This window comes from Rheinheimera baltica, assembly GCF_030731985.1.
In the GTDB taxonomy this organism is placed as follows: Bacteria; Pseudomonadota; Gammaproteobacteria; order Enterobacterales; family Alteromonadaceae; genus Alishewanella; species Alishewanella baltica.
Window position 1 is genome coordinate 403700 of the sequence record NZ_JAPJDY010000002.1, and the last position, 57671, is coordinate 461370.

The 57671-nt window shown below is 46.9% G+C and carries 47 protein-coding genes and 1 other RNA gene (2 of these 48 running past the window's edge); 18 read left to right on the forward strand and 30 right to left on the reverse strand.

The window, feature by feature from the left end; all coding sequences use genetic code 11:
- The 15 genes in view from ftsZ to mraZ are tightly spaced (at most 27 nt apart) and all read right to left on the reverse strand, a layout consistent with a single transcriptional unit that may run on beyond the window.
- On the reverse strand, window positions 1-959 hold the 5' portion of the coding sequence (gene ftsZ, locus ORJ00_RS04755; protein ID WP_027670876.1) for a cell division protein FtsZ. The gene continues 211 nt to the left of window position 1, outside the view; only the first 959 of its 1170 coding nucleotides appear in the window; the start codon lies at window positions 957-959; its stop codon lies beyond the left edge, outside the window.
- A gap of 27 nt (window positions 960-986) precedes the next feature.
- Window positions 987-2222 (reverse strand): cell division protein FtsA, encoded by a 1236-nt coding sequence (gene ftsA, locus ORJ00_RS04760; protein WP_027670877.1) that lies wholly within the window; start codon window positions 2220-2222, stop codon window positions 987-989.
- The gene (locus ORJ00_RS04765; protein WP_305975260.1) at window positions 2219-2971 is read right to left on the reverse strand and encodes a cell division protein FtsQ/DivIB; all 753 of its coding nucleotides are present in this window, start codon (window positions 2969-2971) and stop codon (window positions 2219-2221) included. Before ORJ00_RS04765 ends, ftsA begins: the two co-directional genes overlap by 4 nt.
- Window positions 2972-2973: 2 nt before the next feature.
- The gene (locus ORJ00_RS04770; protein ID WP_306139138.1) at window positions 2974-3903 is read right to left on the reverse strand and encodes a D-alanine--D-alanine ligase; all 930 of its coding nucleotides are present in this window, start codon (window positions 3901-3903) and stop codon (window positions 2974-2976) included.
- Window positions 3900-5354: a UDP-N-acetylmuramate--L-alanine ligase gene (gene murC, locus ORJ00_RS04775; protein ID WP_306139139.1), complete on the reverse strand. Its 1455-nt coding sequence runs from the start codon at window positions 5352-5354 to the stop codon at window positions 3900-3902. Before murC ends, ORJ00_RS04770 begins: the two co-directional genes overlap by 4 nt.
- A complete protein-coding gene (gene murG, locus ORJ00_RS04780; protein WP_306139141.1) occupies window positions 5351-6451 on the reverse strand; it encodes an undecaprenyldiphospho-muramoylpentapeptide beta-N-acetylglucosaminyltransferase in 1101 nt (366 codons plus the stop codon). The genes murC and murG overlap by 4 nt, the downstream gene beginning before the upstream one ends.
- Complete coding sequence (gene ftsW / locus ORJ00_RS04785; protein WP_305975252.1) at window positions 6444-7655, reverse strand: putative lipid II flippase FtsW; 1212 nt, start codon at window positions 7653-7655, stop codon at window positions 6444-6446. Before ftsW ends, murG begins: the two co-directional genes overlap by 8 nt.
- Window positions 7652-8989, reverse strand: a complete 1338-nt coding sequence (murD, locus tag ORJ00_RS04790) for a UDP-N-acetylmuramoyl-L-alanine--D-glutamate ligase (RefSeq protein ID WP_306126320.1) — start codon at window positions 8987-8989, stop codon at window positions 7652-7654. The genes ftsW and murD overlap by 4 nt, the downstream gene beginning before the upstream one ends.
- A gap of 5 nt (window positions 8990-8994) precedes the next feature.
- Window positions 8995-10077: a phospho-N-acetylmuramoyl-pentapeptide-transferase gene (mraY, locus tag ORJ00_RS04795; RefSeq protein WP_027670884.1), complete on the reverse strand. Its 1083-nt coding sequence runs from the start codon at window positions 10075-10077 to the stop codon at window positions 8995-8997.
- Window positions 10071-11447: a UDP-N-acetylmuramoyl-tripeptide--D-alanyl-D-alanine ligase gene (locus ORJ00_RS04800; RefSeq protein ID WP_306139142.1), complete on the reverse strand. Its 1377-nt coding sequence runs from the start codon at window positions 11445-11447 to the stop codon at window positions 10071-10073. Before ORJ00_RS04800 ends, mraY begins: the two co-directional genes overlap by 7 nt.
- Window positions 11444-12901 carry a UDP-N-acetylmuramoyl-L-alanyl-D-glutamate--2,6-diaminopimelate ligase gene (locus ORJ00_RS04805; RefSeq protein WP_306126318.1) on the reverse strand — a complete coding sequence of 486 codons (1458 nt, stop codon included), beginning with the start codon at window positions 12899-12901 and terminating at the stop codon, window positions 11444-11446. Before ORJ00_RS04805 ends, ORJ00_RS04800 begins: the two co-directional genes overlap by 4 nt.
- A complete protein-coding gene (locus ORJ00_RS04810) occupies window positions 12891-14642 on the reverse strand; it encodes a penicillin-binding transpeptidase domain-containing protein (RefSeq protein ID WP_306139143.1) in 1752 nt (583 codons plus the stop codon). Before ORJ00_RS04810 ends, ORJ00_RS04805 begins: the two co-directional genes overlap by 11 nt.
- Window positions 14639-14947: a cell division protein FtsL gene (ftsL, locus tag ORJ00_RS04815; RefSeq protein ID WP_305975242.1), complete on the reverse strand. Its 309-nt coding sequence runs from the start codon at window positions 14945-14947 to the stop codon at window positions 14639-14641. The genes ORJ00_RS04810 and ftsL overlap by 4 nt, the downstream gene beginning before the upstream one ends.
- On the reverse strand, window positions 14940-15884 hold the full coding sequence (gene rsmH, locus ORJ00_RS04820) for a 16S rRNA (cytosine(1402)-N(4))-methyltransferase RsmH (protein WP_306126316.1): 945 nt from the start codon (window positions 15882-15884) through the stop codon (window positions 14940-14942). The genes ftsL and rsmH overlap by 8 nt, the downstream gene beginning before the upstream one ends.
- Window positions 15885-16349 (reverse strand): division/cell wall cluster transcriptional repressor MraZ, encoded by a 465-nt coding sequence (gene mraZ / locus ORJ00_RS04825; protein ID WP_027670890.1) that lies wholly within the window; start codon window positions 16347-16349, stop codon window positions 15885-15887.
- Between the two features lie 371 nt (window positions 16350-16720).
- On the opposite strand from mraZ, the gene ORJ00_RS04830 reads away from it, so the two are divergent.
- A complete protein-coding gene (locus tag ORJ00_RS04830) occupies window positions 16721-17566 on the forward strand; it encodes a MurR/RpiR family transcriptional regulator (RefSeq protein ID WP_027670891.1) in 846 nt (281 codons plus the stop codon).
- 27 nt (window positions 17567-17593) lie between these two features.
- Here ORJ00_RS04830 and ORJ00_RS04835 read toward each other — a convergent pair whose 3' ends face one another.
- Both ORJ00_RS04835 and ORJ00_RS04840 read right to left on the reverse strand, forming a co-directional pair.
- Window positions 17594-18688: a dipeptide epimerase gene (locus ORJ00_RS04835; RefSeq protein ID WP_027670892.1), complete on the reverse strand. Its 1095-nt coding sequence runs from the start codon at window positions 18686-18688 to the stop codon at window positions 17594-17596.
- Window positions 18689-18699: 11 nt separating this feature from the next.
- Window positions 18700-20076, reverse strand: coding sequence for an NlpC/P60 family protein (locus tag ORJ00_RS04840; protein WP_306139144.1), 1377 nt, complete (start codon window positions 20074-20076; stop codon window positions 18700-18702).
- Between the two features lie 284 nt (window positions 20077-20360).
- Between ORJ00_RS04840 and ORJ00_RS04845 the strand changes: the two genes are divergently transcribed.
- The gene (locus tag ORJ00_RS04845) at window positions 20361-23204 is read left to right on the forward strand and encodes a TonB-dependent receptor (RefSeq protein ID WP_306139145.1); all 2844 of its coding nucleotides are present in this window, start codon (window positions 20361-20363) and stop codon (window positions 23202-23204) included.
- Between the two features lie 103 nt (window positions 23205-23307).
- Here the strand turns inward: ORJ00_RS04845 and ORJ00_RS04850 are convergent, their stop codons facing one another.
- On the reverse strand, window positions 23308-24549 hold the full coding sequence (locus ORJ00_RS04850; protein ID WP_306126313.1) for a hypothetical protein: 1242 nt from the start codon (window positions 24547-24549) through the stop codon (window positions 23308-23310).
- Window positions 24550-24632: 83 nt separating this feature from the next.
- Here ORJ00_RS04850 and ORJ00_RS04855 point away from each other — a divergent pair, with 83 nt between their 5' ends.
- Complete coding sequence (locus ORJ00_RS04855; RefSeq protein ID WP_051219805.1) at window positions 24633-25259, forward strand: methylamine utilization protein; 627 nt, start codon at window positions 24633-24635, stop codon at window positions 25257-25259.
- Window positions 25260-25273: 14 nt separating this feature from the next.
- Here the strand turns inward: ORJ00_RS04855 and rnpB are convergent.
- An RNA gene (gene rnpB, locus ORJ00_RS04860) (RNase P RNA component class A) lies at window positions 25274-25646 on the reverse strand.
- A gap of 20 nt (window positions 25647-25666) precedes the next feature.
- On the reverse strand, window positions 25667-26518 hold the full coding sequence (gene rsmI / locus ORJ00_RS04865) for a 16S rRNA (cytidine(1402)-2'-O)-methyltransferase (RefSeq protein ID WP_305975234.1): 852 nt from the start codon (window positions 26516-26518) through the stop codon (window positions 25667-25669).
- A gap of 71 nt (window positions 26519-26589) precedes the next feature.
- On the opposite strand from rsmI, the gene ORJ00_RS04870 reads away from it, so the two are divergent.
- The 4 genes from ORJ00_RS04870 to dolP are packed head-to-tail and all read left to right on the forward strand — an operon-like array spanning window position 26590 to window position 29966.
- Window positions 26590-28437 (forward strand): penicillin-binding protein activator, encoded by a 1848-nt coding sequence (locus ORJ00_RS04870; protein ID WP_370304634.1) that lies wholly within the window; start codon window positions 26590-26592, stop codon window positions 28435-28437.
- A 6-nt stretch (window positions 28438-28443) separates the two neighbouring features.
- Window positions 28444-28791, forward strand: a complete 348-nt coding sequence (locus ORJ00_RS04875; protein WP_027670898.1) for a YraN family protein — start codon at window positions 28444-28446, stop codon at window positions 28789-28791.
- A 21-nt stretch (window positions 28792-28812) separates the two neighbouring features.
- On the forward strand, window positions 28813-29394 hold the full coding sequence (locus tag ORJ00_RS04880) for an SIS domain-containing protein (protein WP_027670899.1): 582 nt from the start codon (window positions 28813-28815) through the stop codon (window positions 29392-29394).
- Window positions 29391-29966, forward strand: coding sequence for a division/outer membrane stress-associated lipid-binding lipoprotein (gene dolP / locus ORJ00_RS04885; protein ID WP_027670900.1), 576 nt, complete (start codon window positions 29391-29393; stop codon window positions 29964-29966). Before ORJ00_RS04880 ends, dolP begins: the two co-directional genes overlap by 4 nt.
- Before the next feature lie 69 nt (window positions 29967-30035).
- Here dolP and ORJ00_RS04890 read toward each other — a convergent pair whose 3' ends face one another.
- From ORJ00_RS04890 to ORJ00_RS04900, 3 genes are all read right to left on the reverse strand, one after another.
- Window positions 30036-30713, reverse strand: a complete 678-nt coding sequence (locus tag ORJ00_RS04890) for a DUF599 domain-containing protein (protein WP_027670901.1) — start codon at window positions 30711-30713, stop codon at window positions 30036-30038.
- Window positions 30714-30748: 35 nt separating this feature from the next.
- Complete coding sequence (rarD, locus tag ORJ00_RS04895) at window positions 30749-31657, reverse strand: EamA family transporter RarD (protein ID WP_027670902.1); 909 nt, start codon at window positions 31655-31657, stop codon at window positions 30749-30751.
- Window positions 31658-31737: 80 nt separating this feature from the next.
- The gene (locus tag ORJ00_RS04900; RefSeq protein ID WP_027670903.1) at window positions 31738-32190 is read right to left on the reverse strand and encodes a thioesterase family protein; all 453 of its coding nucleotides are present in this window, start codon (window positions 32188-32190) and stop codon (window positions 31738-31740) included.
- A gap of 148 nt (window positions 32191-32338) precedes the next feature.
- Here ORJ00_RS04900 and recQ point away from each other — a divergent pair, with 148 nt between their 5' ends.
- Complete coding sequence (gene recQ / locus ORJ00_RS04905) at window positions 32339-34162, forward strand: DNA helicase RecQ (protein WP_305975228.1); 1824 nt, start codon at window positions 32339-32341, stop codon at window positions 34160-34162.
- Here recQ and ORJ00_RS04910 read toward each other — a convergent pair.
- The gene (locus tag ORJ00_RS04910; RefSeq protein ID WP_084153542.1) at window positions 34132-34437 is read right to left on the reverse strand and encodes a c-type cytochrome; all 306 of its coding nucleotides are present in this window, start codon (window positions 34435-34437) and stop codon (window positions 34132-34134) included. The two genes, recQ and ORJ00_RS04910, sit on opposite strands and share 31 nt — an antisense overlap.
- A 199-nt stretch (window positions 34438-34636) precedes the next feature.
- Here ORJ00_RS04910 and ORJ00_RS04915 point away from each other — a divergent pair, with 199 nt between their 5' ends.
- Together ORJ00_RS04915 and ORJ00_RS04920 are read left to right on the forward strand one after the other, a co-directional pair.
- Window positions 34637-37504, forward strand: coding sequence for an EAL domain-containing protein (locus ORJ00_RS04915; RefSeq protein ID WP_306126310.1), 2868 nt, complete (start codon window positions 34637-34639; stop codon window positions 37502-37504).
- A 130-nt stretch (window positions 37505-37634) separates the two neighbouring features.
- A complete protein-coding gene (locus ORJ00_RS04920) occupies window positions 37635-38240 on the forward strand; it encodes a YkgJ family cysteine cluster protein (RefSeq protein ID WP_027671800.1) in 606 nt (201 codons plus the stop codon).
- Between the two features lie 42 nt (window positions 38241-38282).
- Here ORJ00_RS04920 and ORJ00_RS04925 read toward each other — a convergent pair whose 3' ends face one another.
- Genes ORJ00_RS04925 through ORJ00_RS04935 form a run of 3 tightly spaced genes read right to left on the reverse strand, consistent with a single transcriptional unit; the run spans window position 38283 to window position 42595 of the window.
- A complete protein-coding gene (locus ORJ00_RS04925) occupies window positions 38283-39302 on the reverse strand; it encodes a zinc-binding alcohol dehydrogenase family protein (protein WP_306139147.1) in 1020 nt (339 codons plus the stop codon).
- A gap of 28 nt (window positions 39303-39330) precedes the next feature.
- A complete protein-coding gene (locus ORJ00_RS04930; RefSeq protein ID WP_306139148.1) occupies window positions 39331-40701 on the reverse strand; it encodes a sigma-54-dependent transcriptional regulator in 1371 nt (456 codons plus the stop codon).
- Entirely contained in the window at window positions 40694-42595 is a 1902-nt protein-coding gene (locus tag ORJ00_RS04935; RefSeq protein ID WP_306139149.1) for a sensor histidine kinase, read from the reverse strand. The genes ORJ00_RS04930 and ORJ00_RS04935 overlap by 8 nt, the downstream gene beginning before the upstream one ends.
- A 271-nt stretch (window positions 42596-42866) precedes the next feature.
- Here ORJ00_RS04935 and ORJ00_RS04940 point away from each other — a divergent pair, with 271 nt between their 5' ends.
- The gene (locus ORJ00_RS04940; RefSeq protein ID WP_305975219.1) at window positions 42867-44273 is read left to right on the forward strand and encodes a cytochrome ubiquinol oxidase subunit I; all 1407 of its coding nucleotides are present in this window, start codon (window positions 42867-42869) and stop codon (window positions 44271-44273) included.
- On the forward strand, window positions 44273-45316 hold the full coding sequence (gene cydB / locus ORJ00_RS04945; protein ID WP_305975217.1) for a cytochrome d ubiquinol oxidase subunit II: 1044 nt from the start codon (window positions 44273-44275) through the stop codon (window positions 45314-45316). The genes ORJ00_RS04940 and cydB overlap by 1 nt, the downstream gene beginning before the upstream one ends.
- 104 nt (window positions 45317-45420) lie before the next feature.
- Here cydB and ORJ00_RS04950 read toward each other — a convergent pair whose 3' ends face one another.
- Window positions 45421-47538 carry a two-component system response regulator gene (locus ORJ00_RS04950; protein WP_306139150.1) on the reverse strand — a complete coding sequence of 706 codons (2118 nt, stop codon included), beginning with the start codon at window positions 47536-47538 and terminating at the stop codon, window positions 45421-45423.
- Window positions 47539-47678: 140 nt separating this feature from the next.
- Here ORJ00_RS04950 and ORJ00_RS04955 point away from each other — a divergent pair, with 140 nt between their 5' ends.
- From ORJ00_RS04955 to ORJ00_RS04980, 6 genes are all read left to right on the forward strand, one after another.
- Window positions 47679-48260, forward strand: coding sequence for an Hpt domain-containing protein (locus tag ORJ00_RS04955; RefSeq protein WP_306139151.1), 582 nt, complete (start codon window positions 47679-47681; stop codon window positions 48258-48260).
- 2 nt (window positions 48261-48262) lie between these two features.
- A complete protein-coding gene (locus ORJ00_RS04960) occupies window positions 48263-52069 on the forward strand; it encodes a CHASE domain-containing protein (RefSeq protein ID WP_306139152.1) in 3807 nt (1268 codons plus the stop codon).
- Between the two features lie 3 nt (window positions 52070-52072).
- On the forward strand, window positions 52073-53026 hold the full coding sequence (locus tag ORJ00_RS04965; protein ID WP_306139153.1) for a diguanylate cyclase: 954 nt from the start codon (window positions 52073-52075) through the stop codon (window positions 53024-53026).
- Window positions 53027-53172: 146 nt separating this feature from the next.
- The gene (locus ORJ00_RS04970; protein ID WP_037054873.1) at window positions 53173-53499 is read left to right on the forward strand and encodes a hypothetical protein; all 327 of its coding nucleotides are present in this window, start codon (window positions 53173-53175) and stop codon (window positions 53497-53499) included.
- 82 nt (window positions 53500-53581) lie between these two features.
- Complete coding sequence (locus tag ORJ00_RS04975) at window positions 53582-54142, forward strand: CBS domain-containing protein (RefSeq protein WP_027671791.1); 561 nt, start codon at window positions 53582-53584, stop codon at window positions 54140-54142.
- Between the two features lie 268 nt (window positions 54143-54410).
- Entirely contained in the window at window positions 54411-56501 is a 2091-nt protein-coding gene (locus tag ORJ00_RS04980) for an alpha/beta hydrolase family protein (protein ID WP_306139154.1), read from the forward strand.
- Between the two features lie 4 nt (window positions 56502-56505).
- Here the strand turns inward: ORJ00_RS04980 and ORJ00_RS04985 are convergent, their stop codons facing one another.
- Window positions 56506-57192: a response regulator transcription factor gene (locus tag ORJ00_RS04985; RefSeq protein ID WP_306126301.1), complete on the reverse strand. Its 687-nt coding sequence runs from the start codon at window positions 57190-57192 to the stop codon at window positions 56506-56508.
- A protein-coding gene (locus ORJ00_RS04990; RefSeq protein WP_306139155.1) for a sensor histidine kinase crosses the window boundary here: on the reverse strand, window positions 57185-57671 show its 3' portion. Its footprint extends 680 nt past the window's final position; the window shows 487 of its 1167 coding nt (coding positions 681-1167); its start codon lies beyond the right edge, outside the window; the stop codon is at window positions 57185-57187. The genes ORJ00_RS04985 and ORJ00_RS04990 overlap by 8 nt, the downstream gene beginning before the upstream one ends.

Consider the following 57671-nt stretch of genomic DNA (forward strand, 5'->3'; position numbering starts at 1 on the left):
CGATCGATACCGATACCCGTTGCAACAACGGTTACCCGCAATTCATCTTGCATCGTCGGGTCGATAACAGCACCTACAACCACAGTCGCGTTTTCAGAGGCAAACGCTTTAACTGCATTACCTACAGTTTCAAACTCATCAATGCTGATATCTAAACCGGCTGTAATGTTAACCAAAATGCCCTTCGCACCCGACAAATCAATATCTTCCAACAGCGGGCTGGAAATGGCCTGCTCGGCAGCTTCTTCTGCCCGATCAGGGCCAGAAGCACGACCACTACCCATCATGGCAGTACCCATTTCTGACATCACAGTACGTACGTCAGCAAAGTCAACGTTGATTAATCCCGGACGGGTAATCAGTTCGGCAATACCCTGCACTGCACCCAGCAACACATTGTTCGCTGCTTTAAACGCATCCAGTAAGCTGGTGCCTTTACCAAGTACCTTTAATAACTTGTCATTTGGAATGGTGATCAGTGAATCAACGTGCTTGCTCAGTTCCAGAATACCTTCATCAGCAAAAGCGGTACGCTTTTTACCTTCAAACGGAAATGGCTTAGTAACCACTGCTACAGTTAAGATACCCAGTTCACGCGCCACTTCGGCCACGATTGGCGCTGCACCAGTACCTGTACCACCACCCATGCCAGCTGCGATAAAAATCATATCTGCGCCTTGAATGGTTTTTTTAATTGTCTCACGATCTTCTTCTGCTGAGCGACGACCAATTTCAGGGTTAGCACCTGCGCCTAAACCCTTAGTTACGTTCGCGCCTAACTGCAGCGTGATGTGTGCTGAAGAATTACGCAGTGCCTGTGCATCGGTATTCGCCGCTACAAACTCTACACCTTCAATATTGCTAGCAACCATATACTCGACTGCATTACCGCCGCCGCCGCCAACACCAATCACTTTAATTACAGCTTCTTCGCTGTGGTTTTCCATTAACTCAAACATAGCTCTCTCTCCGTTTCTACGCTTACTTTAAAATTCGCCTTTGAACCAGCTGCTGATCCGTTTAAAGAAACTGCCAACTGAATCCCGCACATCCGCATTTTTTTTCTGCTGAGTGCGTGCGTCTTTACCATACAGCAATAACCCCACTACGCTGGCGTAGGCCGGGTCCTGTACGTATTCTTTTAAACCGGTAACATGCATAGGCTGCCCTACGCGCACCGGCATTTGAAAAATGTCTTCGGCAAACTCTACCGCACCTTCCATTTTGGCGGTGCCTCCGGTTAGCACAACACCGGCGGCAATTTGTTCTTCAAGGCCACTACTGCGAATTTCTTCCAGTACCAGCTCAAACAATTCCTGATAGCGCGGCTCTACTACTTCAGCCAAGGTATGGCGGGACATAGACCGCGCAGGCCTGCCGCCAACACTGGGTACTTCAATACTTTCCTCTTTGCCCACCATGCTGCGAAGTGCGCAGGCATACTGCACTTTAATGTCTTCAGCATGACTGATTGGCGTACGAAATATTTTGGCGATATCACTGGTAACCTGATTTCCGGCTACTGGAATAACCGCGGTATGACGCAAGGCACCATTGGTATAAATTGATATATCAATAGTGCCGCCGCCCATGTCGACGACACAGACACCCAGTTCTTTTTCGTCTTCAGTCAGTACCGCAAAACTTGATGCCAGCGAGGTAAAAATAAGCTGGTCAACATGCAAGCCACAACGCTCAACACATTTTTCGATATTTTTTGCCATATCATTAGCACAGGTAATAATGTGCGCTTTTGCTTCCATCCGCACACCAGACATACCAACCGGGCTTTTAATGCCTTCTTGCATATCAACTGAAAACTCTTGCGGTAGCACATGCAACATACGGCGCTCGGCAGAAATAGGCACTGACTTTGCCGCATGAATAACGTTAGACACGTCTTCAGCCGTTACTTCAGTGTCATTAATCGGCACCATGCCACTTTCGTTCTGGCAGCGAATATGTTTTCCGGTGATACCTAAATACACAGAAGAAACCCGGCAATCAGCCATCAACTCAGCTTCGTCAATAGCGCGTTGAACAGCTTGAACCACCAGATTTAAATCGTTAACACCGCCTTTATCCATGCCACGAGATACATGAGTACCGACACCTACAATGCTAAGTTTGTCGTCTGCCGTAATTTCGCCTACCACCGCTTTAATTTGTGCAGTGCCGATATCAAGGCCAACAATCAAATCTCTATCTAACGACTTCGTCATGCTTTTCTCTTTTGTTCAGTGCTATAACGCACCGCTATACCAGTGTCGTAGCGTAAATCTACTTCAGCGACAGCGTCGGTTTTATGTTGACTGATCACCTGATACAGCTCTATAAAACGCTGTACCCGTTTCAGAGTATCATCTCTACCTAACTTCAACGCCACACCATTACTTAAGCTTAACTGCCAGGAAAAGCGCTCGGTTAACCCCAGCGCTACTGCATTAAATTTATGCAGGGCCAGTAAGCCCTGCATATGGCGGAACATGGTCAGAGCGTCCTGCTGGCTGCCTTCGGGGCCGGTTAGCATAGGTAGTTCCGTTTTCAGCTGCTGTAAGGGTGCTTGAAATACCTCACCCTGCTCATTTAATAATTGCTGCTGATTCCAAATAGCTACCGGCTGTTGTTCTGTAACAACCACAACCAGGGCATCAGGCCATTGTTTGCGCACGGCTACCTGATATACCCAAGGTTGTTGCAGTAAGAACTGCTGTACCTGATCCACATTCACGCTAAAAAAGTTACCAACATACTGCTGCTGCAAAATTTGTTGCAATACGCCGGAGTTAATATGATTAAAATCACCGTACAGCCTAACGTGCCGTACAGGTGCACTTTGCTGGCTTTGCAGCCAGTCTGATACTTTAACTGCACCCCAACCTAGCGTCAGCATGGCGGCAATAAAAAACAGCACCCCGGCATAAAACGCCGGACGTTGTTTAAATTGCAGCTTCGGCAAACGCAGGTTCATGACTATTTGTTCCCATGTGTTTGCGCCAATATGGCCAACACCAGTTGTTGAAAACTCAAGCCCGCTGCCTTAGCGGCCATCGGCACTAACGACTTCTCAGTCATACCCGGCACGGTATTTACTTCGAGCAAATAATGCTGGCCGCTGTTGTCCAGCATTATATCAACCCTACCCCAACCCGATGCACCGACTGCTTTAAAGGCACTAAATGCAGTCTGCTGCATGGCGGCAGTCACTTCAGCGTCTAACGGGGCCGGGCACAGGTACTCGGTGCTGTTAGCCTGATATTTTGCTTCGTAATCGTAAAAAGCACGTGGCGTGCGCATTTCAACTATGGGCAAAACCTGATCATTTAACATGGCAACCGTAAACTCACGGCCAGTTATCCAACGTTCGACTAATATCTCACTGTCGTATTGCAAAGCAGCCGTAACGGCTTGTTGTAACTCTATTGCTGTGCTCGCCGCGCTCATACCAATACTGGAGCCTTCATTGGCGGGCTTAACCATTACTTTACCACCCAAGCTGGCTAAAACGCCGGCAAAGTCAGTATCATTGCTATGCACTACCGCAAAAGGCGCTGTTGGTAACTGCTGTGCCTGAAATAACCACTTGCAGCGAATTTTGTCCATGGCAAGTGCCGAACCGAGTACGCCGCTGCCAGTATAAGGTAAACCCTGCAGCTGCAATGCCCCCTGCATGGTGCCATCTTCACCACCGCGGCCATGCAATACGATAAACACCCGCTCAGCTCCGGTTTCAACCAGTTCAGTAAGCGCTTGCTGCTGTGGATCAAATGCAAACGCATCCACACCCGCATCTGTTAGCGCTTTAAGCACTGCAGCACCGGAGCGCAGCGACACATCGCGTTCAGCTGAATTACCGCCAAACATCACCGCAACCTTACCAAAAGCACTTACGGTACTGCTCATGCCTTTTCTCCTGCGCAGAGTTTAAGTTGTTGAATATTTAACTGCATTGCAGCCAGTTGTTTGACTAAAGCACCAATATTGCCAGCGCCCTGGGTTAAGAGTACATCGCCATCTTGCAGCACGGTCGCCAAACTAGGCGCTAGTTCTTGAGGCTCAGCAACGTATACGGGGTCTATCGTGCCACGTGCCCGTATAGAACGGCATAAGCTGCGGCTGTCAGCTCCGGCAATCGGTGCTTCACCGGCACTGTAGACTTCCAACAAAAGCAATTTGTCTACGCTAGATAAGACCTTTGAAAAATCTTCATATAAATCGCGGGTACGGGTATACCGGTGCGGCTGATATGCCATCACTAAACGCCGTTCAGGCCATGCCGCACGCACTGCTGCTACTGTTGCGGCAACTTCCGTAGGGTGATGGCCATAGTCGTCTAGCAATAATACGCGGCCATTACCGGTATCAAATTCACCATATTGCTGAAAACGCCGGCCGATACCTTCAAATTTGCTCAATGCCTGTAAAATAGCGTGTTCGGCAATTCCCTCATCCAACGCCAACGCATAAGCTGCAGTAGCATTTAAAGCGTTATGCCTGCCTGGCAAATTAAGCACTACCTCTCGCTGGTTACCATTATTATCGGTAATGGTGAACTGGCTTTGTGTGCCACTCTGGCTAAATTCGCTGATAACAAAATCAGCATCCTCACTAAAACCATAGGTTAAAACCGTACGTCCAATTTGCGAAATTAAGCCGCGTAATACCGGGTCATCAATACACACCACAGCAACACCATAAAAAGGCAGGTTATGACAAAACTCCAGATAGGTTGCTTTGAGCTTCTCAAAGTCACCTTGATAGGTGTCCATGTGGTCCGCTTCAATATTGGTGATCACGGTGGCCAGCGGCTGCAAATGTAAAAAAGAGGCATCACTTTCGTCTGCTTCAGCAATAAGGTAACGACCTGCACCTAAACGTGCATTTGACCCGGCAGAATTAAGCAAACCACCAATAACAAAGGTGGGGTCAGTGCCCGCTTCGGCAAAGATAGATGCCAATAAACTGGTGGTAGTGGTTTTTCCGTGGGTACCAGCAACAGCTATACCATGACGAAAACGCATTAATTCACCTAACATTTCTGCCCGGCGAACTACAGGAATGCGTAGCTCACGGGCTGCGGCGATTTCCGGGTTAGTTAAATTAATTGCACTTGACACCACCACAACACTGGCACCTTCAACATTAACCGCGCTATGGCCCAGAGTGACACTGGCGCCTAAACTAACCAGCCGCTCTGTCACAGCATTAGGCGCAAGATCGGAGCCTGAAACATTATATCCTTCGTTTACTAATACTTCTGCAATACCGCCCATACCGGCGCCGCCGATACCAACAAAGTGAATGCGCTCAACCCGTCGCATCGCGAGTTTTTTCTGCTGTGGAGTAGTTATCATATTTGTTGTCCTGTTACTGGCTCAGCCACGGTGTGCTGACACAGCGCCACTACCTTTGCGGTTGCTTGATCTAACGCACAGGCACGCGCTTTAACGGCCATTTGTTGTAATGCTGCTTTATCCTGTAGCCACGTTAGCAGCATTGGCAGCAGGTTCTCCGAAGTTAATTGTGTCTGGGGTAATAACAAGGCTGCACCTTGCTCACTTAACCAGCGAGCGTTAGCCGTTTGATGATCATCTATCGCCGAAGGTAATGGCACAAATATCGCGGCAACGCCGGCACACGCCAGCTCACTTACCGTTGAGGCGCCTGCGCGACATATCACCAAATCAGCCCAAGCGTAAGCGTTAGCCATATCGTCGATAAACGCACTTACTTCGGCAGTTAAGTTAGCGCTCGTCAGCTGCTGATAGCCATGCTCAGTTTGTTCCAGTAAGGCATTGCCTGTTTGATGCCGCACCATCAGACTGCCATGCACAGCAGCCTGAGCAAATATCGCTGGCAATGAGTCGTTTAATACCTTGGCGCCAAGGCTTCCGCCAACCACCAATATTTTTAACGCGCCGTTGTAATCATGCTTTGCCGCAATATTGATAAGCTCTGCACGCACCGGGTTGCCTACCACATACTGTTTGGCATCGCCTGCAAACGCCGCAGGAAACGCCACCATCACTTTACGTGCCAGCCGTGACAGCATTCGATTGGTGCTGCCGGCAACGGCATTTTGTTCATGTATCAACAAGGGGGTACGCTGTAGCCAGGCAGCAACGCCACCTGGGCCACTGGCGTAGCCGCCAAAGCCAAGCACCAGATCCGGCTTTATCCTCTTCAGTACGTTGAAAGCTTGCCACACCGACTGCACTAGCATCCAGGGTGCTTTAAGCAGTGACATCAAGCCTTTGCCCCGCAAACCTGAAACGTCAATGGTATGAAACGGCCAGCCAAACTGCGGCACCAGTATCGCTTCCATCCGATTTGCCGTGCCTAACCAATGCACCTGCCAACCGGCATCATGCAGCGAAGACGCAACCGCTTGTGCTGGGAATATATGCCCGCCAGTACCGCCAGCCATGATCAGAATGCAGGGTTTAGTCATGCCGACCTCCTGCAATAGCTTGTTTGCCTTTCAGTCGGACTTCAAAATCGATACGTAGCAATAAGGCTGCCGCAGCGAGCATAATAATTAAGCTGCTGCCACCTGAGCTAACAAAGGGCAGTGTCAGGCCTTTTGTCGGTAAGGCCCCCGTTGCAACGCCGATGTTGACGGCCGATTGAAAGCCAATCCATACCGCCAATGCATAAGCAAGAAAACCATGAAAGCTCATTTGTTTTGCCAGTGCACGCTGGCCAATCCATAACGCGCGATATACCAACATAAACAACATACACAGCAACACTGTTACACCAATGAAGCCTGTTTCTTCAGCAATAACGGCCAAAATAAAGTCGGTATGTGCTTCAGGCAGATACTCTAGCTTTTGAATGCTGTTACCTAATCCCTGACCAAGCCAACCACCACGGCCAAAGGCCATCAACGATTGGGTAAGTTGATAACCACTGCCAAACGGATCAGCCCAGGGATCCAGAAATGCGGTTACCCGTTTCCAACGATATTCGCTATAGACAATTAACACGCCAATTGACAATAGGCCGGTAAAAATAAGGCTAAAAAACTGCCATAACTTGGCGCCGGCTAAAAATAGTAGCGCGACCGAGGTCGCAAACATCACAATAACCGTGCCTAAATCTGGCTGCATTAGTAACAACACGGCAAAGGCAAATAGCACAATTAAAGGTTTAGCAAAGCCCTTAAAGTTTTCGCGCACTTCTTCATGTTTGCGTACTAAGTAACTTGCCAAATAAACAAAATAGAATAGCTTTGCTGGCTCAGCAGCCTGCAAACCAATGGGACCAATTGCCAGCCAGCGCGTACTACCATTTACATTTCGGCCAAATAGCAATACCGCCACAAGCAGCGCTAATGCAGCAAATAACAACAACATATTACTGTTATGCCACCATTGTACTGGCATATTGAGTACGACTAATCCGACTGAAAGCCCAATACCAAGGTAAACCAGGTGGCGGATAGTGAAATGGAGCTCGTTGTCGTATAAGCGGGTTGCTACAGGCACCGAAGCACTGGTCACCATCACCACACCTACCGCGACAATCAATAGCAGTAAGGTTAAAAATAGTTTGTCATATGTCGCATCATCGTCAGCACGCCACCAATTGCGAATACTTTGCATGGGATGTTGTAGCGGTTGCTTTAACGCATGCAGTGCTAGCTGTTTCATAGCACCTCCGCTTTTACCGCGGCAACGAATTGCTCACCCCGGTCGCTGTAGCTGGTAAACATATCTAAACTGGCACACGCCGGCGACAGCAACACCATGTCACCTGCTTGCGCTATTTTTGCAGCCTGTTTCACCGCATCGTGTAAGGTTTTAACCTGCACACTATTTTGATGAAGTGCAGCAATTGCCGGACCATCTTTACCCAACGTAATAAGGGTTTGCACATCTCGCGTTAGTACCGGTAACAGCTCTGCCATATCGGCGCCTTTGCCATCACCACCAGCGATAAGAATAAGTTTGCCGGCTACAGAAGCCCGTAAGCCGGCAATAGCAGCAAGCGTGGCACCTATATTGGTTGCTTTTGAATCGTTAACCCAGCGCACATTATTTTTTTCTGCCACCAACACACAGCGATGTGGTAACGACTCAAACTGCTTTAACGCTTGCACAATACCGGCACGGCTAGCACCTGCCGCCAATGCCAGACTGCAAGACACTAAAGCATTAAATTCATTGTGAGCGCCAAAAAGCGTCATCTCACTGACTGGAAGTAGTGGCTCTTTGTCAATCACTATCCAGCGTTCTCCGTTAAGATCTGCAATACCAAAAGTATTGTCGGCTGGAGTAATACCTAGGGTATGTTCTGCTTGTTCTGGCGTTGTAGCGACATCATCTAAATTAAACACCGCCAGATGAGTATGTTGGTACACCCGCTGCTTCGACGCGGTGTAAGCCGCCATAGTGTGGTAGCGGTCAAGATGGTCGGCGCTTACGTTCAAAATACAGCTAGCCACGCTATGAAGACTGTAAGTGGTATCCAATTGAAAACTGGATAATTCCAATACAAAGACGTCGGTATCATGCTGTGCTACCGCATCAAGTATTGGTAAACCAATATTGCCAGCCGCTAACGCCTTGACGCCACTGCTTTTCAGCATAGCTTCAACCAGTTTTGTCACGGTAGACTTACCATTTGATCCGGTAATGGCAATTACTGGCTTGTCGTTAACGCGGGCAAACAACTCGACATCGCCAAGCAATTCGGCGCCCTGAGCAACCGCAAAGCGTATCGCCGGATGTGTAGGAGACAAGCCCGGACTTAGAACAATCATGTCCATTTTAGCAAGCCGGTTTGCGTCTAGCTCACCCAGATAAATACCGTCTACTTTTTCAGCGGAAATATGCTCCAGCCCTGCAGGTTTAGTGCGGCTGTCCATAAGTATTGGCTTAACGCCCATGCTAAGCAAAAAACGCACCGTAGCTAAGCCAGATAAACCTAGCCCCACTACGGCAATACGTTTTTTCGCTAAATTGTGCATAAGCGCAGTCTTCATCGTAATTATCTCAGCTTCAGGGTGGCTAGGCCAACCAGCACAAAGATGATCGATAAGATCCAAAAGCGCACGATAACACGTGGCTCCGGCCAACCTTTTAACTCATAGTGATGGTGAATGGGCGCCATGCGAAAAATACGCTGGCCGCGCAGTTTGTATGATCCCACTTGTAAAATCACCGACAGTGTTTCCATAACAAAAACACCGCCCATGATAAACAGCACGATTTCCTGACGCACCAGGATAGCAATTACACCAAGTACTGCTCCCAGAGCAAGTGAGCCAACATCGCCCATAAACACTTGCGCTGGATAAGTGTTAAACCAAAGGAAACCCAGCCCGGCACCAATCAGCGCCGCACACACCACCACCAGCTCACTGGCGTGGGGCAGATAAGGGATATTTAGGTAACCGGAAAAATTAACGTTACCGCTAACATAAGCAATTATGGCAAAAGCCGAGGCCACCATGATTGTTGGCACTATGGCTAAACCATCAAGACCATCGGTTAGGTTTACGGCATTGCTGGTACCTACAATAACGAAATAACTCAGAGCCAAAAATAGCAAGCCAAGTTGCGGCATAACGTCTTTTAAAAACGGCACCAGCAGGGCTGTTTCAGCAGGTCGTTCAGCAGTGAAATACAAAAACGCCGCCGTGATGATGGCAAAGAGCGACTGCCAGAAGTACTTCCAACGTGCAATTAAGCCCTTAGGATCTTTACGGATAACTTTACGGTAATCGTCTACAAAGCCTATCCAGCCGAAACTCACCAGAACAAACAGCACAACCCAAACATATTTATTTTCCAGGTTGGCCCAGAATAATGTGCTTAGCAACACTGAGCCTAAAATGAGTAAACCACCCATTGTTGGCGTGCCTTTTTTCGAGAAATGGCTTTCGGGGCCATCGCCACGCACTACCTGTCCAATTTGCATGCGCTGCAAGCGGGCAATTAATTTAGGGCCTAAATACAGGCTTAATAATAACGAGGTTAAAATACCCAGAATGGCGCGGAACGTCAGATAACTGAATACATTAAAAAAGCTGAAGTATTGGGTTAAATACTCGGCCAACCAAACTAGCATGGGCTACTCTCCTGCTGACAACTTTCTAGCAAGTCCTGTACTACTAATTCCATTTTCGCACTACGCGAGCCTTTCACTAGCAAGGTAACTTCCTGGTGCTCTGATACCAGTGGCAACAAACGCTGTAACAACGTCTGACGCGAACTGAAATGTGCCCCTTGTCCGTTAAACAAGTCACTGGCGCTCTGAGATAACACGCCGAGGGTGAACAACAGATTAATACCCGCTTTTTTTGCGTATAAACCAATTTCTTCGTGATAAACACGAGCGTCAGCACCCAGCTCAGCCATATCGCCAAGAACCAACACCTGATAACCAGCATAAGACGCTAACAAATCAATGGCCGCCTTAACTGACTCAACATTTGCATTGTAAGTGTCATCAATTAATCGTAAATGTGGGCTTACCATTCTAACGTTGGTTCGGCCTTTCACTGCCTGCATCTGTGCTAAACCCAGCTGAACATCTGATAAGCTAGCACCAACGGTAAGACACGCAGCAGCCGCCGCCAGAGCATTAGCAACATTGTGCTTGCCGGGAATCGTTAACTGAATAAATTTACGTCCTTTGGGGCTCACCAACTCAAAACCGGCGCAACCTGAGCCGTCTAGCGCAATATCCTCAGCGTAATAGTCAGTTGCAACGTTGGCAGAAAACTGCAATACCTGTTTACCCTCTAAGCGGCGTAACCAGTAGCCGCTATACTCACTCTCAGCCGGAATGATGGCAACACCTTCAGCGGAGACAGCATTAAATATTTCGCCTTTAGCCCGGGCGACACCATACACATCACCAAACCCTTCCAAATGTGATGGCGCAACATTGGTAATAATGGCCACATCCGGCTTAGCCAAGGAGGTAGTGTAAGCAATTTCTCCCTGGTGGTTAGCACCCAGCTCTAACACAGCAAAGTCGTGTTTTGCCGTCAATCTGAGGAGAGTAAGTGGTACACCGATGTCGTTATTAAAGTTGCCCTGCGTTGCTAACACCTGCCCCTGACGAACAAGAATGGCAGCGATCATTTCTTTTACTGTGGTTTTACCCGCGCTACCGGTTACGGCAATCGTTTTTGGTGCAAGTCGGGTTTTAATCGCACTCGCTAATTGTCCAAGTGCTAAGCGAGTATCTTTAACAATAATTTGCGGTATATCGACATCAACCGCATGCTCTACCACCACAGCAGTGGCGCCTTTCGCTTTTACTTCAGCTACAAAAGCGCTGCCATCGAAATTAGGCCCTTTAAGCGCAATAAACAGATCATTTTCAGCGATTACACGGCTGTCAGTGCTAACGTTATTAATACTGACATTATGCCCGGTTAAGTTACCGTCCAATATTAAGGCAATTTCGGCGCAATTAAGCGGTATCATGCTGACATCTCCGTAATGAGTTGACGCAGATAGGCGCGCTCATCGTATTGCCGATGTTCAGCGCCAATAATTTGCACGGTTTCATGCCCTTTGCCTGCAATTAGCACAATATCACCCGGCTGCGCACTGATCAGCGCTAATTTAATGGCACGTTGACGATCGGGTTCAATGGTATAACTACCATCTGGGCTCATGCCTGACGCAATTTCGTCACAAATGGCAAGCACATCTTCACTGCGTGGATTGTCTGCAGTGATCACAACATGGTCTGCATACAACTCCGCAATCTGGCCCATAATTGGCCTTTTACCTCTGTCACGATCTCCACCACAGCCAAACACACACCAAAGGTGTTTTTTGCAATGCAACCGTAAAGACTGCAACGCTTGCTGCAACGCATCTGGCGTATGGGCGTAGTCAACAACAGCCATAAAATGCTGCGAAAACATGAACTTTTCCATGCGCCCAGGTACCGATTGCAAGTTACGGCTTGCTGCGACCAGCGTGGTTAAGTCGTATCCCAACACTAACATTGTGGTCATCGCTGCCAGTACATTTTGAATATTAAATTCACCCAGTAACGGCAGAGTGAAATTATACTCCGTGGTGTGGCTGCTCAGCTGTAATTGGTAGCCTGACTCTGTTGGCACGACATCCGAATACGCCAGAAAACGGCTAAAACCGTGACAATCTTCTGCTTTGCCATAAGCCCAAACCGGTAATTCACTTTGCGCAGCCAATTTACAACCAAACGGGTCAGACACATTAACAACCGTTGCTCTGCAGTACTGTGGTGTGAATAACATTGCTTTTGCAGCGCCGTACTCTGCCATTGAGCCGTGATAATCCAAATGATCACGGGTCAGGTTGGTAAATACGGCAACATCGAACAGTAAACCGGCTACACGTTGCTGTACCAAAGCATGAGACGACACTTCCATCGCGACTAACTTGGTTTTATCAGTTGTGCAAAGCGCCAAAATACGTTGAATGTCTACATAATGCGGTGTGGTATTGGGAAGTGGCGTCAACGAACTGCAGTGGCCATATCCCAGTGTTCCAATTACCGCCGCTTTTTGTGCCAGCTGCTCGGCCAGTTGATTTACAAAAAATGCGGTGCTTGATTTACCATTAGTCCCGGTAATTCCAACAAGCTGTAAATGACGCGCTGGTTGCTGATAAAAGCTGGCCGCCAACGCTGGCAGAAGCTGCATTAGATCAGGTACAACCAGCACTCTGCCGTCGTTATACTCACCTTCATCTGTGAGCACCAGCGCCGCGCCTTGCAACAGAGCTTGCGATATAAACTCTTTGCCATGGCTATGTATGCCGGGTAGGGCTAAAAACACATCATTGGCGCCCACTTTTCGACTATCCAGCTGCAATTGATTTAGCGAACAGTCGGGGGCCGCACTACAATATAATCCTAACCAGGCTTTACTGTTAACCGGCATGGCGATCTCCTGCAAGTGCGGAAACACGCGGCTGGCTTGCTGCGTCTGGTGTCAGATTCAACAGCTGTAACGTCGCACCCATAATGTTGGCAAATACTGGCGCCGCAATTTCGCCGCCATGATAAAAATCACCCGCAGGTTCGTTTATCACCACGACACAAGCAATTTTTGGATTTGAAATCGGCCCTACGCCAGCAAAAGATGCGACATAGTCCTCGCCATAGCCGCCTGCAATCGCCTTACGAGCTGTGCCTGTTTTACCGCCAACACGAAAGCCTTTTACCTGTCCTTTAGTTGCTGTGCCGCCAGGTAGAATATTCGCTTCCATCATCTCCAACATTGCAGCAGCATACTTTGCATCTAGCACCTGCTCAGCCGGGAATGACTCGTTATTTTTTAGAATGGTCAGCGGCATACTCTTTCCGCCATTGGCCATGGTGGCATAAACCCGGGCCAACTGCGCGGCGGTTACTGACAAGCCGTAGCCAAAAGACAAAGTAGCCCGTTCATGATCTGACCAACGGTTGCGGTGGCTCAACATGCCGCTACTTTCGCCGTTTAAGCCAAGACCAGTGTCCACACCCAATCCCATGTTAGCGTACAGGCTTAACACATGCTCTACTGGCATTGACAACACCAGTTTGCTTACGCCCACATTACTGGAGCGCTGAATAATACCTGTTAAATCAAGAACCTTATTGTTTACACCATCGCGTACCCAACTGCCTCCAACACGGATATACCCAGGATTAGTATCAACATGCGCATCTAATGACGTTGCACCAAATTCTAATGCACTAAGTACCGCCAACGGTTTCATCGTTGAGCCCGGTTCAAACGTATCGGTAATAGCCCGATTGCGAAATAAATAGGTGGGTGTGTTACCTCGGTTATTGGGGTTAAATGATGGGCTATTTACCATCGCCAGCACTTCACCTGTTTGTACATCAACCACCACTGCAGAGCCAGAGGTTGCGCCGTAAGACAATACGGCCTTTTTCAATTCACGGTAAGTCACCGTTTGAATACGTTGGTCAATGCTCAACTGTAAATTACCGGGTTCGCGTGCTTGTGCTCGTTCTAACACCTCTATTTCACGGCCTTTGGCGTCTTTACGAAATACTTTACGTCCGGCGGTGCCCGTTAAGAGCTCGTCATAACGCTTCTCAATGCCCTCTACGCCGACATCGTCAACATTAGTAAACCCAATCAGCTGTGCAGTAACTTCGCCAGCAGGATAGTAGCGACGCGATTCCTGGCGGAAGTATATGCCCGGTACTTTAAGTTTTTTGACGTATTCCACTACGGCTGGATTGACCTGGCGTTGCAGGTAAACAAACCGTCGCTGCGGATTATCGCCAATTTTGTCTAGCAGTTGTGCCGGCGTCATTTGCAAAATGTCAGCTAGTGCATACCAGCGTCGTTCATCTGTACTGGCGTGGCGCTCAATAACTACTTTAGGATCAGCCCAGATGGCTTCAACCGGAATACTAATCGCCAGCTCTTCACCGTTGCGGTCGGTAATCATGCCTCGCATTACGGTGTCAGCTTCTACCCTTAGGCTGCGCATGTCGCCCTGGCTAACCAGCATATCGGGCTCGACTACCTGCAACCAGGCAGCACGCACCACTAAGGCCGTAAATACGCCCGCCAGACTCAGCAACACAAAAGCAAAACGCCATCCCAGTACTGAAGGCACCGTTCTGGCTTTTGCTTGAGGTACTTTCTTTTCCCTGTTCATGGTACAGTTACCGCGATATCACGCTCACCAGACGGGCGTAACATCTGTAAACGGTTGCGGGCGATATCTTCAACCCGACTATGCTCAGCCAACGCACGCTGCTCTAACACTAAATTGCGCCATTCAATATCTAACTGGTCTCGCTGCTGATATAACGTGTCTTGTGCAATAGTAAGCTGACGGTTTAAATGAGCGAAATGCACCACAATTAAAGCCGATACAACGCAGGCAAATAGCAGTAAAACCACCCAGCCATGCTGGCGCCAGTCTTGTGCAATGAGGCGGTGCAGGCTAATACTACTCATGGCTCTGCTTTTGCGCGATGCGAAGCACGGCACTGCGTGCTCGCGGGTTAGCCAATAGCTCTTGCTCTGACGGCATAATCGCTTTACCAATCAGTTTGAGCTCAGTACGTTGATTCATTTGTGCTGCAGTTAGCGGAATACCACGCGGTATTGGCTCACCTTTGGAGTAACGGCGCATAAATTGTTTTACGAGGCGATCCTCCAACGAGTGGAAGCTGATTACAACCAACCTGCCGCCTGGTTTTAACACCTGCATAGCGGCATGCAAAGCTTGGTTTACTTGCTCCAGCTCACTGTTAATATAAATACGAATAGCCTGGAAGCTGCGGGTGGCCGGGTGTTTTTTCTCTTTATTACTTTTTGGCACAGTGTCACTAATTAGCTTTGCTAACTGAGCGGTACGGGTTAAAGCCGTCTCGACACGGGCAGCAACTATGGCTTGCGCAATACGCCAGGCAAATTTCTCCTCACCATATTCACGCAAAACAAAACTGATATCCTCAACGTCGGCCTTGGCTAACCAATCTGCAGCACTCATACCTGAGCTGGGATCCATGCGCATGTCTAATGGACCATCGCGCATAAAACTAAAGCCTCGATCTGCGTCGTCAAGCTGTGGGGATGACACACCAAGATCAAGTAAAATACCGTCCAATGCACCGTTGATGTGCAGTTGTTCAGCAATCGTTGCCAGGGCGGCAAAGGGGCTGTGTGTGATATGAAAACGACTATCGGTTTTAAACATCTCGGCAGCAGCTATCGCGGTGGGGTCGCGATCTATAGCAAACAACCGGCCATTGGTACCCAGTAACGCCAATATGGCACGACTGTGGCCGCCACGGCCAAAAGTACCGTCCAAATAACAGCCGTCAGGCTTTATCGCTAAGCCTTCTAATGCTTCTTCGAGCAAAACTGAAATATGCGCCGTTGCGTTCATTTACAGTATAAAATCCTGTAATCGATCTGATAGCTCCACTTCTCCGGCTTGAGCCTGTTCCAATGCAATATCTGCAGCTAGACGGTCATGCCAGGTTGTTTCGTCCCAGATTTCAAATTTGTTTAATTGGCCAACCAGACGGATACCTTTACTTAGGCCTGCGTGTTGACGCAGTAGTGCAGGCAATAATATACGCCCGCTTTTATCCATATCGCAGTCAGCAGCGTTGCCCAGTAGAACGCGTTGCAACCTGCGTTCTTGAGGGTTAAAACTGGATAAGCGTTTGAGTTTTTCTTCTATTTCTTCCCACTCAGCCAGCGGATATAACAATAAGCAGGGATCATGAATATCTACAGTACAAACCAGGTGGCCCTGACAATCAGACAGCAGAAATTCACGGTAGCGCGCGGGTAGCGCTAACCGTCCTTTCTCGTCCAGTGTCAACGTAAATGAGCCACGAAACATAAGCTTCCTGTGCGATAAAATTTAGCTTTAGTTTGTCGGTAATTCCAAAATGATCCACTATTACCCACAAATCCCCACAACGATACAGTTTAGGGTGCAGGTTTAGCCATTGTCAAGGTAAAAACTGATGGATTGATCGATTGCGAACACAGTAAAAATAAGCGCTGCAGCAAAGGTGATGATTTTGGTGGGAAAAAGTGGAGGCAGATCAAAAGCGATACAAAATAGCCCTGTTTTTATGTACAGCACTTAACTTTCTGCTGGTTTTTTCTGCACTAACTTGCCAACATGGAATAAATTATTCAATACTGAATACAAGCTTTAATAACAAATTCTTGCTATTACCGCTAGCCGGTACAGGACTTTCATCAATGGTGTGTTTACTTAAAATCCGCGGCATGCTGCAACAAATGTCTGTGATTGAACGCAAGCTGGCAGATTTTATTCTGGATAACGCCAATTTGCTTCGCGACTATTCATCACAGCAGTTAGCAGATGCAGTGGGAACTAGTCAGTCCAGCGTGGTTAAGTTTTGCCAAAAACTGGGCTATAAGGGCTATCCTGATCTAAAGCTGGCCGTCAACGAAGCGGTGATTACGGCTTCAACATTGCAACGTGATAGCGCTGAACCCCGGCAAGTACAAAATAACTTAACTGCGATGGTTGAACAGCTGCAGTTTAGTTTGCAAAGCCACTTACGCGGTATTTTAGAAATTAACGCAGAAAAAACCTTGTTAGAGGTTGCGGATATGCTCGCTAAAGCAGACAACGTGTTACTGGCTGGCTATGGCAAATCGGGTATCGTGGCGCACGATATGCAGTTTAGATTACTGCAATTAGGCAAACTGGCGTTATTGCACAGCGACCCCGCAATCGCGTTGCAAATGGCGAGTATGTTAAGCCCGCAAAGCATTGTTTTACTCGTTTCTGAATCAGGACAGAATGCAGATTTGCTCAAACTGGCGCGTTACGCCAAGCAACGCCAAATTCCTGTTATAAGCCTGACCAGCTTCAAAACAAATGCCTTAAGCGTAGCAGCCGATCAGGCCTTGTTTGCCCTTAGTGGAGATGAGAATGTACGAATAAATCCAATATTGGTACAGTTGGCACAACAACATCTGTGTCATATTCTTTATCTGTTGCTTTGTCAGCAACAAAATAATGACCATCAATTGGAAGAAAACAGCAAGCTACTTAATATTTTGGCGCAGCCTTAGACTGCTTGAATTACGCTATTCACCTAATTAAGGTAACATTTCAAGGCCGTCAATTTCGGTGATACCCAATCCGGGTGCATCCTCAATAGTGATATCAGCATCATTAAATTTGACACTGCTTTTTACCGGATCAAACAGGCATAGTGACGGACCGTCTAAATCAATTTTCGTTATTACATCGGATTTAGCTACCGCCACATGTACCGCTGCAGCCACACTGATACTGCCTTCAAGCATACAACCGATCATGCACTGCATATCGTAGAATGAACAAATATCAGCAATCTTAATAGCATTGGCAATACCGCCGGTTTTCATCAGTTTAATATTGATGATGTCGGCTGCGCGCATTTTAATAAGGTCTATGACCTCTCTTGGGCCAAAACTACTTTCGTCAGCCATCACTGGCGTGTGTACCCGCTCGGTAATGTATTTCAAACCATCCAAGTCATAGGCTTTTACCGGTTGTTCAACTAGCTCTAACCGCACTCCGTCACTTTCTAACTTATGTAGTGCATACACTGCCTCTTTTGCACTCCAGCCTTGGTTTGCATCCAGCCGGATCAGTGCTTTGCCTTCCACCGCAGCGTAAATGGCTTTTACCCTCTCTATATCGACACCAATATCTTTGCCCACTTTTACTTTAAGTGTTTCAAACCCGCGTTCAATAGCGTCTAACGAATCGGCTACCATCTTGTCGATGTAATCAACGCTAATGGTAATATCAGTGGTAATTTTAGGCACGCCACCACCCAAGATTTTATAAAGTGGCGCATTAAATGACTGGGCAAACAAATCATAAACTGCCATCTCAACTGCCGCTTTAGCACTGTAGTTTTTCATAATACAACTTTGAATCAGGCGCACGATATAGTTCAGGCTTGCGACAGGCTGTCCAATCAGCTTGGGTTTTATTACAGTACGAATAGCTTCAATTATAGAACCATGAATGTCACCGGTAATCACCGCCGTAGCGGGCGCTGCGCCATAGCCAATATGACCGGTGTCGGTGATAACCATAACAACGACGTCCTCAATAGCATTAACCGTACGCAGTGCCGTTTTAAACGGCGTTTTTAATGGCACACGCAACATACCCAGTTTTATGTCAGTTATAATCATTGTGGCCTCGATTAACGCAGTGATTTAATAGCATAGAGCGCGTCTAAATATGACTGCTCAGCATTAGCATTTAATGGCAGTAATGGCGTAACAAAAACACCATTTAGCTTCCCACGATACACATCGCCATTCTGCTTTGGGTAAATAAGCGTATTTACGTCGTGGATCATAAACGGTTGGTCATCCAACCGGCCTAAATATAATGAGACATGACCGGGAAAATAGAATAGGTCACCAGGTTGCACATACTTTAGCGCCTCCCGCTTTTCAGCCTGCTCGCTTTGTGCACTAAAACGGATATTTTGGCCATATGTTCCCATACCTTGTTCTGACGAATTGCGTGGCATCAACAGCCCCATGCTGCGAAAAATTTCGGAAATAAAGCCCGTGCAATCCCGGCCGTTGTAATCGTGCCCCCAACCGTAACGCTCACCTAAAAATTTAAATGCCTGCTTAATAATATTTTGCTCCGTGAACGGCAAATAGCCCTGCACAACATCTGCACTTAGTGGTATGAGAGCCGGCATAAACACCAGTTGGCCTGCAGCATTACGCTGCGGCAACTTGACAATGTAGCTAGCAGCGCTGTTTTGACCATTGACCATCACACCGGTGTCTGACGCATTCAGTAATGGCAATCTTATACCCATATCAAATTGCAGTTCAGACACCTCAGGTTGCTCTGGCGTAAAAGCCGTATGCACCTTGGCACCGGTGACAACTAAAAACGGTTGTTGCTCAGTGAACTCCAGTACCTGTTGCTTATTACCAATAGCAATATCTGCCGTTTTCACCCAACCGGTATAGTTATAACTTCGTACCAAACGCCATTGTTTGTCACTACTGTGATGTAACACTGCCACTGCATCTGCTGGAAATAATGCCGTTTCTGCAAAACGATCTAAATCTTTATTTCCTTCTGCATTAAATACGCGGTCTTCAGTAGGAAAGGCACGTAACGCCGTACGTTTAACAATTAAGCCAAACTGGATCACGTTTTGTGCTTTTATCTCGTCCAGTGCGAGTAATCGCAGGTAAGCATGCCAATGCTTAGCGATAAGTGCTGTACCATCTTCATAAAACCGGGTGCTAGACGGTTCAGCGCTAACTGTGCGGATAATTTTACGCAAATCCTCCTGACTGTAATGCGCCGGTAAATCAGCAAGCAACTGCATTTGGGGTTGTAGCGCAAAAGTTTGCTTATTACGCGCAGCTACTTGCTCTGAAGTGAGCAGCACTCTGTCGGCGTCGGGCAATGCTGCCAGCCAAAACTGGCTCTTTAAAAAGGTTTTTTGCAGCAAAGGCACATCAGAACTAAACTGATTCGCAAACACCGTGCTCTGAGTAAAAGTGCAGCAACTGCACAATAACCACACTATTAACCTCATGCCCCCTCCTTCTGACGTTTATGTGTATCACTTTTCCTGTTTGGCTCTTCAGCCAAACTAACCAGTACAACATAAGGCAATAAATCAAAAATAGTGTCAAGGAATGAAATATTCCAAATTTTTTAAAAATTAAGCATAAATTATTTTCAAAAGGAAAGAAATATTGCTATGTTAATTTTGTGCAGAAAATAGACATGCTGTACACACTCTTAAGCGGGCAGACAGACCCGGGTAACGCAACGCCAGTATAAAAACAGAACAATGCAACTCCAGGAGAGAAAGTGATGAAGTTGAATAAGCTCGTCCAAGCACTAGCCCTTGCAGGCTTAAGCACACAAGTATTTGCCCAAGAGACAACTCAGCAAACCGACACCTCTGAAGCTGACGTCAAAGTTGAACGGATCCGGGTAACAGGTTCCAGTATTAAACGAACAGCACTCGAAGGTGATTTGCCCATTACGGTATTTAGCCGCGCAGACATTAACGCAGCAGGTATTACGTCTGCTGAACAATTGCTATTACAAATGAACATTGCAGGTAACTCGTCTGATAACCTAGCCAGCAATGGTGGCATTGTATCTGAAGAGCAACGCGGGAATAACGGTGTGTCTGGTGCCAACCTGCGTGGGCAGGGATCTGATGCCACACTGGTATTACTAAATGGTCGCCGTGTTGCGACTCATGGCTTGAAGGGTCGTTCAGTAGATTTAAACTCTATACCGTTTGCCGCATTGGAAAGGGTTGAAGTATTACGAGATGGTGCCTCGGCAGTGTACGGTACCGATGCTATCGGCGGCGTTATTAACTTTATCACCAAGAAAGATTATACCGGTGCCGAAGCGTCGGCTTTCGTCGATCATACCGAAGCTGGTGGTGGCAATATCTTCCGTACTAATGTGTTATTTGGTACCGGTGACATTAATAAAGATGGTTGGAACGTATTCGGCACTCTGTCTTACAAAAAAAATGAAGTATTAGCGGGTAATGATCGAGACTTTTCTACCACCTTCCAGCCTAACCGCGGTCTGTCACCCGATACTAGAGGAACACCTTTTGCTACGGTATTTAATCGTGGTTCTTCTCAAGCCAATTTAATTGGTACCGGCTTAATTGACCCGCTTGATGGACAATCTGTTACCGCCATTAATATTCTGGATTTACCAGGCGCAGCGGGTTGTGAAACCGGTGGCGATTTAATGGGGCCTTACGATCATAAACTTTGGAATTCTGAATCGTCACGCTATGCCTGTGCTTATGATTATCCGGCAGCAGCCCGTATCCAACAGCCACAAGAAAGCATCGACTTTATCGGTCGTGCCACATTTAAATTGGCTGAATCTCATATAGCAACGCTGGAGTTTGTTGCATCACAAGTCGATGTGAGTAAAGCCTTTGAACCGAATCAAATTTCGCCAGGTTCAACCTTTGGCCCCGATGCTTGGTATCCTAGTACCGGTGAGTCTTATGACGCTATTTATAATGCATTGTCCGGTTACTTTGGCGCAGATCAGCTTAACTACGGTGAACGCATAGCTTACCGTTGGCGCTGTATAGCATGTGGCCCGCGTGAAATAGATACCACAACAAAGGCATATCGTTTTCTAGCGGCTTTCGAAGGCATAATAGCCGACTGGGATTACAACATTGGTATTTCACGCGCATCCAGCGAGTCTGATTCAACCTTGGGTACCGGTTATCATTACACTGCAGAGTTGCAGCAAGTTCTGGGCAGTGGCCTAATTAATCCTTTCTTGCTACCAGGGCAAAGCCAGTCTGCAGCAGGTATGGCTGCATTAGAAGGCGCGTCAGCATACGGTGTTAAATTGTATGGCGGTGAGTCTATCATGACACAGATAGACGCCACTTTTTCTCGTGAGCTGAATTTCAGCCTGCCCGGTGGCAACATCATGATGGCAGCCGGTGTAGATCTTCGCCGTGAAGAGTTTAAATTTAACGGTGATGAACGCGCTGAACTGAGACCAGTCTTTAATGCCCCGTTTGATAATGCTAACGTTTTAGACAAAGTAAGCCGCGACATCAAAGCAGTGTTTGCCGAAGTATACTTCCCGATATTAGATAATTTAGATGTCACCTTAGCCAGTCGATATGACAAATACGATGGTTTTGGTAGCAGCACTAATCCTAAATTATCGTTTAGTTATCGCCCAATCGAGGAATTAATGTTCCGTGGTGCCTTTAGTACTGGCTTTAAGGTGCCGTCGTTTAATCAACTGTTCAATGGTGTAACGGAATCACAGTACACCGGTTTAGATCTGGCAGACCCAGCTACTTGTCCGGGGGGCGTTGCGGATGAAAATATTGCTGGCTGCGAGCGTATTCAACCAGTAGAAATTTTCGGTGGTAAAGAAGACCTTTCACCGGAGGAGTCTGAGCAGAAGAGCTTTGGATTTGTGGTGGTTCCGGTTGATTACTTCAATATCAGTATCGACTGGTGGGAAATTGAACGCACTGACACTATTCGTTCAGCACCGCGTGACGTATTGATTGAAAACTATGACTTGTTTACAGCGAACTGGATCCGCAATGGGCAAGGCGACATCGTGGCGATAGACCGTCGTTATATCAACTCGGGGGGTACTTTAACTCGCGGTATTGAACTTGACGCTAACTTAACCGGGGAACTCGCCGGTGGAGCGTGGAAGGTAAACCTAAACGGTAGCTATATAGACACCTTTAAAAGTAAAGGTATCGATAGCTTACCATACAGTGAAAATCTGGTTGGTGAGTATGTACGCTATTACAACCTACCAATTAAATGGAAGCACACGCTCAACTTTAGCTATGCTCATGGCGATTGGAGCCACAGCCTAACGCAACTGTACCGTGATGGTTATAACGATGAGCTACCAGTAAGTGTGCGTAATGAAAGCTATGTGCCATCTGGCTGGGATCCTAAAGTAGATACCTATGTCACCTATAACTACAGCGTTACCTACAAAGGTATCGACGATTTGAGCATGACCTTTGGTATTAAAAACTTATTTGATGAAGACCCACCATTTACCGCACACCAAAACGATTTTGCTGCGGGAGCAGGATGGGAACCTCGTATAGCAGATCCACGTGGACGCGCTTATACCTTGTTAGTTGAATATAAGTTTATGTAACAAACATTACCCGTTTAGCGTTTACTGAACGGGTAATGCTGCGTCATGGATGACCTCAAACTCAAGCTGTTCCTGGTCTTTAGCCCGCTTTGCGCGGGCTTTTTTATTGCCACCGCCACGTAAGCACTAATTTTGTCAACGACTGCCGTTGCTTTGCAGGCCAGAGCCATTGCTGCTGACGATTCTGCTGCTCGCTATTTAGCCGTACATGTTCCAGTGCAACATTAAGGTGGTCATTAACACTATAACCAAGCGCCAGCAGCATCGCCTGGCCGTTACCGCTATTGTTGTCAGTGGGAATATTGTCCTTGTCATCCACGTTAAAATCATCATATCGCACGGTCGCATTAAGTGCGCCATGCTGCCAATGTGCCAGTAAAAACCAGGCGGTAAAATCGGCAGCTACCACACTTGGCCCCATTAACGTATCGCCTTGTAACCACTGCCCAACGAGTTGCCAGTCGTCATTAATCACATGTTGTATTGCGACACTGCTAAAACGAGTGCGCCAGGCATATTGCTGGTGCCGAAACACTAGCGGATCGCCCTTGTTATCATAATAGTAGGCTCTAACACGCGTTTGCTGCAGATGTTCCCAATGCAGCCCCACATAATAGCCGGTGCGGTGGTCTAACTCTCGGGTGGGTTCAACCCAAGCAGGTTGTAATGTCAGAGGATCAACTTGAAAACTGGGGTATCTGGCAAAGTTAACCCGCTCGCCCAAACCGGTCTGTAAATTGTGCAATGCAAAGCCGCGCCAGGCTAAAATGGTTCCAGCCGGATCATTACCCTGAAACGCGCCAAGCACGGCGGTCCAACTATGGTTGGCGTTAAAAAAACGTCCAGGCCGGCTTATACTCAGCTCACCGCCACGCGCCCGAACTTCTTCCGCCACCCAACTATTAATGGCAGAAAAGGTACTGCTGTAAGGTGATGTCCATGCGGTATCGGTATTTTCCAATGACAATTGTGGATAAAAGTACCCCAGCCTCCCCCGTAAACGATAGCCCGCCACCGGCAATGGCGCCCAGTTTAACCAGGCTTCAGTTACCGATGCTCCAGCTTCTGGCTTAGCATGCCACTGCGCATGCACTCGCGCAGAAAATGCACTGTCTGTTAGCGCATCAATAGCGACATATTGCGGCCCCAAACCGATTGCCTGTTCAGCATAATCAAGCTGTCCGGTGCCACGGTTAAACCAGGTTTTGTTTACGAGCGCATTAGGTTCCGTTTGTGAAAGATACGCCTCACCTTTAGCACTAATCATTAACTCAACGGCTGCAGCACCGTATAACGGTAGACAACAAAACAAAGCACATATGCAGCGAGTATTGGGTTTTATCATCGACAACCTCTTGGATGTTTTCGGTGCTTTTATGCAACAAATGTACTATCGTGAAGCATTATTCAGCAACTACAAGCCTAACTATGCAAAAGTTAATAACACTTATCCTGTTTTTATTTTCTTGGCATGTCGCTGCAGCAACACTGCATATAAAGGTTATTGATGCAGAGCAAAAACCATTACCTTATACGGTGATAGAGCTGATAAACAATCAATATCCTGCTGTGCCAGAGCCGGCTGGCGCGCAGGTGATTCAACAAGACTTAAACTTCCAGCCTTTTGTTAGTCTTGTGCCGCAAGGAACCTTAGTTGAATTTCCAAATTTAGACAAAACCCGACACCATGTTTATTCTTTCTCCAAAACCAAAGCTTTTGAACTGCGTTTATATGCAGGCAAGCCAGAAGCGCCGGTATTGTTTGATCAAGCAGGTGTGGTAACACTGGGCTGTAACATTCACGATAATATGCTGGCATACATTTACGTTAGTCACAGCCGGTTTAGTGTCATGACAGATGCCAATGGCGAAGCGCATTTTAACGATATACCCGAAGCAGATTTTCAGCTCGCAGTATGGCATCCGTGGCAGAAACAACCACAGTTACCACAAGACATAAGCATTAGAGCAGGAGAGCAGCAAAAAGACATTATGCTGAATATAACCCAGCAAGCCTTACCAAAAGCGCCCAAAAAAGGCTTTGGCGACTATTAAGTCACTGATATAAAAGTGTGAGCCGGCCGTTAAGCCGGGTTCTGTGCTCTGTTGCCAGAGTGACAATCATTCCTCTAGGACTTAAGTCACCTTAAGCCTCAAGCAATCTACCCGCCCCCAACGCGGGCCGCGCCAAAGGGGGCCTATTTGATCTTGCTCCGGGTGGAGTTTACCGTGCCACGAACTGTTGCCAGCCGTGCGGTGCGCTCTTACCGCACCCTTTCACCCTTACCTGATCCCGAACTTGCGTACGGGCCATCGGCGGTTTGCTCTCTGTTGCACTGGTCGTAGGCTCACGCCCCCCAGGCGTTACCTGGCACCCTGCCCTGTGGAGCCCGGACTTTCCTCCCCCTGTTTTCACAGGCAGCGATTGTCTTGGCCGACTCACGGCGGCGATTATACCGGTTTTATTCCGTTTCACCAGCCCATTGCAAGCCCAGTTTGTACAAGGCGTTCTTTTTCATACCATGAATGTCAGCGGTCAGCGCAGCGGCTTTCTTCAGCGGCAACTCGGCTAACAGCAGTTTAAGTGTCGTTTGCGCAGCATCACTGATTTCGCTGTCGGCTTTGGGTGTTGGTGCAATCATCAGCACCATTTCGCCCTGACATCGCTGTGGGTCTTGTTCCAGCCAAGCCGTTATCTGCGCTGCGGTACCGTATTCCAAATGTTCAAAGGTTTTAGTCAGTTCTTTGGCCAGCACCAGCTCGCGATCGTTGCCAAATACTGCGGTGACATCCTGCAAGGTGTCTTTAATACGCCGCGCGGTATCGTAACAAATTATGGTGCCAACGCCTGCAGGCACATCGGCCAGCTGATTCTGTCGCTGTTGGCTCTTCGGCAATAAAAAACCAATAAAGTGAAATTTGTCAGTGGGTAGACCAGCGGCACACAGTGCGGTAATTAACGCGCAAGGTCCGGGGATAGGTATTACACGAACTCCCGCCTCTCTGCACTGGCGAACTAAACTGTAGCCGGGATCGCTTATAAGTGGCGTACCGGCATCAGATACCAGCGCCACGCTTTCACCAGCCTGACATTTTAAAATAATGCTCGCTGCACGTTGTTTTTCGTTATGGTCGTGCAGGGCAATAGTTTTGGCACTAATACCCAGATGCGACAGCAAGCGCCCGGTATGGCGGGTGTCTTCGGCCGCTATCCAATCAACTTGCTTTAGGGTGTCAATAGCACGCTGGCTGATATCGTCCAGATTGCCTATTGGCGTAGCCACTACATATAAAAAACCGTTATCTTTTGCCATTTCGTGATTAATGTACGCTATTTAATTGAGCTTAACCGGCAGTCTCAGTAAGATAAGACCATTGTTTCGCTATGGTACTGTGCATTGTGACTTCCAGCAAATTAAAGCCCGTGTTATTTATCTGCCTTGGCGGCCTTCTGACCAGTTGCGCTCAGGGGCCAGTCAAACCGCCGTTAACTGAGAACCTCCCAGTTACTTCAGCAGCAACACCACAACCACAGCAGCTGTCAGCCAGGGAAATGTATCAACTGGCAGGCAATTATCAACAGGTATCTCAGCAAGAACATTTAATTAAAACTGCCCGACAAGCGCTAATTGATGAAGATTACCTGCTAGCACTGGCAATTACTGAAAATTTAAAGCACAGCAACCATAAGCCTATTGTTCAGCAAAATACCCTATTGCTGCTAAAAGCTTACCTGGCGACAAACCAGCAACAAAGTCTGTCATTGCTACTAGAAAATACCGATACAGACAATGTTCCCGTCGCGGACAAAGCGGAGTTTTTATGGTTGATTAGCCAGCAGCACAGTAACCAGTTACGCTATTTAGCAGCGTGTCGCACGTTGTTGCAGTTAGAACAACAGCAGGATGCGTTGCTGCTTTACCCACAGTATCCGGATCTATTGTGGCAAAACCTATCTGCCCTCAGTGACAGTCAGTTGGAAACCTTAGCTACTGATGCAAGTTATAATACTGCTGCCTGGTTAAGCTTAGCGCAGTTAAGTAGGCGTCATATAGGCCAGCCAGAGGCATTACAACAAGCTTTCGCTGACTGGCAGCGTCGCTATCCTACTTTACCCGCGCTTGAGCACTTACCGGCTGGAGTGCAACAACTTATCCACTTAAAACCTTATCAACCTCAACGTGTTGCCGTTGTTTTGCCACTTAGCGGTCAGTTCAGGCCTCATGCGCAAGCTTTGCAATACGGTATTTTAGCTGCGGCCACAAATCAGGGTATTGCCAATCTGGTGTTTATTGACAGCCAACAAAGCGCCGTTGAAATTCAGCAGCAAATTAGTCAGGCACAGGCTGAATTTGTTATCGGCCCTTTGCTAAAAGAGCAGGTAGACAGTATTAGTCAGTTGACTGACTGGAACTGGCCAACGTTGTTTTTAAATAATAAAGACAGCAACTATGATGCGAAACCAGAACACTTTTATTTCGCGTTAAGCATGGATGATGAAGCCGCACAAATGGCTCAGTTGTTTAGTCAAAAAAACTACCAACGCCCAGTGGTAATAAGTGCGGCTAGCAACGTTAGCTTGCGCATGCAGCAGCGTTTTACCGCGCAGTGGCAACAATTAGGCAATACGGCAGTAGAACAACACCAATTTAGCAGTAAAGAAGAGCTGGAAAACTTGATTAGCCGCTTACTGGAAACCGACCGCAGCCGCGAAAGGGTGACACAAATCAGCAATTTAATGCCGCAAAAGCTTGAAGCAGACCCGCACAGCCGGTTGGACATTGATGCTATTTATTTAATTGCTGATCCGGTACAGACTCAATTATTTAAACCTTTTATCGATGTGTCGGTTAGTGAAACTGCGCCCAGACTTCCTGTCTACGCCAGCTCGCGCAGCCACAGCACCGGCTTAGATACAACAGACCAACGTGACCTCAACGGTCTGACATTTACAGAAATGCCCTGGATGCTGGGGGAGAGAAGCAGTAGCGTACTGCGCCAACAATATCAGCAACTCTTTCCGGAACAAGACGAAGCCCTGCAGCGATTATTTGCCATGGGCTATGATGCCTACCAATTGATTGGTAGCCTACGACAGCAACAGCAAGTACCTGCGACGGTGTTTTCCGGCTTAACGGGGCAATTACGTCTTAACAACAATGGCAGCATAGTGCGCCAACTAAGTTGGGCAAGTTATCGTAATAACCGCTTACGGCCGCTGCAGGAACCCTAACAGGCAATGAATACGCTAGGCCAACTTTACGAGCAGCTAGCGCTGGACTATTTACAGCGTCAGGGCCTGACTTTGCTGCAGCAGAACTTTCGTTGCAAGGCAGGCGAAATCGACTTGGTTATGCAAGACGGTGTCTGCCTGGTGTTTGTCGAAGTAAAATACCGTGCAAGCAACGCGTTTGGTGGCGCTGCAGCAGCGGTAACGGTAAGTAAACAACAAAAATTATTACGTGCCAGTCGTTGGTATTTACAACAGCACAAATTAACAGAGCAGGCCTGTAGGCTTGATGTTATCGCCATAGAAGGTCAAGCACCTTATCAGTATCATTGGATAAAAAATGCCATTACTCAATAGCACAACAAGCAGGATAACCTGATGCAAGAACATATTCGCCAGCTTTTTAGCGAAAATATTCAAACCATGATCGCAGCCGGAGAAAGCCTGTCAGGACCACTTGAAAATGCCGCCTTCGTTATAGTTAATAACCTGGTTAGCGGTGGCAAAGTCATTTGTTGTGGTGATGGCGCTACACATGCATTAGCATGCCATTTCTCTCAGCTTCTGTTAGATCAATTTGAAACAGAACGCCCCTGCCTGCCGGCTATAGCATTGCAACAACATAACAACAGCCTGCAGCACAGTCATCAGCTGGATTATCTGGCGCGACAAATTAAAGCCATCGGTAATAGCAATGATGTATTGTTGGTCGTTTCCATCACAGGAAGTGAACCCAGTTTAATTAAAGCGGTCGAAGCTGCATTAACCAACGACATGAAAGTTATTGCGTTAACCGTGGATGGTAGTGGCGAACTGTCTGGGCTACTAAACCAACAAGACGTTGAATTAAAAGTGCCGGCTCATCGGCGGGCACGCATTTTTGAATGTTATACCTTTTTACTTCACAGCTTATGTGAGCTAATTGATATGACCCTATTTCCGCAACAAGGAGAGCTATGAATACCGTAAAGCTGCTTTGCGCCTGCACACTGCTGGCATTGTTACAAGGTTGTGCTGCGGCAGTGGTAGCCGGTGGCGCCACAGCTATGACAGCAGCAAACGACAGGCGCACTCTGGGTGCCCAAATTGATGACAAAAACGTGGTATTAAAGGCGCAAAGAGCACTGGCTGATAACCCAACAACAGCCGAAGGCAGCAACATCAATGTAACCAGTTACAATGGTGTTATCTTGCTAACAGGCCAAACAACTAGCGAACAAACCCGACAGCAAGCTCAAGTGGTGCTAAGTGGAATTGATGGCGTGCGTGATGTGCAAAACCAAATTAGATTGGGTAACAATACCGCAATGACCACCCGCACCCGAGATGGCTGGATATCGACTAAAGTAAAAAGTCAGCTGTTAGCCGATGAACAGGTAAGTGGTTTAAATATTAAAGTCGTCACAGAAAATGCAGAAGTCTTTCTACTCGGTATTGTCACCGCACAAGAAGCGGCGAAAGCCGTCGATATTGCCCGACATGTTGATGGCGTATCGCGGGTGATAAAAGCCTTTGAAATAAAACAGAACTAAGCGCAACAGCCGCATAAAGCAAGGTCGCAAACAGCCAGGTTTTGTGCGGCAAAACCCAGCAATTTTTAACTAGCATTCTTTTAATGCTTTTAACACTTTAGAATGAAACTCACGTTGTTTCATTACCAACATAACCAATACTGATGCCACCATGAATAAAATGGGATCAATGAACCAGGCTAACGCTGACAGTGAAAAGTAAATAGCGCGCAAGCCGTAATTAAACGAGTGTCCCGCCTGATCAATCACTTTGGCCGCCCGATTGGCATACAGTTGTTGCTCTTCAGCAGCCATTGCCCGTCCGTCTGGCGCCGCACCAATTAACACGCCGCAAAAGCCATACTGGCGCAATGACCAGGTAAACTGAAAGAAAGCAAATACAAATATAAAAGTCAGTAGCAACAGTTTTAGTTGTATTGCGCCCTCTGAATAGCTGGCCCAAGGCACCAAATTAGTTAGCATGACACTCAGTTTATCTGCAGACGCCATTGCAGTAAGTAAACCAGCAAGGATTAGCAGGGTACTTGAGGCAAAAAAAGTTACATTGCGCTCCAAGGTAGAAATAAGCCCCACATCAGCCATTTTATTATCACGCAGTAACATGTTCTGCATCCAGTCGTTACGCTTGCGGCGCAATTCAAACGAGAGACAACTGACCGATTTTGCCCGATGCTTGGCAAACAAGGTATAGCCGACCCACAACCCAAAAAACCAGATAACAGCTATAAAATCTATGATATTAGCCATTACATATCTCCTCGACATTCATAATACCAAACACCTTAACTTACTCCGGTTTGTAACCTGCGCTGACGACTAGCGTGCCAGGCATCAATGGTATAGACCAGTAGCGCTAGCCAAATTAGCGCGAATGTTACTAACCGTTCTGCAGCAAAGGGTTCTTGGTATAACCACACCCCGAACACAAACATAAAACTAGGACCGATATACTGGAAAAACCCCATTGTCGACAACTGTAAACGCCTGGCTCCGGCAATAAAACACAAAAGGGGGACTGTTGTTACTAAACTGGCTGCAACCAAATAACTATTCAGCTGCCAACTATTTTGCAGTAAATTAGCTGCGCTACTGTCGGCATAATGCCACCAAAACCACAATGCCAGCGGCAACAGCAACAGTGACTCATAAAACAGCCCAGTAATTGCATCTACCGCCAGTTTTTTTCGCATTAAACCGTAAATAGCAAAAGACCCTGCCAGCGTAAGCGCTATCCAGGGCAAAGAGCCATAGGTAATAAGTTGGATAAGTACTCCGCTGCATGCCAGCCCAACCGCAGCCCATTGCAGCTTTCTAAGCCGCTCACCCAGAAATAGCATACCTAATAAAACATTTAGTAATGGATTAATGTAATAACCCAAGCTGGCATCCAGCATATGGTTGCTGTTTACCGCCCAGATAAACAAGCCCCAGTTACCGCCTAACAACAATGCAGATATAAGTAACCAGGCTAATATTTTTGGCTGACGCATTAGCGCGATAACCTTGCGCACTTGCTTAAGCGCAACCAACACAAGCAATAACAGCAGAAAAGACCAGACAATACGGTGCAGCAGAATTTCCGTGGCAGGTATAAAATCTATTTGTTTAAAATACAGCGGGGCTAATCCCCACAAACTATACGCGCTGGCGGCAAAGATCCCACCTAGCTTTTGTTCACGACTTAAAGACATGCAGGCCCGCTCCGCTGATTAAGCCGGCATTATACGCTTATTAACAGCACAGCGGCAGGACACTTACCGGTAAAAAACGGTCAGCCAACTAAATAGGTACCGGTACCCAGCGCAATATGCACACCCTGCTCATTGTGTAACTCCATTCTGCACACTGCCACTTTATTACCGGCTCTGATTACGCGCGCGGTTGCCGTAAACATCACTCCTCTGCCTGGGCGCAAGTAATCCGTACGAATATCAATAGTGCTCATTTTACCTAGCCTTTCAACCAGCTCGGCAGGTTCAACATCATTAAGTCGTTCTAGCGCCGTCGCTATTGCCATAATGCCACCGGCAACATCCAATACAGACGCAATAACACCGCCGTGCAGGATTTTCTGCACAGGGTTGCCCACCAACTGTTCTGACCAACCAAAACACACCTCTACGCCCTCTTCTGCAAAACGAGTAACGGTTAACCCTAACACCTTATTGAATGGCATTTGATCAAAAATCTGGCTGAGCATGGGTAGTAATGGATTGTTTTGCATCACATTCTCACTGGTAAGACCTTATAAGCGTTATGCTGTAGTCTACCGTAGCTAACTACTCTGGCAAGTTTTGTGGGTAATTTATTGTTTCTGTCATTCCGGTTTAGCTTTAGAATAGCGTCTTACTTTTGCTATCAACAGGTTTTAAGTGATACACGATCTGCTACCGCTGTTAAAACAAGCCTTTGGATACAGTGAATTCCGCGATGGTCAGCTAGATGTTATCCATGCAGCATTACAAGGTCAGGACAGCTTTGTACTTATGCCAACCGGAGGCGGTAAATCGCTGTGTTATCAGCTGCCCGCCTTAATGTTGCCACAGGTAACAGTGGTGGTGTCACCGCTAATGTCGCTAATGAAAGATCAGGTCGATGCACTGCAAGCCAACGGCATTGCGGCAGAGTTTGTCAACAGTAGCCTAACGCGGGAGCAGGTCATGCACGTGTTTGCGCGGCTGAGAAGGGGCGAGCTTAAACTGCTCTATGTTGCCCCAGAGCGTTTGTTACAACCGCAGTTTTTAGAGCGCATACAAGACGTTGGCGTAAGCCTGTTTGCAATTGATGAAGCGCATTGTATCTCACAATGGGGGCATGATTTTCGCCCGGATTATATGGCACTGGCGTTATTAAAACAGCGCTTTCCGACCGTTCCGGTGATGGCACTCACTGCAACGGCAGATTCTGCTACCCGGCAAGACATTCTGCAACAACTCAACCTGCAGCATCCTTTAGTGCACCTGGGTAGCTTTGACAGGCCCAACATTCGCTACACGGTACAAGAAAAATTCCGCCCGGTTGAACAGCTGGTCGGTTACCTGCAGCAGCAAGAAGGCAGCAGTGGTATTGTTTATTGCGCATCAAGGCGCAAAGTAGATGAACTTACAGAGCAGCTCAAACAGCGCGGGTTTAATGCCGCAGCCTATCATGCCGGCATGACTAGCGATGAACGCAACAACGTACAAGACGCGTTTAAACGCGATGACTACCAATTAATTGTGGCAACTGTTGCCTTTGGTATGGGAGTCAACAAATCGAACATTCGTTTTGTCGTGCATTTTGAATTACCGCGCACTATAGAAGCCTATTATCAGGAAACGGGCCGCGCGGGTCGGGATGGCGTGGCGGCTGAAGCCATGATGTTGTTTGATCCGGCCGATATTGGGCGGATGAAACGCTGGTTGGACGCAGAAGAAAATGCACAACGTGCGGAGGTCAGTTGGCAGAGATTTTTGGCCATGGCCGCTTTTGCAGAAGCACAAACATGCCGTCGCCTGGTACTGTTAAATTATTTTGGTGAAGCACGCCAAACACCCTGTGGCAACTGCGATACGTGCTTGCAACCACCCCAACAGTTTGATGGCACCGAGCTTGCACAAAAAGCCCTTTCTTGTGTTTACCGCGTAGGCCAAAGTTTTGGTATGCATCATGTTATTGATGTATTGCGGGGCGGGCAAACGCAAAAAATTACTGAGTTAGGGCATGATAAATTATCAACCTGGGGCATTGGAAAAGCGGTAAGCCACGATTATTGGCTTAGCATTTTGCGGCAACTTATTCATTTTGGTTTGCTGCAACAAGACATTACTGCCCACTCCGTACTTAAGCTAAAACCGGCGGCGCGCACCGTGTTGCGCGGCGAAACCCGATTATCTCTGGCGGTACCGCGCTTACAAAGCGCAAAACGTGAACCGGAGCGACTGAGTAAACAACAATATGACCGTCCGCTGTTTGCCCGGTTAAAAGCGTTACGAAAATCCATTGCACAGCGTGATGATGTACCGCCTTTTGTTATTTTTAGTGACGCCAGCCTAATAGAGATGAGCCAGCAGCTACCCACTGATAATCGCAGTTTGCTGGCTATTTCAGGCGTAGGGCAAACTAAATTGGCCCGCTACGGTGCCGACTTTATTGACGAAATTTGTAACTATCTCGCAGATGAGTCTCAACCCCCTGCAGGTAAACTGGCAAAATAGGCCGCAATATTAGCAACATCGGCATCGGTTAAACCGGCCGCCATTGGCGACATTATCGCGTTTTTTCGCTCACCATCACGATAAGCTTTAATCGACATTTGCAGATATCTCACCTTTTGTCCGGCTAAATTAGGGTAATCAGGAATGATAGAAATACCATTAGCGCCATGACAGGCGGCGCACACCGCTGCCTTGGCTTTTCCCGCCTCAATATCTGCAGCATTAACAACCGACGTCATTACCAGCAACCCCAATATGAATATTCCTTTTAACATGTTGATTGTCTCCCATTATTAGTTATCTGCTTAAGTTATAACCTAAGTCACTGAATGCTCAAGCCATGTATACGGCTATGTCACGGCTTTTAGCCCAGAATAGCTAAAAGCCTTTTTCTGCTGACACCTTTACTCGCTCTATGTTACTGTTTACGCCGAAAATCATTAACATCGTTTATCGGTAAAGGGAGTTTACAACGTGAGAACCGCCGTGCATGGGATATTGTTGCTGCTGTGGCTCTTCAGCGCTGGCGTTCATGCTTTTCATGCCGAGACTAATACATTGCAACGCCAGCTTAATGGCCGGCAAACGTTGCCACTGGTGTATTATCAGATTTCCCCCCAACAAATCACACTAGATGATTTATTGTCTGATCCGGTTTATCACCACAGTTTCAGCCTGCTCCCATCAACTAAACGTCTTATATTTAATGAAAGCGAAGCCGTATGGCTGTTTGCCAGGCTACGCAACAGCAATACTCGCACCTTACAGGCAATTTTAGAATATGATTTTCCACTTGCTGATAAGATTGAAATTTATCAGGTAGATCGTCACAATCAAGATATCACGCTTCTAAGTCGCACCGGCAACGATTATCCGTTCAGTGAGCGCGCATTGCCTTATCGCAGTTTTGCCGTAAATATCAACCTTGCCCCGGCAGAAGAAACCGATATTTTTATCAAAATTCAGGACGCTGCAGTTATCCCCAGTGAGCTACTAATATGGGACGTCGAAAGCTTTACGGCGACTAAACAACAGCAAGCCATGCTAGATGGTCTGCTACAAGGTTTTTTATTGTTACTTGCGCTGTACAACCTGATCTTACTTCAGCAAAGTAAAGCGAAATATTACCTGTATTATGCGGGTTTCTTTGTTAGCTTCGCACTGGTAATTGCAATCTTAAATGGTATGGCGTTTAAATTACTGTGGCCGGGCTACCCCGAGATCAACCAAGCGATACTTTATATTGCAGCCGGCTTTAACTTGTTGTGTTTGAATATGTTTGTTCGCTACGCTGTGCGCACCATCTCAGGTTTTTGGTGGCACTTATGCCATTACATCAGTACTGCTATTGCATTAGCACTGTTATTTAGCCCATTGTTTACCAGTGGCCAATCCCGATTATTTCTATTACTTTTTGCTGCTAGTTGGGTACTAAGTAATAATCTACTATTGGCAATCCGGCTTAGTTTGCGCGGGCAAGAAAAAGCGAAAAGTTTTATCTGGGCTTGTGTATTTACCTTTATCAGCGCGCTGCTAATAACTCTGAATCAGGCTGGCTACTTACACGCCAATTTTGACTGGTCTTTTATTCTGTTTTCGTTGGTGCTGCTGTGCCTGGCCCTCACCAGTTTTAACTTGCATAAATTTCAAATTCAAACCGTATTGCCGGAATCAGATAACACTGAACTGGCGCACTATCGCGATATCTTTAACAATGCCGTTGAGGGTATGTTTACCACAACATTGGATGGAGCGCTGTTAAACGCAAATCAAGCCCTGCTGGATATTCTTGGCTATAACAGTCTGCCTGAGCTGAAACAGGCCATTGCAGGAACAGGGATGTCCAGGTTTTATGCCGATCCCAGTGAACGTCAACATATGCTGAAACAGTTAGAGCTTGGCAGTAAAAAGAACTTTGAGATCCAAGGTTTACGGGGTGACAACAGCGCATTTTGGGCGTTAATGTCTGTGCGCCTTTCTGCCTCCAACGCCCAAAAAACTGCCTTCGTTCATGGTTCAGTAATCGATATTACTGAACAAAAACTGGCATATGAACAACTTGCCTATCTGGCGAACCATGACACACTCACCTCATTATACAATCGCTATTACTTTGAGCAGCAATTACAAAGCTTATGTGACCAAAGCGGCTCTGATAAAGGCTGCGTAATGTATATCGATGTAGATCAATTTAAGCTGATCAATAATAGTTGTAGCCACTGTGCTGGTGATACGCTACTTAAACAACTTAGCGACGTATTAAAACGCACAGTTCACCATAATGGCCCGCTGGCCCGACTTGATAGTGACGAATTTGGTGTTTTACTTGCTGGCAAAAATGCGAACGAAGCTTTTTCGTTGGCGTACCGCATGCTGGATGCTATTCGAGAAATGCGTTTTATTTGGCAAGATAGTGTCTACACCATCAGCATTTGTATTGGTATTGCCGAGATCCAGCAAGATGATAGCATTGCGGACAGTGTGCTGAAAAAAGCAGATGCTGCTTGCGACATTGCTAAGCAAAAGGGCCATAACCGCATACAGCTGTTTGATGCTAATGATCTTGATACGCAACATCATCAGGCAGAAGTGCAGTGGGTCAAACAGTTAAGCCGGGCAGTACAAGAAGACCGTTTCGTACTTTTTCAACAAGCCATTAAAGCATTAGGGCCACAAGACAACGGCTTGCACTATGAATTGCTCTTACGCTTGCGGGCTGAAGACGATAGCCTAGTGACACCAGGAAGCTTTTTGAACTCGGCTGAGCGCTATGGCTTAATGCCGCAAATAGACCGCTGGGTAATTAAGCACTATTTCCGCTGGTTGCAGCAGCAGCCAAAACATCTTAGTCAACTGTATTTATGTAATATTAATTTATCAGGAAGTTCATTGCTCGACCCAACCTTCAAACAGGATACACAACTGCTGTTTGAACAGTATCAGATCCCTTTTGATCGTATTTGCTTTGAAATAACCGAAAGTGTTGCCATTATAAATCTGCAAAGTACGTTGGCCTTTATTGAACATTTTCGCGCTAAAGGCTGTCGTTTTGCACTTGATGATTTTGGCAGCGGTTTTTCATCTTATAGTTATTTAAAACAGTTCCCCGCAGATTTCGTCAAAATTGATGGTCATTTCGTCCGCGATTTGCTCGATGATCACTATGACAAAGCCATTGTAAAATCTATCCATGAAGTCGCCAGGGCTATGGGGATGCAAACCGTTGCAGAGTTCGTTGAAACGGATGAAATACTATCAATGTTACAAATGATGGGTATAGACTACGTGCAAGGTTACTGTATTGCCCGGCCGAAACCCCTTAGTGCGTTGCTTAATGAGTAAGCTGGGGGATAAATATATTTTCACTAGCCTATTGCCGATAGATTAACCAACTCAGTACAATGCATGGGCGACGTGTCGTCGTTTCTAAACAGGCAAACCTAAATTACTATTTATTTCGTTCGGAGTCTTTATGCAACGGCTGCGTGAGTTATCGCGTCGTGTTGAGGCTGTGTATGGCGAAATAGCGACAACGTTTTCAACATACCAACAACAGCGTGGCTTAACATGTCGCTCGGGTTGTGGTGAATGTTGCTTGCAACCGACGATAGAAGCGACGGTGCTGGAAATGTTGCCGCTGGCATTACACTTGTTTGATCAAGGTAAAGCGGAACAAACACTGACACAACTCGAAGAGTTAACAGAGCCTCAGGGCTGTTTTTTTTATCAAAAGCTATCATTTGATGGCAAACAGGGGCAATGCAGTGTTTATCAACAGCGTCCCAGCATATGCCGCTTGTTCGGCGCGTCTGGCTATCGTGATAAACTTGGCAAGACATCACTGTCTACCTGCAAAGTAATCAAGGCAGACCATACGGCTGCTTATCAAGATACGTTGATTGCTCTGGAGTCTGATCCACCGCCAATGATGATTATGGCGAAAGAGCAGGTTAACGAACTGGATTACGAGTTAGGTAAACAGCATCTACCCATTAATGAAGCATTAAAACAGGCGCTGGAAAGGGTGTTATTTAAAGCCTGGTACAGTGGCCTGAATGATGATCAGCAAATTGCTTAAATCTCGTCACAGCAGTCAGCAATGACCGCTGTGACGCTGTTATCACCAACCTTGAAGCACAATCTTACCAATAGCCTTGCCACTTTCTAACAGCTGATGAGCCTGACGTAAGTTGGCGGCGTTAATGGTACCCAGGGTTTGCTTAAGCGTGGTTTTTATTTGTCCTTGCTGTACCAAACGGCTTAAATCGCTAAGCAGCTGATGTTGCGCCTGCATATCTGCGGTAGCAAACATCGCTCGGGTAAACATAAACTCCCAATGCAAAGAAATACTCTTTTGCTTGAGGGGCATAATATCAATGCCCGTGGCGGGATCATCAATCAGTGCTAATTTGCCCTGCGGAGCCAGTAGCTTTACCAATTCAGCATAATGTTGCTCAGTATGCGTTAAACTGGCAACGTGGCTCACCGCGTTTATGCCCAGCGCGTCCAGTTGAGGTATCAACGGCTGGCTGTGATCCAAAACATAGTGCGCGCCTAATTCACTAACCCATTGCTTGGTTTCTGCACGTGATGCCGTGCCAATAACTGTTGCCGTTGTTAGCTGCCGTGCAAGCTGAACCAAAATTGAGCCTACCCCACCAGCGGCGCCTGTCACTAACAAAACCGGGCGCGGATGTTTCAAGCTGGGTTGTTGCACTTCCAGGCGTTCAAACAGCAGTTCCCAGGCGGTAATCGCCGTGAGCGGCAATGCAGCAGCCTGAGCAAAATCAAGGCAATCAGGCATAACGGCAACCAGTCGCTCGTCAACCAGGTGCAGCTCACTGTTACTACCCTGACGGGTTAAACAACCGGCATAAAATACCTTGTCGCCCGCTTTAAACAGCGTAACGTCTTCCCCAACTGCGACAACTTCACCGGCAGCATCCCAACCAAGTACCTTGTACTGACCAGGTTCAGCCTGTACCCGCTGCCGCACCTTGGTATCTACCGGATTGACTGAAATCGCATTAACACGTACCAGAATATCCCGCCCTTTAGCCACCGGCTCCGGTAGTTGTATATCCAGCAACGCCTGAGGATCAGTCACGGCTAAAGATTGTTGATAACCTACTGCTTTCATTTACTGTCTCCGTCATGTTATTGCTACCTTAAACGCTGAGACCGTAACGGTCAATTTTCTTCAATAACCCCTGTCTGGACAACCCCAATAACAGGGCTGCACGACTTTTATTACCCCCACTTAACTGCATCGCTTTGTTGATATATCGCACTTCTAACTGTTGTACTGCCCGATCGAGCTGCAACCCATCATGATTACTTTCTAACGGATATTCCTCCGAGCTGACGGCTTCAGGGTGTAATAAGCTGATATCGGCCATGCTAATGACTCCGCCCTGAGCCACTGCTGCCACACTCTCTAATGTATTTTTAAGCTCCCGGATATTTCCCGGCCAATCACGCTGTAAAAACCAGCTTAGTGCCGTGCTGTCTAATTTAAGCTCTTGCTTGTGTTGACGCAGCAGTTGCTCAAGAAAGAATTGCAGTAACAGTGGTATGTCGTGACGGCGCTCGGCTAATGCAATAGTTTCTAGCGTTATGCCTTTAATACGATAATATAAATCTTCACGAAACAGGCCTTTTTGCACCAATTGCGGTAAATTCGCATTGGTCGCAGAAATCAGCCTTACATCAATTTTCTGCTGTTCACGCCCACCAACCGGGAAATAGGTGCCTTCTTGCAGCACCCGTAATAGTTTTACTTGCATGGGTAACGGCATTTCACCAATTTCATCCAAAAACAAGGTACCGTTATCAGCCAGTTTTAGTAAGCCAGGACGGTCTTTGTCTGCGCCGGTAAAAGCCCCTTTGACATATCCGAACAACTCGCTTTCTAATAGCTCTGCCGGTATAGCACCGCAATGTACCGAGACAAAGGGCTGTCTGGCACGACGGCTTAGTTCATGTAGTGCTCGTGATACCACTTCTTTACCCGTACCGGATGGCCCGGTAACCAGCACACGCACGTCGGTTGGCGCAATACGTTGGATAAGCGTACGCATCGCAATCATAGGCGTCGACACACCAATTAAACGCTGTAAGCCAGCATCTGTTTGCTGTTGCTGTTTTAGCTGCTGCAATTCTGTATCTAAGTGGTGCTTGTTTAGCGCACGCTTGATAACCACCGCTAACAAATCCGGGTCTACCGGTTTAGCAATAAAATCCCAGGCCCCCAGCGCTATTGCATCCAATGCCAGCTGCCGCTCGGCATGCCCGGTGAGGATAATGACGGGCCTGCTGTTAAACTCTGCCATTGCCTGCAACGTATGCAGTGGATCAAATTCAGGTGGCAGAGATAAATCCAGCAGAATTAAATCTGCGTCAAAGCGCTTAAGCTGTGCGCGCGCGGCTGCAAGGTCAGCGGCAGTCTCTACCTGATAGCCACTTTGGCTTAACCAGCTTTGCGCCAGTTGACGAAACGCCGGCTCGTCATCGACGAGTAAAATATTACCCTTAGCCATTTGTCATGTCCTGTTGATGTGGAAGTTGCAGTCCAAGATTTTGCTTAACGTTTAAAGTAAATTTAAGTACAAAACTAACCGGCCAGCCCAAATCGCTCTGATGACAAACCTCACCTCCATGCGCTTGCATAATTCGACGCACTATTGCTAAGCCCAGGCCGCTACCGCCGGCACGTTTGCTAACAAAAGGCTGAAACAGTGCGGCATGTTGTGCCGGCACAATAGCCGGGCCGTTGTTATGTACATATATCCACACATGGTCATGCTCATTGTGCGCCTCAATTTTGATCTCCGCTTGTGGCTGGTTACGACAGAATGCCAGTGCATTATCCGTCAGGTTAATCAACACCTGCTGCACGCGGTAACTGTCACCGTATAACATTAAGTCGTCAGGTACCTGCAGTTGGCATTGCACACCTTGCCAATCCTGTTGACTCAGCACAGCTTGCAGCAGTGGTTTTAGCAAAAAGTCACTGTACTGCAACTCAAGACGGCCAGAATAACTCAACAAATCGGCAATCAAACGATCGGCCCGTTTAAGCTGCTGCTGAATATGTTGCCGTGTTTCTGCCGGAGTAGTGGCTGCTGCCATCGAAATAATATTGAGAGGGTTACGCAGTTCATGCGCCATTGCAGCTGACAAGGCACCCAGTTCTACTAAGTGTTGTTGATCCAGCCGTTTACGCTCAGCATCGGCCAACTTTAGCGACTGCTCCAAAATCCGACAATTACTTAGCAGCAAGGCGGCAAAGACTTCACCTTGCAGACGATAGCCAGGCGTAACATCATCCCAGCCCTTTAGCGCATAGTACCAACCATGCTCATTTCGCAAACAATGTATTTGCAAACCCGGATTTGCTCGCCCGGCAAGAGGCAGCTGTACACTTACTTTTTGCCTGAGTTGGCCAGACAATAACCCAGCGGCTAACGCAGCCAGTTCATGCCAACTATTACACTGCTGCAACTTAGAACGCCAGTGCGCAAGCAAGCTCTCATTTAATTGGCCACCCGGGTAAATTAAGCGCCGCGCTAACTTTGATAACGGTTGATAACAGGCGGCTGACAACAGCAGTAGCAATGTCGAATATAACCAAAGCTGGCTGGCGGGCACCGCAGATAGCGCCTGCATGCCCAATTGCCCTAGCAAGGCACTCACCAGTGCCATTAATGCCAATACAAGCAACAGCATGCCAAGCCATATTAATGCTTTGTTTGCAAAGGCATTAATCTCTAAAACCTGATAACGAACTACACCATACACCAGCAATAATAAATAGCTGGGTAGCAACAACATAGGATAGGGATACCAGTTTAATCCCAATGACGGAAAAACGAAGCTTGTCGCCAGTAATAATCCCCAACCTCCAGCCATAAACATGGCAACAATAGAGCGGCGCTTATTACCACTGTGCAGGCGCCAACCTTGAAACAACACAAGGTGTGCCGCAACGCCAAGTAAAATGGTGTAGAGTAAATTTAACCAGCCAATATCGGCAAACACAAAAAAAGCGTCAAATCCGGCCGTGGTCGTTATTTTTCCGCCAGGGCCAAACCAACTTAAGCCAATTAACAGTATTGTTAGCGCATACAGCCAGGGTAGTCTCCGGCGCCAGCCGCCGGAACCAGCTTCAGGCGTGGCGACAAATTGCAGCGCGAAATGTAAAAAAAACATCGGCATCAGAGGGTTGGCTAATATCAGAGCAACACCCAGTACCGGCCAACCTTGTACTATGGCAATATGGCCTGTACACCACAATGCCATCATTGCTGCAAAACCTGCCAATGCTGGCATAGCGCGCTGCCGTTGGCCTTGCCACAACAGCCAGCCAGACAGCAATACCGCACACACGCTGGTAAGCACCATGCTAATTTCAAACGCAACCGATAATGACACTGTAAACCTCGTTTACACATAAGCGACCTGCAAATCGTAAACCTTGTTTACATACCACACAAGCTATAAATAAATATTGTTATATATCAACAAAATAATCATCACTTTACAAAGTGGTAAGCATCTTGCTGTAGCAGCACAATTCTGTCTACAAAAGAGCTTGTTATGAATAGTGGCGTACTAGTTACCGAAATCCTCGCATTGGTATTAATAACAGTGATTGCCTTGGCGCCGGCCCTATGTCGGAAAATCTGGTATAAGGGGCGCTAATATGGAACTGGATGCTGCGCTGTTATCACGCATACAATTTGCCTTTACGGTAAGTTTTCATATTATTTTTCCATCAATTACTATCGGCTTAGCCACTCTCATTGCTATCTGGGAGGGCCTTTGGCTAAAAACCGCTAATCCGGTGTATTTACAGTTGGCAAAATTTTGGATCAAACCCTTTGCTATCACCTTTGGCATGGGCGTGGTGTCTGGCATCGTATTGTCATACGAGTTTGGCACTAATTTTTCTGAGTTCTCGCGCATAACAGGCGCAGTGCTGGGCCCCTTGATGGCGTATGAAGTGTTAACTGCCTTTTTCCTGGAAGCCGGTTTTCTTGGCATTATGCTGTTTGGTTGGCAACGGGTTGGGCCAAAGTTACACTTTTTTGCTACCCTCGTGGTTGCTATCGGCACCTGGATCTCAGCGTTTTGGATTATCGCCGCTAACTCGTGGATGCAAACCCCTGCCGGGCACATTATTGTCGATGGTGTATTTCAGGTAGATAACTGGTGGCAGGTTATTTTTAACCCATCGATGCCCTATCGTTTTAGCCATATGCTGCTGGCCGCTTTTATTACAGCCTGCTTTGTCGTGCTGGCGACCAGTGCCTGGCAACTGCTTCATACGCAGCACAAGTCCATGGCACGTAAAGGCGTGTCGATGACATTGTGGCTGGCGTTGCTGCTAACACCACTGCAAGCCTTTGTTGGCGATCTGCATGGTCTTAACGTGAAAGAACATCAACCGGTAAAACTAGCCGCAATGGAAGGGATATGGGCTGAGCGCGAGACTGGTGTGCCATTACTGCTGTTTGCAATACCTGATAAAACCGCCGAAAAGAACCACTTTGAGATTGGTATACCTAAGCTGGCCAGCCTGATTTTAACCCATGATATTGACGGTGAACTGGCGGGATTAAAAGCCGTGCCAGCAGATGAGCGGCCAAACGTAGCGTTGGTGTTTTTTTCGTTTCGTATTATGGTTGGCATTGGCTTACTGATGATATTAGTGGCTCTGATCGGTGCATGGCTGCGCTGGCGTGGCACCTTGTATAAAAGCCGTTGGTTTTTAACCGTCTGTAGCTATCTGGCACCAACGGGTGTAATAGCTGTGCTTGCTGGCTGGTATGTCGTTGAAATTGGCCGCCAACCCTGGCTCGTTTATGGTTTAGTGAGAACTATGGATGTGGTATCGCCATTACCAGCAGAGAGGGTGTTATTTTCACTGACATTATTTGTCGCAACCTACAGCCTGTTATTTGGTGTCTATCTGTACTTTATGCGCAAACTTATCCGCAAAGGCCCCCCGCCGTTGGCTTATCTGCACCAGCAGCTCGTTGGTGTCAAAGCTGCAGGCTACGCAGTCGCCTTAGCAAAACAACTTAACCCCTCAAAGGAGCAACACTAATGGAACTGCAATTTGGTTTACCGCTGTTTTATTTTTTGCTGCTGGGCTTTGCTATTTTAATGTATGTGCTGCTAGACGGGTTTGACTTAGGCATTGGTATTTTGTACCCCTGGTTTAACACGGATGCAGAGCATGATCATTTAATGCGATCAATTTCCCATGTCTGGGATGGCAACGAAACCTGGCTGGTATTTGGCGGCGTGATCTTGTTTGGTGCCTTTCCTCTGGCTTATGCCAGCATAGCCAGCTTATTTTACCTGCCAATCATGTTAATGCTTATAGGCTTAATCTTCCGCGGCGTAGCATTTGAGTATCGTTTTAAATCAACCACATCAAAACAATGGTGGAACCGCGCGTTTGCAATAGGTTCCAGCCTGGCGGCATTTTGCCAAGGGTTAATGTTAGGCGTGTTGGTGCAGGGCACCGACAATAATACCCTGATGATGTCTAGCTTGCAGTGGCTAAGCCCGTTCAGTGTGTTTACCGGTATTGCCGTTATGGCGGGTTATGCCCTATTAGCATGTACGTATCTTACAATGAAAAGCCGCGGCGCTATTCAACAAAAAGCGGCCCGCTATGGCCAACGGCTATTGTTATTTGTCATGCTTGCCATGTTACTTGTCAGCCTTTGGACGTTATGGGCACAACCCGAAATCCGGCAACGTTGGTTTGGTGGCAGCTATGCCTTAGGGTTATTTTTATTACCACTATCGGCTATCCTGACTGCACGGTTGTTGTTTCGCGATCTGGGCCGGGTACAACGACAGTTTGCCGCCGAGGCGGATATTAATGCCCGCCATGAAAGCCGTCCTTTTTGGTTAGCCGCAAGTTTGTTTTTACTGGCCTTTACCGGTTTAGTGGTGGGATTATTTCCATATCTGTTGCCAAGACACCTCACGTTTTATCAAGCAGCGGCTCCCGATAATAGCCTTAGCTTTATGCTGCCGGGCATTATTATATTTGTCCCGCTGATCCTGGCTTATACGCTTTGGGGCTATCACATCTTTCGCGGAAAAATTGAAGACTACGAGGAAGGCTACTAATGAACCAAACTAAACATCGGTCATGGCTGTGGTTTATCGGGCTGTATGCGGCAGGGTTATTTACTCTGTCATGCATTGCCTATGGACTTAAGTCGCTAATGACACTACTTTAAGTCACGCTTATCCACTATAAACTGCATAAAGTCATCTGCTGGCATAGGTTTACCAAAGTAATAACCTTGTCCAAATGGGCATCCCAGCTCTAGCAGGCTGACTTTGTGCTGTTCCGTTTCTATTCCCTCTGCAACTAAATCAATATCCATCGAGCGACCAAGTGAAATGATGGTTTTGACAATTTCGTAGTCGCTTTTATCGACCAGCATATCTTTAACAAAAGACATATCAATTTTAAGCACGTCCACTTTAAACCGCTTCAAATAGGCTAAGCTTGAGTAACCCGTGCCAAAATCGTCAATGGCAATTTTAAGCCCAATAGCACGCAGTCGCTGCAACACTTCTGCGGTTTGCTCTGGTCTTTGGATCAATGCGGTCTCGGTTACCTCTAACTCTAACAACGCCGATGGTAAACGACTCTCCATTAATGTTTGCTCAATAAGCTTTGCTAAATCAGGATCCGCAAACTGAGCTGCGGCAATATTAACTGACACACTTAAATTAAAACCGTGCTTGAGCCAACGCGCAGCCTGCTGACACGCTTTAATTAAAACCAGCTTGCCTAAAGGCACCACTAAACCGGTTTCCTCTGCTAACGGGATAAAATCGCCTGGTGAAATCAAAGTGCCATTTTTATCCCGTAGCCTTACCAAGGATTCGGCTGCAAAAACCTGTTCAGTTTGTAAATCAACTTTGGGTTGAAAATATACCTCTAACCTATTGTTATAAATTGCATCTCGTAAACTCTGTTCTTGCTGATGCCGTTGAAAAATACGCTGGCCTAATTCATCAGAGAAGAAACAAAACCGATTGCGTCCCTCCTGCTTAGCTTTAAATAATGCAACGTCAGCATGACGCATTAACTCTTCTTCATTAGCAGAATCAGCAGGAAACAAACTAATGCCCATACTGAGCGCCATATTGTAGTTTTTTTGTCCTATTTCAAATGGTTGCTGCATAATTCGACTAATACGCTGTGCCAGCAAATCTATTTGCTCTACATGGATCATATCCGGACAAACCAGCACAAACTCATCACCGCCAATTCGAGCTAACGTCTGCTCAGGATCAAGGATCGATAGCAGACGCTTAACCAGTAACGTTATCAGCTCGTCTCCACAAAGATGGCCCAGTGAATCATTAAGGTATTTGAATTGGTCGATATCGATAGCAATGATGCCCACTTTTCGCTGAGTGGACGCCGCAGACCTGCAAGCAAGATGTATCCGGTCATACAGCAATATCCGGTTGGGTAATCCGGTTAATTGATCGTGATTAGCCAAAAAACTCATTTTGGTCGCCAGCGCTCTGGCTTCGCCAACATCGTGAAACACGATGATGGCTCCTAACATTATGCCATGCTGATCGAAAATAGGGGCTGCTGAATCTTCTACCGCAGAAGCCTCAAGCGAGCTTCGGTTGACCAGCTCGCAATTTAACGCCATTGCCACTATGCGTCTTTCACTTAACGCCAAGTATACTGGGTTAGTAACAACTTGCTTGCTCTCGATGTCTCTTAGTTGCATCACCTCAGAGATTGACTTGTTCAGTGCATCAATTTGTCGCCAGCCGGTCATTTTTTCTGCTATCGGGTTTAAAAATGTCACCCTTCCATCGATATCAGTTGCAACTACGGCATCCCCTATCGAATTTAGTGTTACCAGTAATCGCTGCTTTTCGACAAATAACGCTTGCTTGCTCTGCGCCAATTCTTTTGCCTGCTGCTGCAACACCAAATGGTTTTTCACCCTGGCGCGGCAAATTTCGCGATGAAAAGGCCGGCCAATAAAATCCACTGCACCAAAAGACAACGAATTAAACTCTATCTCAGCCTCGGTGTGTGCCGAAATAAAGATAATAGAAATAGCTGCGGTTAACGGATGGTTTTTAAGTAACTTGCACACCTCAAAGCCATTAATTTCCGGCATCTCAATATCTAACAAAATAACATGCGGTTGCAGTTCAATTGCTTTATCAAGCGCCTCAAGACCATTGGTGACAAAATAGATGTGTGCTAAATCATGTAATATTTCACTTAACAGCGTAATGTTGCCGAGCTGATCATCCACTATAAGCAGGCTTGGTTTGCTATCGCTTTCCAATTCCATCTGCACATACCCTCCTCAAACTACTTGTTTCCGTTGTAGTGTAGCCAAGAAAACTTTTCTTTACGAAATTAAAATAAATCTGGCAAAAAACATGATAAATGCTTAAATTTTATTAAATTTAAATTAATTGAGCAGATGTAGTGACTGTAATAAACCGCGCCAGACTTGAAAGCATTTTGCTAATGTCCTCTCAGCATGCGCCCCAGTTACTGCAGATGATGCAAAACCTGATAGATGCGGCACCGCAAAACATCGCAAAACTTGAGCAGTATCTTGCATCAGGCGATACTGAAAACACCCAGCAGCTACTGCACAAAATTCGCGGCAGTTACGCAACAATAGGTGCAGATGAACTAGCAAAGCAAGCCTCTGCATTAGAGCAAACCAGTGCGGGCAATAAAAGTATATCCGCCAATGCGTTACAAGGTTTTATCCACATTTATCAGCAAAGCTGCAACGAACTACAAAGTATTATTCAGTTGCAAAGCGTTCAGGCAGCAGCCCAACTCGATACATTAGATGCAGCGCAATTAATGACCCTGCTTGAAACGCAAAATATGACGGCGTGTAATATGGTGCTGCAAAACAAACTTTCGTTAAATCAATTGATGTCAGAACCTGATGCAAAATTATTTTTTCATCAGGTAGCCTGCCTGGACTTTGCCAAAGCAGCTGAGCTGCTGCACCGCTATATGCCAAACCCACCTAAGAGTGGCGGCTAATTATGCCGTTAGATAAACCCGCCAAACATGTCTGGGATTTTGTGTTGGCGCTCTGGTTACCTATAGCGCTTCTTGTTGTAGGTTTTACCTTCGCAAAGTATTATTCTGAACAACAAGCGCAACAAAACGATCAACGTATAAATCAGGCAGTGGCAGAGCGTATTCAGCAAATAAGCCAGGGCGTAAAAGAAAAAGTAACCTTGTATCAATATGGCTTACGCGGCACCCGAGGTTCAGTAATGAGCCGCACGCCACAACAGTTTAACTATCAGGCAATGATGGAATACACCCGCAGCCGCGACTACCCGCTAGAGTTCCCGGGTGCGCGGGGCTTTGGGTTTATCAGGTATGTTCAGCCTCAAGATAAAGCGGCCTTTTTACAACGCGCCCGGCAAGACCGCCCGGGTTACGACTTTACCATTCGCCAAATAACGCCGCATAACGACAGTTTATTTGTTATTCAATACATTGAACCCGAAAGTGATAATAAAGAGGCCGTTGGCCTGGATATTGGTTCAGATGTCTTACGCAGAGAAGCGGCACTTAGTGCAGCCTTTGATAATGATGTCAGGCTAACTGCGCCAATCACCCTGGTTCAGGCCATGAACAAGGTGCAGCACGGTTTTCTAATTCTTATGCCAATTTACAATATTGCGCCGGCCCCCCAAACGCCACAACAACGCATGAATCACCTTTTTGGCTGGAGTTATGCGGCCTTACTTATTGACGAAGTGCTTGTTAATATTGCAAGGTTAGAACAAGACGTAGTGCTTAATATCAGTGATTTAACCCCTAATCAAAACACCTTATTTTATCAACACGGCATTGAGGCAGAAGCAAAACCGCAATACCAGCAAGATTTCACCTTAGCCTTATTTGGCCGGCAATGGTTATTGCAGTTAGCCCCTACACCGCAGTTTATTGCAGCAATGGAGCTACCCGCACCCAGGGCCCTTTTTCGCGAAATTATCATTTTTAGTTTCTTATTGTCTTTTATCGTTTACATCGTTCAACTACTTTTTATACGTCGCCAGCAAATTAGAAAGCATAAACACGAACTCGTAGAAATAGCCGCCGCCACGTTAAAGCAAGCCAATGCGAAGCTTGAACAACAAGTTGAGCAACGCACAGCAGAAATCACCAATACCAGTGCCCTACAGCGCAGTATTTTAAACGGCGCTGGCTATGCCATTATCGCAACTGACACTGATGGGGTAATTACAGTATTTAACCCTGCGGCAGAACAATTACTCGGCTATCGCGGGGATGAAGTGGTTGCTCATCATACGCCGGCATTATTTCACTTGCCGGCAGAAGTGGAACAACGCGCGCATGAACTAACGGCAGAGCTAGGCACTACTGTCAATGTGGGTTTTGAAACCTTTATAGTTAAAGCGCAATTCGGCAAAAACGATCTACGCCGCTGGACTTATATTACTAAGCAAGGTAAGCCTATTCCGGTGAAATTAAATGTGAGCAGCTTAGTCGATAATAACAACACGCTTTTAGGTTATATCGGTATTGCCTATGATTTAACGGAGCAACTACATAGAGAAGCCGAGCTAGCAAAAGCCAAAGAGCAAGCGGACAGTGCCAGTAAAGCAAAATCAGATTTTTTGGCTAATATGAGCCATGAAATCCGCACACCCATGAATGCCATTTTAGGTTTACTGCAACTGGTTGAGAAAACGCCATTAGATAAACGACAAGCAGAGTATATCAACAAAACTTATCGTGCAGCCCAATCACTTCTGGCTTTGCTCAATGACATTCTGGACTTTTCTAAAGTTGAAGCAGGTAAACTTGAGCTGGATGAGCAACCTTTTAACCTAACCACTTTACTACAAGATATTGGTATTATTTTGTCATCCAGCACCCAGCACAAAGATATTGAAGTGCTGTATCACATTGCCAGCGATGTGCCATTAAACCTGTATGGCGATAGCCTGCGCATAAAACAAATATTACTTAACCTTATTGGCAATGCCATAAAATTTACTGAACATGGCGAAGTGGTTATTTCAATTTCTGTTATCCCCGCAGCTGACGATGGCATTAAGCTTCAATTTGCGGTGCGCGATACCGGCATTGGTATGACAAAAGAGCAACAAAAGCATATCTTCACCGGTTTTCATCAAGCCGAATATTCTATTAGCCGACGCTTTGGCGGCACCGGCTTAGGCCTGGCAATTAGTAAGCGCCTTATCGATTTAATGCAAGGCAGCATTAGCGTAAGCAGTAACTTGGGTGAAGGCAGCACATTTAGCTTTGAAGTGGCACTTAAAAAGCTTTCGGATCAGCTTATTGTCCCAGTGCAGCAAGCAACAGCGTTTAACTTTAATGTTTTGGTTGTAGATGACAACGCCAGCTCCAGACTGATTATGCAAGAAATGTGTTTAGCCATGGGGTGGCAGGTAAGCTGTGTTGATAATGCAGAGCTAGGTTTGGCCATGTTAATGGAAGCGCAAGATACGCCTACCCCCTTCACCTTAGTGTTGCTAGATTGGCGTTTACCCGAAATGGATGGTCTGGCTTTTGCCGAAAAAGTACGCTGTCAGCCCGATATTGCCGATGCCACCATGATTGTTATGGTTACCGCGCATAGCAAAGAGCTACTGGGTTCACATCCAGACATAAGTCCTGAATTTTTAGATGGTTTTTTAGTTAAGCCTATCACAGCCGATATGTTATTAAAAACCCTGCAACAAGCACTGAATGACAGCCAATCACCCGCTCAGGCGCAACCAGTGGTGCCAGCAACAATGCCATTAAAGGGCCTGCGTATTTTGCTGGTTGAAGATAACCCCACCAATCAGCTGGTGGCCATTGAGTTATTACAATCCCAAGGGGCGGAAATGACAGCAGCCGAACATGGTGAACATGCACTAAACATACTGGCTGAACCTGGCTCGCAGTTCGATGTCATTTTAATGGATATCCAAATGCCCCAGATGGATGGCTATGAAACCACACGGCATATTCGTAAACGAGAACAATATAAATACATTCCTATTATTGCCATGACGGCAAATGCGCTGCCATCGGACAAAGCAGCCTGTATTGAGGCTGGCATGAACGACCATATTGCGAAGCCTTTTGTACTACAGGAAGTTATTGACAAAATTTGCCATTACTGTGGGCAGGTAATCTTAGCAACGCCTCAAACCTATGATCTGCAAGTACAACACAATACATTACTCGCCGATTTTTGTGACCAACAACTAATTGATGTTAATCCAGCATTGCAGCGCTTAGGTGGCAATTTAGCACTGTATTTTAAACTGGCCGTGCAGCTACAAAAAGACATTAGCACCGCCATTCATCAGCTATCAGAACAGCCAACAGGGAAGGATTTGCAACTACTGAGTCATAGCATTAAAGGTGCTGCAGCAACGCTAGGCTTTACTGCACTGGCTAACACTGCGGCTAAACTGGAAAAAACGCTATCGCAGGGTAATGCAGACACCTCTACTCTGAACAGTGTGTTACTAAAAGCCTGCTATAAAGCGGCAGAACAGCTGACAGCACTGTTGCAGTACCAACACTTCGCCCCTCAACATTCAATGGCACAAAACTCAACATCACAGCCTAATGCTAGTGACAACGAGCAGTTACAGCATGATATGTTGGCTTTATTGCGGCATCTTAATAGCGCTAATATGGCCGCTACTGCAGTGTTTGAACATATACGGCCAGACTTATCGCAACTCGACACCACTTTAACTGCTGCAATAGGCGAGCGTATTTCAGTATTGGCTTTTAAAGAGGCAGCTGCGATACTACAAACGTTAATAAAACAGCATGAGTGATATATGTCTGATGTCATGTTAGAGCGCTTTTTAGCTAAGCTTGGCAAAGCCACTATCTTAGTGGTTGATGACCAACCTATTAATATACAACTAATTTTTAGTATTTTAGCTGATGATTATCATGTGCTTATGGCGACCTCTGGCCAACAAGCCCTGCAGGTATGTCGTGACAGCATGCCAGATCTCATCTTGATGGATGTGATGATGCCAGAGATGGATGGCTTACAAACCTGTCAGGCGATAAAAGCCGATAAAGATATCGCTACCATCCCGGTGATTTTTGTCACTGGTCTTCAGCAACAGGAAAACGAAGACGCGTGTTGGCAAGCCGGTGCGGTAGACTTTATTCAAAAACCGGTAAATGCTAATACGCTACTTCATCGGATAAAAGCACACTTAACATTAAAACAGCAAGCCGATTTTTTGCACTCTCTGGCATACATTGATGGCCTTACCGGGGTATTTAACCGGCGTTATTTAGACAACTCAATTGATGCCCAAATAGCGATTGGCAAAAGGCAGCAGCAAGCCACGCTTTCGGTACTGATATTAGATATTGACCACTTCAAATTATTTAATGACAAATTTGGCCATTTAGCCGGTGATGAAGCCTTGCGCAAAGTCGCTAAAGCACTGAAAGCCATGTGCTGTCGCCCATCAGATCTTGTCGCCCGCTATGGTGGGGAAGAATTTATGGTGGTTTTACCCAACACCGACGAGGAAGGCGCGGCAGTTGTTGCAATCAAACTGCTTGAAGCTGTAGCCGAATTAAACATACCTCATCCAAAAACAGAATATGGCATGGTAACTATTAGTATTGGTGGCGCAACAAAAACTTATGCAACTGCAGTAAAAGATACCCTGACCGCCCAAGCCGACCAACAGCTGTATTTGGCTAAACAAAGCGGACGTAATTGTTTTCGGCAATCTATAAGCGCCGATAAAAGTACACATTAGAACCTAAACTAAAACCCTGTTTAGCTCCTTATTTGGCCGCTGAAAAGCCTGCATTTGTCGCAATATTAGCAAACCAGCTCTTGCATAACCGCCGCTTAAGCACCATAGTAAATCCTAATGAAGTAATCTAAGGTTTTTTACCTCGCATGTGCTGGCTTAGCCGTTTCGCTATTTTGCTGTACCTCGCGTTTTTGTGTTCACCGCAAGCTTTTGCTGTGCACGAACATCGTGTGGCGCCGTTGGCGGATACTCAGCTTCAAGCACTTAGCCCGTTACTCACCCAAAGCTGCTTTACCGCAGAACAAAATTATGAGCCGGGTGAAGAGCCAAACTTTAGTATTATCTCCAGCCTTAAGCATTTTTTTGTTGAGAACGTTAATGTTACCAATAAACCCGCTGAAGGCTGGTTACCCCGTCGCATTTTCACGTTAATTCAAGCGCGTGCACCGCCCACTTCCCTCACTTTTATATAATTTATCTTACGGTCAAATAGACCAAATTTTCGTAACACAGTGATATTGGCGTGGCCTCTGCGCGCCTGTAGTGAGGAAGACTATGAAAACCTTAGCATTATATGATGTTGAAGCCATTGATCATTTGGTTCAACCAGCCGATTTTGACGGTACCACTTTAAATTCGCCCGCGTTAAATGTAGTTACTGACTTTAAACACGCGCAGCCCAATATGATTTCGGCTTCAACCAGTGCCCGCGAAGCACGCGAGATCATGCAGCAAGAACAAAGCAATTTGAAATTAGTGGTAGATCACGATGGTGAGATGGTTGGTTTAATACATCAGGAACAACTGTCGGCACAGGCTATTATGCGTCGTGTGGCATTTGGTGACAGCCGGGAAGATATTTCTGTATCCGATTTAATGCGCCCGCGGGAGCGTATCAAAGCCCTGGCCTACCAACAGTTGAAAAATTGCAATATTGCGGATGTCATCAACACCTTGCAATCAAGTGGTGAGCAACACTGCGTAGTTATTGACCGTGAAAGCCATCAAATTCGTGGCGTTATCAGCGCGCAGGATATTGCACGTCGGTTAAGAGTGCACTTTACGGTGCAACAACCACCCACTTTTTTACATATTTTTGATAGCATCAGTGCATAAACTGGTAGCCCTTGCTAACAGCAGTTAGCAAGGGCTATTCGCCTTAAACACCTTAACAAGGTTAACCAAAGCCCCAGGTTAATCCTCTGTTTTTGCTACTAGAACATCTCTCACAGCAAAAACTGTCTTTACGTTAGCTCAGCTGTTTAACATTAATCTAACTATGCCGCTTAAAAACAACACTCTGCCGCGTGCAGGTTTGTACTTGCCGCTATAACAAGGTAGTTTTTGACACATCGCCACCTTTATTGAGCAAATTGGGGAACCTATGCCGACTTTCACTCGCAGCGCTATCGCTGTTACCGCCAGTTTATTGTTGTGTAGTGCAGGCCTATCTGCCGCCGGACAAGCTGAAGTTACCAGCCATGAAACATCAGCAAGTAGCCGCTATTTTGAAGCCGAAGATATTTTTGCCCTGGAATATGCCAGCGACGTGCAAATCTCCCCCGATGGCAGCAAAATAGTGTACGTTCGTGCCAGCAATGACATTATGACCGACAGCACGGCCACCAGCTTATGGTTATTAGATGTTAAAACCGGCCAACAGCTGCCGCTTTTCGCCGATGAATTTAACTACAGCCAACCACGCTGGGCAGCGAACAGCAACCAGCTGGCGTTTATTTCAGATCGCAGCGGCTCGCGGCAAATTCACTTGCACTGGTTGGCAGAAAATAAAACCGCACAGCTATCGACATTACGAAGCTCGCCAACAAACCTTACCTGGTCTGCTGATGGCAAGCAGTTAGCATTTACCATGAATGTTGCCGCCCGTGAGGCGCAAATGAAGCAACTGGTGAAAAAGGTAAAAAAGCCCAACGGCGCTAAATGGTCAGAATCGGCTATTGTGCTGGATAGAGCCCGCTACCAGGCGGATGGACAAGGCTTTTTAAAACCCGAATTCAGACACATTTTTATCTTACCAGCCACCGGCGGCACCGCTCGCCAGCTAACCCAGGGTGATGTTAACTATGGCAGTGATTTAAGCTTTACCCCAGACAGTAAAGCATTGGTGTTCTCTGCCAATTTAGACCCGGAGTGGGAATTTCAGCCCCGTGACAGCAACCTGTATAAACTGGATTTAGCGACAGAACAGCTAACGGCGCTGACCACTATGCCTGGTACTGAATCTGCACCGGTGTTTTCACCTGATGGCAAACAGCTGGCCTTTTTATGGCAAAACAATGCGCTCGTGCCTTACAGCAACAGCAAACTTAAAATTCTAACACTAAAAAACAATAACATTAGCGATGTTGCCGCCGATTTTGACCGCAGTATCCAAAGCCCGAACTGGCTAAGTAACTCTAGCTTTGTGGTGCAATATGACGATCGCGGCCAACGAAAACTGGCCACCTTAACCACTAAAGGTAAGCTCACGGAGCTGACGGCCAGCTTAGGGGGTGTATCGCAGCCCCAGCCTTATTTAAGTGGCAGTTATTCAGTGGCCGCAAACGGCGTTATTGCTTATACCCATGGTACCAGCCAACGGCCAAGCGATGTTGCTGTCGTGCAAAAAGGCAAAAGCACGGTGCTTACCGCGCTGAACGAGGATTTACTCGGGCACAAGAAACTGGCTCAGGTTCATGAAATTACCTATAAATCGTCGTTTGACGGTGAAGAAATTCAAGGCTGGTATATGACACCGCCTGATTTTGACCCAACAAAGAAATATCCATTATTGCTGGAGATCCACGGCGGCCCCCATTTAGCCTATGGTGCGCAGTGGAGCGCGGAAATGCAGCGCTATGCCAAAGAAGGTTATGTAGTGTTTTATGATAACCATCGCGGTAGCTCATCTTATGGCGAGCGTTTTGCCCTGTTGCTGCAAAATAAATACAGTTCACCTGAAGATTACGCTGACCACGACAGCGGCGTAAACGCCATGCTTAAGCTGGGTTTTATTGACGAAAACAACCTGTTTATTGGCGGTGGTTCAGCCGGTGGTATTGCCACAGCGTATGCCATAGGCCTGACTAACCGCTACAAAGCAGCGGCAGTGGTAAAACCGATTATTAACTGGTTAAGCAAAGTATTAACCGGTGACAGTTACCTGTATCAAACCTTTCATCAGTTCCCTGGCGTGCCTTGGGAAAATGTAGAGCATTACTGGCAGCGTTCACCGCTTAGTTTAGTCGGCAATGTACAAACGCCGACTATCTTAATCACCGGCGAGAATGATAGACGCACCCCCATTTCAGAGTCTGAACAATTTTATCAGGCACTGAAAATACGTCGTATTGACACCACCCTGGTGCGTATACCGGGTTCACCGCATGGTATTTCAAACCGCCCCAGCCGGATGATAGAAAAAGTGGAGTATATGCTGGCCTGGTTTGAAAAATACCGCACGCCGTCTAATTAAGCCACTATAACCCGGTGGCAGACACTGATAACCTGTAGCCAACACCTGGCTCGGTTTTCAGATAAGTTGGTGCCGCCGGGTTGGCTTCCAGTTTTTGCCGTAGCTGCGCCATATGCACCCGCACATACTCTGGCCGGCCGGTGTAGGCCTTACCCCAAACCTGGCTCAAAATCTGATTATGTGTCAAAACCTTATCGGCGTTACGCATTAACAACAACAAAATATCATATTCTGTTTTCGTCAGATGGACCGGTTGCGTATTGCGCTGCACAGTGCGGTGAACCGGGTCTAACTGCACCTCACCAAAGGCAAACACTTGCTGGTTAATTATTGCTTTACGAAGGTTAGCCCGGATACGCGCCATTAACTCCGCCGCGCTGAATGGCTTGGTGACATAGTCGTTGGCACCATTGTCCAGTGCCAGTACTTTATCCTGCTCGCTGTGGCGGGCAGATATTACTATCACCGGTATCTCACTCCAGCTACGTAATTGCTCAAGCCAAACCTGACCATCCATATCAGCCAACCCCAAATCAAGCAATATCAGATCTACTGATTCGGTCACCAAACATTGCAGTGCCAGCAGGCCAGCACTAAAACTTAACACCTTATGCTGTTGGCTTTTCAGTAAGGTACTAAGAAAGCTTTGCATTGCCGGATCATCTTCTAACACCAGTATGGTTTCAGCCACCGTGTTGCTCCGTATTGTCGGTTGTTGCCGGCCAACGCAGTTGCGCCAGCATGGTCTGGTTATCGCTACTGTGCAGGCTGAACTGGCCAGCGTGTAGCTGCATAACGGCTTTACAAATGGCCGTACCAAGCCCGGTGCCGCTATCCCGCTGAGCAGTATTCTGGCTGGCAACCGCATTGCTTACACGTAAGAGATAGTCGCCGTTATCCAGGTTAAAACTTACTGTTACCGGTGCTGCACCATGGCGCACAGCGTTTTCCAGCATATTGGCCAGCGCAATTTCCAGCAAAGTACTGTCGGCCATACAACGGGCATGGCTGTTGAGATGAATTTGTAGGGCTTGATTAGTAAGTAATTGCGCACGGCGGCTGATGGCAGCCGACACCACATCGGCGACATCCAGCTCAGTACGGGCCAACGTGTGCTGTGGCTGCTGCACCCGGCTTAGCTCCATCACTTTGTCAAAATGCTCACTTAGC

What these genes read in the sequence shown, in the direction of transcription:
- ftsA (WP_027670877.1), bottom strand. Translation starts at nt 2,222, where the DNA reads ATGACGAAGTCGTTAGATAGAGATTTGATTGTTGGCCTTGATATCGGC.
- ORJ00_RS04765 (WP_305975260.1), bottom strand. Translation starts at nt 2,971, where the DNA reads ATGAACCTGCGTTTGCCGAAGCTGCAATTTAAACAACGTCCGGCGTTT.
- ORJ00_RS04770 (WP_306139138.1), bottom strand. Translation starts at nt 3,903, where the DNA reads ATGAGCAGTACCGTAAGTGCTTTTGGTAAGGTTGCGGTGATGTTTGGC.
- murC (WP_306139139.1), bottom strand. Translation starts at nt 5,354, where the DNA reads ATGATAACTACTCCACAGCAGAAAAAACTCGCGATGCGACGGGTTGAG.
- murG (WP_306139141.1), bottom strand. Translation starts at nt 6,451, where the DNA reads ATGACTAAACCCTGCATTCTGATCATGGCTGGCGGTACTGGCGGGCAT.
- ftsW (WP_305975252.1), bottom strand. Translation starts at nt 7,655, where the DNA reads ATGAAACAGCTAGCACTGCATGCGTTAAAGCAACCGCTACAACATCCC.
- murD (WP_306126320.1), bottom strand. Translation starts at nt 8,989, where the DNA reads ATGAAGACTGCGCTTATGCACAATTTAGCGAAAAAACGTATTGCCGTA.
- mraY (WP_027670884.1), bottom strand. Translation starts at nt 10,077, where the DNA reads ATGCTAGTTTGGTTGGCCGAGTATTTAACCCAATACTTCAGCTTTTTT.
- ORJ00_RS04800 (WP_306139142.1), bottom strand. Translation starts at nt 11,447, where the DNA reads ATGATACCGCTTAATTGCGCCGAAATTGCCTTAATATTGGACGGTAAC.
- ORJ00_RS04805 (WP_306126318.1), bottom strand. Translation starts at nt 12,901, where the DNA reads ATGCCGGTTAACAGTAAAGCCTGGTTAGGATTATATTGTAGTGCGGCC.
- ORJ00_RS04810 (WP_306139143.1), bottom strand. Translation starts at nt 14,642, where the DNA reads ATGAACAGGGAAAAGAAAGTACCTCAAGCAAAAGCCAGAACGGTGCCT.
- ftsL (WP_305975242.1), bottom strand. Translation starts at nt 14,947, where the DNA reads ATGAGTAGTATTAGCCTGCACCGCCTCATTGCACAAGACTGGCGCCAG.
- rsmH (WP_306126316.1), bottom strand. Translation starts at nt 15,884, where the DNA reads ATGAACGCAACGGCGCATATTTCAGTTTTGCTCGAAGAAGCATTAGAA.
- mraZ (WP_027670890.1), bottom strand. Translation starts at nt 16,349, where the DNA reads ATGTTTCGTGGCTCATTTACGTTGACACTGGACGAGAAAGGACGGTTA.
- ORJ00_RS04830 (WP_027670891.1), top strand. Translation starts at nt 16,721, where the DNA reads ATGGTGTGTTTACTTAAAATCCGCGGCATGCTGCAACAAATGTCTGTG.
- ORJ00_RS04835 (WP_027670892.1), bottom strand. Translation starts at nt 18,688, where the DNA reads ATGATTATAACTGACATAAAACTGGGTATGTTGCGTGTGCCATTAAAA.
- ORJ00_RS04840 (WP_306139144.1), bottom strand. Translation starts at nt 20,076, where the DNA reads ATGAGGTTAATAGTGTGGTTATTGTGCAGTTGCTGCACTTTTACTCAG.
- ORJ00_RS04845 (WP_306139145.1), top strand. Translation starts at nt 20,361, where the DNA reads ATGAAGTTGAATAAGCTCGTCCAAGCACTAGCCCTTGCAGGCTTAAGC.
- ORJ00_RS04850 (WP_306126313.1), bottom strand. Translation starts at nt 24,549, where the DNA reads ATGATAAAACCCAATACTCGCTGCATATGTGCTTTGTTTTGTTGTCTA.
- ORJ00_RS04855 (WP_051219805.1), top strand. Translation starts at nt 24,633, where the DNA reads ATGCAAAAGTTAATAACACTTATCCTGTTTTTATTTTCTTGGCATGTC.
- rsmI (WP_305975234.1), bottom strand. Translation starts at nt 26,518, where the DNA reads ATGGCAAAAGATAACGGTTTTTTATATGTAGTGGCTACGCCAATAGGC.
- ORJ00_RS04870 (WP_370304634.1), top strand. Translation starts at nt 26,590, where the DNA reads ATGGTACTGTGCATTGTGACTTCCAGCAAATTAAAGCCCGTGTTATTT.
- ORJ00_RS04875 (WP_027670898.1), top strand. Translation starts at nt 28,444, where the DNA reads ATGAATACGCTAGGCCAACTTTACGAGCAGCTAGCGCTGGACTATTTA.
- ORJ00_RS04880 (WP_027670899.1), top strand. Translation starts at nt 28,813, where the DNA reads ATGCAAGAACATATTCGCCAGCTTTTTAGCGAAAATATTCAAACCATG.
- dolP (WP_027670900.1), top strand. Translation starts at nt 29,391, where the DNA reads ATGAATACCGTAAAGCTGCTTTGCGCCTGCACACTGCTGGCATTGTTA.
- ORJ00_RS04890 (WP_027670901.1), bottom strand. Translation starts at nt 30,713, where the DNA reads ATGGCTAATATCATAGATTTTATAGCTGTTATCTGGTTTTTTGGGTTG.
- rarD (WP_027670902.1), bottom strand. Translation starts at nt 31,657, where the DNA reads ATGTCTTTAAGTCGTGAACAAAAGCTAGGTGGGATCTTTGCCGCCAGC.
- ORJ00_RS04900 (WP_027670903.1), bottom strand. Translation starts at nt 32,190, where the DNA reads ATGCAAAACAATCCATTACTACCCATGCTCAGCCAGATTTTTGATCAA.
- ORJ00_RS04910 (WP_084153542.1), bottom strand. Translation starts at nt 34,437, where the DNA reads ATGTTAAAAGGAATATTCATATTGGGGTTGCTGGTAATGACGTCGGTT.
- ORJ00_RS04920 (WP_027671800.1), top strand. Translation starts at nt 37,635, where the DNA reads ATGCAACGGCTGCGTGAGTTATCGCGTCGTGTTGAGGCTGTGTATGGC.
- ORJ00_RS04925 (WP_306139147.1), bottom strand. Translation starts at nt 39,302, where the DNA reads ATGAAAGCAGTAGGTTATCAACAATCTTTAGCCGTGACTGATCCTCAG.
- ORJ00_RS04930 (WP_306139148.1), bottom strand. Translation starts at nt 40,701, where the DNA reads ATGGCTAAGGGTAATATTTTACTCGTCGATGACGAGCCGGCGTTTCGT.
- ORJ00_RS04940 (WP_305975219.1), top strand. Translation starts at nt 42,867, where the DNA reads ATGGAACTGGATGCTGCGCTGTTATCACGCATACAATTTGCCTTTACG.
- cydB (WP_305975217.1), top strand. Translation starts at nt 44,273, where the DNA reads ATGGAACTGCAATTTGGTTTACCGCTGTTTTATTTTTTGCTGCTGGGC.
- ORJ00_RS04950 (WP_306139150.1), bottom strand. Translation starts at nt 47,538, where the DNA reads ATGGAATTGGAAAGCGATAGCAAACCAAGCCTGCTTATAGTGGATGAT.
- ORJ00_RS04960 (WP_306139152.1), top strand. Translation starts at nt 48,263, where the DNA reads ATGCCGTTAGATAAACCCGCCAAACATGTCTGGGATTTTGTGTTGGCG.
- ORJ00_RS04965 (WP_306139153.1), top strand. Translation starts at nt 52,073, where the DNA reads ATGTCTGATGTCATGTTAGAGCGCTTTTTAGCTAAGCTTGGCAAAGCC.
- ORJ00_RS04970 (WP_037054873.1), top strand. Translation starts at nt 53,173, where the DNA reads ATGTGCTGGCTTAGCCGTTTCGCTATTTTGCTGTACCTCGCGTTTTTG.
- ORJ00_RS04975 (WP_027671791.1), top strand. Translation starts at nt 53,582, where the DNA reads ATGAAAACCTTAGCATTATATGATGTTGAAGCCATTGATCATTTGGTT.
- ORJ00_RS04980 (WP_306139154.1), top strand. Translation starts at nt 54,411, where the DNA reads ATGCCGACTTTCACTCGCAGCGCTATCGCTGTTACCGCCAGTTTATTG.